The organism is Phocaeicola sp. ICN-14070 (genome assembly GCF_037892625.1).
Lineage (GTDB): Bacteria > Bacteroidota > Bacteroidia > Bacteroidales > Bacteroidaceae > Phocaeicola > Phocaeicola plebeius.
This window is the reverse complement of sequence record NZ_JBBKBF010000012.1, coordinates 1-57,671: the sequence shown is the minus strand read 5'-3', so window position 1 is coordinate 57,671 and position 57,671 is coordinate 1. Positions and strand designations below refer to the sequence as shown.

The window sequence follows — 57,671 nt, the reverse complement described above, 5'->3', positions numbered from 1 at the left end:
TGACACATCTCGGTTCTTCCGCCTGATAATAGTAGTGGAGTGACGGAAAAACTGACATGCAAAGTCAAGCACTTCGTTACAAGGTGTCCACGCCGTTTCTGTTGTAAACCGCAAGGTGTCACCATTTATTTCAAGATTAGCCCATTCTCCCCGGCAACTCACTTCGTTCCAGTCTTTACCCAAAGCATCTACCATACACCCGAGCCATTTAGTCCCGAATCCGTTTTTAATGAACGGTTCTTTCCGGCTTCCTTTCGGGATTGATTTTACATGCGGGTCCAATAGCGGGAAAAGGACGGCAAAGGCAAGTAAATAAGCCGGGAATTTGACGGAATACCCAAATCTTTGATTTGCGGAAGGCTGCCGTTTGATTCGTGGCCCGGTTAGCGCAGCGGTACTTGACGACCGGACGGACGCTGTACCTTTGCATGGGAAAATCTCACCGACAAGGATTGCCGGAGAAGAGAGACGGGAAAGTGATACCGAAGGAAGATAGAAGGGGAAGGAAAAGGAAAAGAAGCCAATTATACAACGGGAGGCAAATCATGCACGTTGCATTTGTGAGGGGAGTTCTTGACGTAGATGCTCCGAAATGCCCCAAAAGTTCAGTGTCTAACTTTTGGGGTACAATTCATTCTCTCGGAGGTCTTGTTTTCAGAAATACACGTTCAGCATAAGATATACGTATGCCTTTTTATCTTTCCCATTTGGGTACTGGAGTTCAAACTGAATTTTATCTTCACGTGCCAGCCATCCGATCGCGCTGGCCAGTTCCATATCATCCATTCCAGTACCTTTTTTAACTTCCGTGAGTTCCCATCTTTTATGTGCGTCTGTACTTAGGAAACGCCATAAGATTCCAGCATTTTCGCCAATAATGCTCTTATTCATAATTTTCCTTTTTATAAAGTCAATAGTTCGTTAAAAAATCGCCGCGCCTAAGCGGCTCTGGCAGTAAATAAAATGAGTTCTTTGAAAAGTTTGTCAATAACTTGCGGGTCTAGGCTAATCCCAAACACGCAAATAAATCGTTCAAGCATATAAGCATTGTGTATGAAAGACTTGCAGGAGGATATGGAATAGGTTATTCCGAGCCTCTTACATGCCGCTTTGGCCAAGTTGACAGCAGCAAGCGATGCATTGAAGTGAAAATCCAATTTCCTGAAGTCGGTAGACTGGCAGCTGGTGATTCCTGCATGCTGCTTGCCATCTCTAAAGCAAAATTCCAACTGGAACCTGGTTCTGTAATAATCCAGCACCTCGCGTCCATCCATGGAATCGTCTGTAGAGAAATAAAGTTGCCACTTGTCTGTTCTCTCGTCCATCGGATACCAGATGGCTAAGGAAACATACCTTTTGAGAGCTTTTGCATATACCCTCAATCCGTATAGTTTTCCTTTGTTCACCTCGTATTCCTTGCACCGGGTCAAATCCAGATTGGCAAAGTCAATCCTACCGTCAAACCACTTGGGATGGCCACGTTTTCCTGTTTTCTGTTCCAATGTCGGATAGTACAGGATTACGTCATTCCGAAAGCGGCTGATGACATGGAAATCGTTCTCACACATAGGCGTTATGAAAGTTTCCTTGGAAAAGAATGCGTCTGCAACCACCGTTCTGGATACGCTCTGTAGCTTGTCTTTTCTGCTGATAAGATAGCTGCTGTACCAGTCAACGAGGTTCTTGTCCATATTATCCAAGGTTTTACAATCCGGCGTCTGAATGGAACCTAAAGTCATGCATTCATGGTTGTCGATGTCTATGACACCGATGCCCATGATTTCCAATCCACGCTTGTATTCTCCTGCACAACCAGACCAGAAGTAACCTATCCGAGGTGTCTTCTTGCCTGATTTGGGGATACAGGAAGGATCCATGGCGATGGCTTTTCTTTTGCCTGTGAGATGCTTGCTGATGATAGAGCCGTTGAACGCAAACCAGTCGAAAGTTTCATGCTCAAAAAGGTTACGATAAGTCTGTTCTGAGAAACAGCCATATCTGCCCAATTGGAGGAAGTTTATACGATCCGGAATGGCCATGAATAATTTCATTGCATCCATAAAGGTCTTTTCAAAAGGTTTGTGTATATTCGCAATTGATTTGAGAGCCGACAGGCACTCAGATTGGTATTGCATAAGGAGTGTTTCTTTAGTCATAATCAGAAGAGTTCAGAGACTTCTAATTTACTAAAGACCAACGAATTATACAATACTTTCCTCCATTATTATCAGCAGGTTAGCACCTTTTTTAGCACATTTCTTCATGCTTAACCATTCGTTTTGACAACATTTCAATGACCTCTTTAGTGTTTTCGAACCAGCTTTTGCCGGTTCTATTGTTTAACTTTTAATCTTTCGGTAAAAATTTACCGAAGTATTGCAATTATAAGATATTATTTTTAAGAATAGCCCTCAAAGGTAGATATTATACACAAAACTCCACCCCACCCTTCTCATAAATTATCCTTTCAGCAATCTATAATTGTTTAATTAAGAATAAAAAGACACTTATCGTTCAATTGCACTTCTCACTGCTTCATAAAACAGGCCTCCCACATCTATGCCTAGTTTAAACTTACGAAATTTATAGGATGGAACGACCATCGGTGCAGTCTTCCATCCTTGTCGCACATCATAATACCTTTGTACACCAACGTCCACTCCAAAACGGTTTGTAAAATCGTAACCAATGGTGGCTCCATAATACGTACGGTTGAGATTATACCTATTATCCGGACTATAAGCACCAAACACGGTAAGATGAAAATCATCTGTCGGATGAAGCGTCATGCCTCCTGACACACCAAACGACTGACCGACACTATAGGGAAAAGTATATTTTGCCGCATTCACTCCTGCATATATATCCAAGAAATCATTGATTTCCCTTTGGTATATAAACATCATCTGGTTCACCCGACCGATGCCTGGAATGGTAGTCTGCATTCCCCTGCCATAAAAATAGGGAGAAAACTGCCCGAATGCATTATAGTCACCCATAAACATGGGAGACGGACTCACATAATAGGTTGGAATATAAAAAGACCTTTCCTGCCTAAAATCAAAATCTACGGGTGAATCAGACTGTATTTCTTGATTTACTTCATGGTCTTTTATTTTCACTCTATCCGTGGATGAATCAATTAACAAGAATTCCCCACCCACATCTTTTTTCAACCCTGTACCAAGCTTTATCGTATCTTTTTTGATACTTTCTTGTCCAAAAATCTGCATACAGGATAGTCCCAAAAGCATAAGAAAAGCCACTACCGATTTCATAACTTAAAGATTAAAAAGCAATCACCTCAAAGTTAGTTTATTTTTCATTCTGACTAAAAATAATATGTTAATGAAGCTACAAAAGTCCGGAACTTGGTATCGGGGTTATGCTGATAAGTTTTGGTCATACCCCAGTCGTATCCGATGGCAATCTGTACATGGCGGGCAATCTCTAACCCGGCACGAAAGCCTACTCCCCAGTCAAAGCGCGGCATCACTCCCTCCTTAAACATATTATGTGAGGCCACTGTGACAATATCCTGTTCTCCCGGAAGACTGGCAATTTGCTTCATTTGACCAAACAAACCGACATTAAAATAAGGTCCGGCATCTAGAAACAAACTGACATTTCTCCCGACTTTCAACTTATAGCCTAAGTGGATGGGAATATGAAGATAATAAGGCGTACTTTCATATTCGTAGGTTCTCTCATTCATTACATAATAAGGAACACTTTTCCAACCGTATGAGGAAATCATCAGTCCCATATCTGCATACAGCCCTTTTGCAGCCTCACGAAAGGCATATTCCCCTTTCAGTCCGGCATGAAAACCAGATCTGGAAATACTTTCTTTCGTGGAATTATAGTTATACCCTCCTGAAAGTCCATATCTGAACTCCTGTGCTTGTACACCTACGCACAATGATACCGCCATTACCAGCGTAAATAAAAATTCTTTCTTCATAAGTCTATATTTTAGTTTGTAAATAAAATTCTTCTCACTCTTTCGGATTGCTTATCCATTCACTTTCATACACATTACATCCTCCTAAAAGACCGATGCCGTTTTCCACATTGGTATAATGACTACGGATGGGAGCAAGCCCGTATCCTCCCAAATCATTATTATTTATACGATTGAGCGACTTCAGGTAAGTGTACATTTCTTTCGACAATTTGTACAAATAGATTTTAAACTCAATGTTTTCTTTCTGTTCTTCATCCTCATACCCGGCGTCATAATAAGTATCTACCTTCAACGTATAACTTTTCCCGTTTATCTTACTGTCATCCCAGATATACAGATTACGGTAATATTCTTTCGATATATCGAAAATGTCATCAAATCCTGTCTTTTCCGAAAACAAAGGTTCGTTGTCCAGATTAAGGTCTACAGAAGTATATTTTATGGTATCCGAATCTGAGTTTTCAGGTTGTAAAAACGCTTTGCTGGTCTTTTTTATGACTCTCATTCCATAATAATCCTCTGCTCCGGCAGAGTCTGTAAAAGCAATACGGAACTGTATTTTCCTGCCGTATTCCCCATCCGTCAATACAACTTCCGACTTATCCAGTGGAAACGCCTGCGGTATCACCGTTTGCGACTTGGCAACTGGCAGATCAGGATAAGCCACTTCCATACTAATCAGGTCGTCTTCTTTTAGTTTTCCCACTACATAATACGACTGAGCCGGAAGCAAACCGGTAGAAACTTCCGTGTAGTGAATCTCTTTCTCTTCTCCGTTCAACCTAAATACAAGGAAAGGCTTGCTGTCTGTGTTTGTTCCCTGATTATGAATCACCCTGCTTCGTGCCACCTGTATCAGTGTCGTATCGCCTAATGTAGAAGGCATACAGAAAAGAACGATTTTGCGCTCGGCATCCACCTCATTCAGACTGAACTCATGCGTACAAGATGGTAGCACAGAAATTAATAAGGCTATAAATAAAAGTCGATATATCATACGGATTTAAAATTTAAGTGTATAACTGAAAGAGGGTATGATAGGAAACACTCCATGAGCTTTTCCCACAAACGTACCGTCCGGATTTTGCCGGACAGTAGCATAGAGCGGATTCATCCGGCAATACGCATTATACAAACTGATATTCCAGATACGTTCGAAACCTCTTTTCGTGGTTTTGCGGAAATTAATCCCCAAATCCAGTCTATGATAGGCCGGAAGGGAAACATTGTTGGGCATCTCATAAATCATCATCCCTTCATTTGCCTTCTCTACTCCCGGAATAACGGGAGCATCTACCTGCTGTGTCGGAATGGTCATGCGATTCCCACTATGATAATTCCATGAGACGTATACGTCAATTCTTTCATTAAACTTATGCCCGATATTGACAGAAAACCGGTGCCGGTTGTCAAACTTATCCGGATACCATGAAGAATGGAAGTCAGGGAAAAACCTCTTGCTCCACGAAAGTGTATAGGAAGCATCGACCGAAGTCTTTCCGTTACTGTAACGGATGTCAGTTTCCATCCCGTAAGCTTTTCCTTTCCCTGTACGTACCTCTTCCTCCCATCGGTCTGCCATCGGATTAAGCATGCCACTATTGCCATCATATTCTATCAGGTTGTCCATGGTTTTATAAAACCCTTCCACACTCCACCGGATGTTATACGGCAATCGGGTATATACCCCCGCTGCGTATTGACGTGCTTTCATGGGAGTGATGCGTGCTGTGGAAGGCACCCAATAGTCAGTCGGCAAATTCAAGTAGGTGGCCGAAAGCTGATGCATGAACTGACTCATTTCGGTGTACGAGACTTTCAGGCTGGCTTTATCACACAACCTGAAATTGATTGCCGCACGTGGTTCTATCGAATGATATTTCGTACCCGATATACCAAACAACGTGTAATGCAGCCCTCCATTCAGTTTCACACCTTTACATAACGTCATCTCGTCCTCTGCATAAAGCGTAAACTCATTGCTCTTGTACCGGCTATCCACTTTCTCGATCAACTCATCTTGCGATGTACTGTCATACTTCGAATAATAATTCTGGGGCACAAACAAATGGCGTATATAATTGGAGCCAAAACGGATGTGATTCCAGGAGTTTGGACGATAATCAAACTCCATCCGATAACCGAAGTCATTGATGGTGGAATGATTGTTCTGCTCTTTTACAATTCCACCCTTCGTTCCTTCGATATATCCCAAGCGTTCTTCACTCAAATAATCGAACCTAGAACGATTATGAGTATAAACTCCTGTAATATTGACGAACATGTTGTGCGAGAAAATGTATTTCCAATTGGCAGATGCGGTAAAATTACCCCATTGCAGATTGAACTTGTCTATATTGGTAGGTTCTGGGTCAAACAGATATTCTTTATGTCTGAACTTAAAAAGGTCATTCCCTGAATAAAGGCTGATATCCGCACGACTCTTTTCGGAGAATACATGAGTCACTTTCGCATTGATGTCATGAAAAGCATATCTCACATTTTGCTTGTTCCGGCGACTGGTATTCATAATGGCAATAGCCGGGGCGGTAAGCAAGTCCATCCACGTGCGGCGCATGGCGACATTGAACGACGTATGGTCCTTCACTATCGGTCCTTCAAACTGTATCCTGCCCTCTAAAAGTCCAAGCGTAAAACTGCCATGATATTCCTTCATGTCGCCGTCATTCGTACGCACATCAACCACCGAAGAGAGCCGTCCGCCATAACGGGCAGGAAAACCACTTTTATAAAAATCTATATTCTTGATAATGTCTGTATTGAATGCTGAAAACAACCCTCCGGCATGATTCACCTGATACAAGGAAGTACCATCCAGAAGAAACAAATTATCATCATTGTTTCCACCATGTACGTACAACCCGGAGATAAGCTCCGTCCCGCCGGCCACTCCCGACAAGCCTTGAAGTTTCTTTACCACATCGGGCGAGCTCATAAAGTTGTTTCCATTTACAAAGTCCTTCGCTGTAAGCGAGACTTTTCCAGTCTGAGTGGTATGAAGAGGCGAGTTCAAATCAGCCGTCACCACCACTTCATTTAACTGGTAATCAGATTTCAGAGTTATATTCTTTGATTTGTTTCCGCCTAACGTAACATTTTCCAGATGCTCTCCACTGCCAATGTGCGAAAACCGGATTTTATGCCTTCCCTCACTTAACGTAAGGCTATAAAACCCGTGCTCGTTAGTCAGCGTACCCACATTCGAAGTCATGTCCCATACGGTTGCATTTACCACAGTTTCTCCATTGTCCTGATAGACGTATCCGCTTAACGTATAAGTCAACAGCTTTTTAAGGATGACATGACTGCCATCTATTTCCCACTTGATATTCGTATGATGAAACAGGGTTTCAAGGGTACTTTCCAGACTGACCATACCAAGTTTCTTGCCAGTATACGGAATATCAAGCCTGATAGACGCATCATACACAAAGCTGACAGGGTACACCTGTTTCACCTGCCCCATCATGTCTTCCAGGGTAACCCGATGCTGCGCATATAGGGAAGAAGCATCCACCAAGAAAGCTAAAAACAATAAGGATATGATTCTTTTCATCGCTCTTTCTGTATTATTCTTATATCCAGTGTCTTTTCAATCAATGCGATGATTTCGCCTAAGTCGTCCGTCTTGAATTCACCGGTAATTGTCCTTTCATGTTCCGACGCATACAGTTGTGTGCCATAATAGAAAGAAAGCTCTTTCAGCACCTCATCAATAGGTGTATTCCTGTAAATGAATTTTCCTATAGCCCAAGCCGAAGGATTTGGAGAAACAGCATGCACCGCTACAGGCATTTCATCGCCATGTGTCAGCATGCCACACATGTCTTTTGTAAAGACAATTCCATTTTTTCCATACCTTCCTTTAAACACAACTTTACCGGACTTTACATACACGCGAGTAGCAGTATCCTTTCTATATTCATCCACTTCAAACTCGGTTCCAAGTACTTTCACCTGAGCGTATTCAGTGGTGGCAATAAAAGGAGACAGCGCATTTCTTCGGACACTAAAATAGATTTTTCCCGACATATTTACTTCACGGTTAGCTTGTCCATATTTATCGGCATCATATTCCAAAGTCGCCCCTTTGGAAAGTATAGCTAGCGTGCTGTCTGGCAGGAAATATCTTGTCACCATCGCATCTGCCGTAATTAATACGGTATGATGCTCCTTCCGGCTTAACAAGGTATAGCTCACCACACAGATAAGGATAGCCGCAGCGATTCCTGAAAAACAAGCCCAAAATCCGCTTACTTTATTTTGATGCGCTATCCCTGTTATTTTCTTCAAGGCCTTTCTTGTATCCAGTTTCCCATCTTCGTAATACCGAAGGACAAACTGGAGTTTTCTTTCTTCTTTATCTTTCATGACTGAATGTATTTTTAGCTAAGACTGAATGAACCATAAAAACTACTATGCCGAAACCAAAAAATTATCCGAAAAAGAACAGGTACACCTTTCTCACACCTTCCTTCAACGTTTTAAGTGCTTTGCTCACCTGGTTTTTTACTGTATTGACAGAGATATGCAGCCTTACGGCTATTTCTTCATATTTCATACCATCCCTCTTAGCCAGCAAGAACACCTCCTTGCATTTTTCTGGTAAGGCCTCTATAGCAGTCCAGATACGAGCCTCCTCATAAGACCATTCTTCACACTCTTCGTCCGACAGGATTTCCTCAAGGTCTGATGGCTGCACATTGCCATCAATAAGTGAATCCTTCTTCAAGATGTCTATACAGCGGTTTCTCACCATAGAGTACAGATAAGATTTAAGACCACTCACTTCAAATCCTTTCTCTTTCCGTTTCCACAATTCCATAAAACAGTCCTGCACCGTATCTTCCGCATCATCTATATCTTTCAGATAATGAAGTGCAAACAGACAGAGCGGACGGTAATATTGAAGGAAATTATCTCTGAATATTTTTGTATTGATGTCCATGTACAAGTGTGATTGATAGATTCGCATTTTTAAGAAAACTCAGAATATCAGATTTACCACTATGAGCGGACTTGTTTTTTATTATATTTAAACACAACAGATTTACTTTATACATTCTTTAAATATCACAGATTCTACTAGAGTTTATAGTGAATACTATATTTCGCACGATTTCTTCCCACCAATCAAAGCCTATCTATAAAGAAAAACTTATATTTGCATTATCTGAATCACACAATCATAGAACCATGAGCAAGATTTATCCGGTAGGCATACAAAGTTTTGAAGAGATACGTAAAAATCATTACTGCTATGTAGACAAAACTGAATTAATTTACCAGCTGGCAAACAGTGGTAAATATTATTTTCTGAGCCGTCCCAGACGATTCGGAAAAAGCCTGCTCATCTCCACGCTTGAAGCCTATTTCTCCGGTAAAAAAGAACTGTTTCAGGGTCTTGCCATGGAACAACTGGAAAAAGAATGGACAGCATATCCAGTGCTGCATCTTGACCTGAATGCACGACGATACGAGAATGAAGCCTCTCTTTATGCTATACTTAACCAACATCTGGAAAGTTGGGAAGCAATCTATGGAGACGAAAAAAAAGATCGGGCTCCAGAAGAACGTTTTGCCTACCTGATAGAAAAAATCAGCCGTACCACTAGCAAAAATGTAGTCGTATTAGTGGACGAATACGATAAACCGATGTTACAGGCCATCGGTAACGAAACTCTTCTTTGCAACTATCGCAACACCCTGAAGGCTTTCTACGGGGTATTGAAAACCTGCGACAAATATCTTCGGTTTGCTCTTCTGACAGGCGTAACCAAATTCAGTAAAGTAAGCGTATTCAGCGACCTGAATAACCTGGAAGACATTTCTCTACAGGCTATGTATAACAATTTGTGTGGAATCACAGAAAAGGAGTTATCAGAAGTATTTGCAGAGGACATCCAGTTATTGGCCGACAATAACACACAAACTTATGCTGAAACTTGTCACCAATTGAAAGAATGGTATGACGGATATCATTTTGCATACCGCTCGGAAGACATCTATAATCCTTTCAGTCTGCTCAATGCTATGAAAAGCCGTGAATTTGGAAGCTATTGGTTTGAGACCGGTACGCCGACTTTCCTCGTAGAATTAATAAAGCATAGTAAATATAATTTGCAGCGGCTTACCGAAGAAATAGCAACTGCCGATTCATTGGGCAGTATTGACACAATGGAAACTAATCCCGTACCCATCCTCTACCAAAGCGGATACCTTACGATTAAAGGGTATGACAAAGAATTTAAAGTATATAAACTGGGATTCCCCAACAAAGAAGTGGCAGAAGGGTTTACACGCTTCTTACTTCCCTGCTATGCATATATGCCTTCCGGCAATCCCTCTTTTGAATTAATGTGTTTTGTAAAAGAGGTACGGGACGGCAAAATAGATGCATTTATGAAACGCCTGCAAAGCTTCTTTACAGACACTCCTTATGAATTAATACGCGATCTGGAATTACATTATCAGAACGTATTGTTCATTATATTCAAACTGTTAGGCTTTTATACCCAGGCAGAATACCATACCTCAGAAGGACGCATTGATCTGATAGTAAAAACAGCGCAGTATATTTACGTCATGGAGTTCAAGCTGGACGGAAGTGCGGAAGAAGCCCTGAAACAAATCAATGACAAACAATATGCACTGCCTTTTGCCACGGATACGAGAAAAGTCTACAAACTGGGAGTAAACTTCAGCCATCGTACACGCAACATTGAAAAATGGGTGGTGGAAGAAGCCCATTCATAGCTTCTCCCCATCCTTAAACTCTTCCCACTTCCTGACCACCGTATCAATGGAAATATCCAGCAATTTCATCTGACTGAACAATTCCGGCAGATTTTCTGTCATAAACTTCAGGCTTCGGGTCTGTTTTATCTTCTCCAGGGCATCAACAGTCACAAAATACCCCAGCCCTCGCCGGGTGTAGATAATCCCCCACTGCAACAGCAGGTCGTAAGTCTTCACCACGGTATTGGTGTTGACTTCGAACATAACGGCCTGTTCCCGCACACTGGGTATGCGATCATCTGAATGATACTTTCCAGCCAGTATCTCGTCGCAGATTCGTTCTGCCATTTGCAGATAAATGGCTCGGTCTTGCTTGAAATCTACCATCTTACTATCTAAACTCCAACTTTCTAAAACCTTTATAGGTCATGATAACAGCTACTATGCTCCAAACCACAGAAACAATCGACCATGTGTATTTAATGATACTTTTAGGAGCACCTAATCCATACATACACAATACTGGCAACACATAAGACAAAACACATAAAACAACTATCAGCCAGAACCGGGTTTTGCTGTATTGTTTCCTCAACATAACCACCAAAGTCCACAGGGCTACATAAAAAGCAATCACCACCTGCAGCATAAGTTGCTTAAGTCCATAGCCTCCTCCCAAAAAGAGAAGAACCGGTCCGTTCGTTTCCTCTGTAAAAAGCAATGGAATAGCCAGTTGCATAAAGATATTCGATAATATCGCACATCCCAACAACATCACCGTACCTATCAAAAAAGTACTGAAAAACAAACTTACATATTTTTCTGCCAATGTGACCGGAAGCATGAACTTATTTATCAGACCTCTGTCATTCCGCATATCTTCCACCAGGCTCCAGAACGTAAAATAATAAGATAGGAGTATCAGCAATTGCTCTATGAGTGACAAGCATTCTTTCAAACTCTCTCCTGACACCAAGGCACAAAACACACAGATACTAAAAGAGCGTAAAAACAAAAGCTGGATAAAGGCTTTCTTTTTTCCATAGCCAAACATTTCCTTTAACTGAAACTGACTAAACTTCCACATTTCTTTCATTGCAAAACTTTTCATATCCTTCCTCCTCCCTTGATTAATGCATTAAACAGCAGTTCCAAAGATACTTCCGTATCCATGTTTTCCTGCTTATGAGTGATTACATGGTAACCTTCGGTACAAGCTTCTGCATATAGCACTCCTTCTTCATTACTTTGGATTCCGAACGAATACCGACTAGCGATTTCCTCCAAAGAAGCCGCATACACAGGAGCATCCTTTCTTAACACAATCACATCGGTCAACTGATTTTCAATGTCCTGCACAATGTGTGTAGACAAAACCACTATCTGATCTTCACGAACATGCTTCATCAGCAGCTTACGAAACATCTTTCGTGCCGGAATATCCATTCCATTGGCGGCCTCATCCAATAATAGAACTTTCGTTCCCAGCGACAAGGCAATACTGAATGCCACTTTGTGCTTCTCTCCCAACGACAATTTGTCCAAATGTTCAATATCCCACTGTATTTCAAAATTGGTCAGACAGTCATCCAGCACTTCTGCACGAAACTTAGGATAGAATTTGGAATAAATGGCAAGAAAGTGTTCCAGCCTCATATCCGGAAAAATAAAGTCAGCTGGCAGCATGAATACTTCCCTCAAAGTTTCTACCTCCCTTTTCCGGGAGTTGCGACCGTCTACATAAATCTCACCGTCGTGAGCGAAAAGCTTACCAGCAATCAGTTTCAAAAGCGTGGTCTTGCCTGAGCCGTTCATTCCCAACAGACCATAGAATCTCCCTTCCTTCAAACGGAGATTCAAATTGTCCAATACATTTTTATCGGACTGATACCCAAATGAAACACCTCTCAATTCTACCATAACCTTTAAATTAAAAATCGTTACACTGTACCATTAAAGTGGTACAGCAAAAATAACTTTTTTTCTTGAACAAACAAATGGTTTTACGGAAATTATGATGCAATATCCAACAAACCTCAGCACACTTTCTACGTTTCCATTCTGTGAACCCTACGTTTCCCGATGCGGAACCGTACGTTTCGCATAAGGAAAACATATGGTTCCGCGCTGAGAAACGTAAAAGACTTCTTTCCCTCCGAAAGTATTCGCTTTGATAATTCCAGCTATTTTTCGTAACTTCGCATGTTCATCTAACAAGAAAAGATACATGTCAGAAAATGATTTTATTACCATAAAAGGTGCCCGGGTGAATAACCTGAAAAATATCGACGTACGTATTCCACGCAACAAGCTGGTAGTCATTACCGGACTGTCTGGTTCGGGAAAGTCGTCGCTGGCATTCGATACGCTGTATGCCGAAGGGCAAAGACGCTATGTAGAAAGTCTGTCTTCTTACGCCCGCCAGTTTCTCGGACGTATGAGCAAACCGGAATGTGACTTTATCAAAGGGATTCCACCTGCCATCGCCATTGAACAGAAAGTGACGAGCCGCAACCCGCGTTCTACCGTGGGTACCTCGACGGAAATTTATGAATACCTGCGCCTGCTTTTCGCACGGGTGGGAAAAACGTATTCCCCCGTAAGCGGACAACTGGTGAAGAAGGACAGTGTGGAAGACATCGTAAACTGCATGCTGTCTTACCCGAAAGGCACACGCTATACCGTACTGACGCCTATCCTTCCCCGTGACGGAAGAAGTGTGGCAGAACAGCTGGACATGGATATGAAGCAGGGCTTTACCCGACTAGAGGTGGACGGCGAAATGGTACGCATTGAGGATTATACCTACAATGAGAACGACAAGGTGTATCTGTTAGTGGACCGCATGAGCTGTGATGATAGCAAGGATGCTATCAGCCGACTGACGGATTCTGCCGAGACGGCTATGTACGAAGGTGACGGCACATGTATGCTCCGTTTCTATTTGTCGGATGACACTCGCCTGCATGTATTCAGTACCAAGTTTGAAGCCGACGGTATCAAGTTTGAAGAACCGAACGACCAGATGTTCTCATTCAACTCTCCGCTGGGAGCCTGCCCTACGTGCGAAGGTTTCGGAAAGATTATCGGTATCGATGAACACCTGGTGGTGCCTAATCGGGCGCTGAGCGTGTACGATGGTGCCGTACTTTGCTGGAGAGGTGAGAAAATGGGAGAATGGCTGAACGAGTTCCTTCGGGAAGCGCCGGCTCATGATTTCCCTATCTTTGCCCCCTATTATGAACTGACACAGGAACAGAAAGATTACCTTTGGCACGGCCCAAGAGAGAAGGTCTGCATCGACTCTTTCTTCAAAATGCTGGAGGAAAATCAATATAAGATACAGTATCGCGTGATGCTAGCCCGCTACCGGGGAAAAACGACTTGCCCTACCTGTCACGGAAGCCGACTGAAAAAGGAGGCCAGCTACGTGCGAGTGGGGGGAAAGAATATCTCGGAACTGGTGGAAATGCCAATTACCCAATTACAGGAGTTTTTCCGTACGCTCACACTGGATGCACACGACACCCTCGTGGCACAACGCCTGCTGAGTGAAATCAAGAACCGTCTGACATTCCTGTCGGATGTGGGATTGGGTTACCTGACGCTGAACCGGTTGAGCAACTCGCTTTCAGGAGGTGAAAGTCAGCGAATCAATCTGGCCACCTCGTTAGGAAGCAGTCTGGTAGGCTCATTGCATATTCTTGACGAACCAAGCATCGGTCTGCACAGCCGTGACACTACCCGCCTTATCAAGGTGCTGCGCCAGTTACAGCAATTGGGAAACACGGTAGTGGTAGTGGAACACGACGAAGAAATCATCCGTGCAGCAGATTATATCATCGACATCGGCCCGAAAGCCGGACGACTGGGCGGACAAGTGGTGTATGAGGGCGACATGAAAGACTTACATAAAGGAAGCGACAGCTATACCGTGAAATACCTGTTAGGAGAAGAGACCATCGACCTGCCTGCCAGCCATCGTCCGTGGAACAATTTCATCGAAATCAAAGGAGCACGCGAGAACAACCTGAAAGGCATCGACGTGCGCTTCCCACTTAACGTGATGACGGTAGTAACAGGTGTCAGCGGTTCCGGAAAGAGTACGCTGGTACGCGACATTTTCTACAAGGCTCTGAAACGGGAATACAGTGAATCGAGCGAACGTCCGGGCGAATTCATCTCATTGGAAGGAGACATCCGTCAGGTGAACGACATCGAATTTGTGGACCAGAACCCTATCGGAAAGTCTTCCCGAAGCAATCCGGTAACTTACGTCAAGGCGTACGACGAAATCCGCAAACTATTTGCCGACCAGCCGCTGGCCAAGCAGATGGGATACAGCGCAGGCTATTTCTCATTCAACACGGAAGGCGGACGTTGCGAAGAATGCAAGGGAGAAGGTACGGTAACGGTAGAAATGCAGTTTATGGCCGACCTGGTGTTGGAATGTGAGTCATGCCACGGCAAACGTTTCAAGAATGACACGCTGGAAGTGAAGTTTGAAGGAAAAAACATTTACGACATACTGGAAATGACGGTCAACCAGGCCATCGAGTTCTTTACGGAACACAACCAGAAGAAGATTGTCAAGAAGTTGCGCCCGCTACAGGATGTGGGACTGGGTTACATCAAGCTGGGACAGTCTTCGTCTACCCTCTCGGGAGGAGAAAACCAGCGCGTGAAACTGGCGTACTTCCTCAGCATCGAAAAGGCACAGCCTACCATTTTCGTGTTCGACGAACCGACGACTGGCTTGCACTTCCATGACATCAAGAAACTGTTGGAAGCTTTCGATGCCCTCATCAGTCGGGGACATACGCTGGTCATCATCGAACACAACATGGATGTCATCAAATGCGCTGACCATGTGATTGACCTCGGTCCGGAAGGTGGCGACATGGGAGGAAATCTCGTGGCAACCGGCACACCGGAGGAAGTGGCTAAATGTGCGGTTTCCTATACGGGACAATACCTGGCAGAAAAACTCAATCAGTAATCTTAACGAACAGACACATGACTCAAACTCTTGAAACCCTATACAGCCTATTCACCGGTCATGCTCCGGAAAGCGTGGAAGCATTGCCGGGAGCAGGCTCCAACAGAAGCTACTACCGCCTGAAGGGTACTCCGACCCTTATCGGGGTATGCGGTACTTCACGCGAAGAAAACGAGGCCTTCATCTACCTGTCGCATTATTTTCAGGCACAGCATTTACCCGTACCGACGGTGCATGCCGTTTCCCACGACAGACTCTGTTACCTGCAGGATGATTTAGGAACAGATTCTCTGTTCCAGCTTATCGCACACGGAAGAGAAACCGGAGAGTTTGACTCAACGGAAAAGGACTTGCTGAAGAAAGTCATCCGGTTACTACCCCGCATACAGTTTGAAGGGGCACAAGAACTGGATTTCGGAAAATGCTATCCGGCGGTAGAGTTTAATCACAGAAGCATTCTGTGGGACTTGAACTACTTTAAATACTGTTTTCTGAAAGCTACGGGAGTGGAATTCAGAGAGGATTTGTTAGAAGACGATTTCGAAGCCCTTTGCCAGACACTGATAGAAAGCATGGAAACCCAACCGGTATTCATGTATCGCGACTTCCAGAGCCGTAACATCATGGTGAAGGATGGAGAGCCTTACTTAATTGATTTCCAAGGAGGAAGAAAAGGACCGCTGTATTACGACGTGGCTTCTTTCCTCTGGCAAGCCAAGGCCAACTATCCGGATAGCCTACGCCAGGAATTGATTGACGAGTACCTGGAAGCACTGCGTCCCTACAAACAGATAGAAAAGGAAGTGTTCCTGTCCCGTCTGCGTCATGTCGTATTGTTCCGCACGCTACAAGTACTGGGAGCTTACGGCTTCCGCGGCTACTTCGAGAAAAAGGCTCATTTCATTGAGAGCATTCCTTTTGCCATTGAAAATCTGCGCCAGTTATTGCAAGAGGGTTTTCCGGAATATCCTTATCTCTGCGAGGTATTGCAGCGCATGACAGAACTGAAACAGTTTGCTGCTGCACGCAACCGCCGTAACCTGACGGTCACGGTGATGAGTTTCTCTTACCGGAAAGGTATTCCGGCAGACGAAAGCGGAAATGGTGGAGGGTACGTGTTCGACTGCCGCGCCGTACACAACCCCGGACGCTACGAACAGTACAAATCGCTTACAGGACTGGATGCACCGGTCATCGAATTTTTAGAGAAGGACGGAGAGATTACAGAGTTCCTTCGTCATACCGACTCTCTGGTGGATGCCCACGTGCAGCGTTTCCTGGAACGTGGATTCTCACACCTGATGATTTGCTTCGGATGCACCGGAGGACAACACCGCTCCGTGTACTCTGCCCAGCACACAGCAATGCACTTGCATGAAAAATTTAAAATTAATGTACACCTGATTCATCGGGAACAACAAATAGACCAATTACTGAAAGCCAAATGAAAGCCATGATATTTGCTGCCGGACTGGGTACCCGGCTCAAACCGCTGACCGACCACATGCCCAAGGCCTTAGTACCGGTAGCTGGACGTCCCATGCTGGAACATGTGATTCTCAAACTGAAAAAAGCGGGATTTACCGAACTGGTCATCAACATTCACCATTTCGGAGAACAGATTATCGATTTTCTGAAAGCCAACCAGAATTTCGGACTGACGATTCATATCAGCGACGAGCGTGACAAGTTACTCGACACAGGGGGCGGTATCAAAAAAGCGGCAACCTTCTTTACAGGAACGGAACCGTTCTTGGTACACAACGTAGACATTCTGTCGAATGCCGACCTGAAAGAGGTCTATGATTTTCATCGGAAGAGCCAGAATCAAGCTACCTTGCTGGTCAGCCCGCGCAAAACCTCACGCTACCTGTTGTTCGATACAGACAACCGCCTGCAGGGCTGGATTCACAAGGATACCCTGCAAACCAAGCCGGAAGGATTTGTGTACGAACCAGGCCAATACCACGAATATGCATTCAGCGGCATCCATGTAATTTCACCGGATCTGTTTCGCTACATGGAGGGAGAGACATGGAACGGTAAATTTCCCATCATGGATTTTTATCTGCACACCTGCCGGCAACTCCAGTTCGGAGGATACATCAAAGAAGACTTGCAACTTATTGACATCGGCAAACCGGACACATTGGCCCGGGCCGAAGAATTCCTAAAGGATTAATACCAGGTAACTGCACTACCCGTATTGCTTCGCTGATCCCACTTCAGGGCATCGGTCAGCATACTGGAATTGGCACGGATAGAGAAGTTATAAGAAGTAAACGGACCGAACACCAATCCGCAACTCATATTAAAGCAGTGCAAATCACGGGTAATGTTCAAGGTTGTCATAGACATCTCCTTGGAGGTAAAGTCGTATCCGGTAGAATAGGTCATATTCCAACGGCTACCAATCTTGAAGTTACCCGATACATTCAATGAATGCGTCAATGAATACGGATAACGCATGGTCTTGATGTTAATGTCCTTCGAACGGTCTTCACGAATACTGTAGCTATAACTCAAGCTGACACTCCACGGGAACTTGAAAGCCAGGTAACCATCTGAATCGACAGAAGCTTTCTCCGTCTTTCGCATGTTGGAGTTGTTATTTTGTTCTTCCGTTTCTTCATCTGTCTCCTCGTCTTCATTTTCTTCCTTCCCTTTATTGTCCTTGTTCTTTTCATCCTCTTCTTTCTTTCCGAAGAGTTTCTTGAAAGTATCGTTGTTCAAGGTATAAGAGAATGAACCACTGTACCCCTGAAAACGTCCAAAACGTCCATAAGACCATTCTGTACGGTCACCCACCACTACATTACCATTCTCATCAAATTCATAGGCATACGTAGCGAATGAAGCATTCATATTAAACGTATAACTCTTGGTCAACTTCAAGCGAAGATTCATGCTCAAGTCACTCCACCGCTTGTTGGCTACGTCGTAAGAAAGAGAAGCTCCCAACTGGTCAATCAAACTTATTTTCTTATAACCAGTGGTATCCTTATCCGACTTCATCTTCATTTCAATGTTATTATCTACCGAGAAGCTAATGTTCTGTGACATATTCTTTCCCGGATAGCCGTATACAGCTCCTTCATAAGGAGAATATTCTACGGTACGCACTTCACCATCCTCATCCGTATAAGTATAGGTATCATAATAGCCATAACGTGATTTTCCAAAGTCTGGCGTATAGGTATAGCTAACAGTAGGGGTAAAGACATGACGAATCTGAAGTTCCTTACTCTTCATGAACAAAGGCTTGTACATACCATATAACTTGGTATTCATCTGTAAAGACAAGTTATAATCATACAAACGGTTGAACCCGTTGATGGTATCCCGCTTCACATGGTCAGTAGAAGCAGGACTCGGGTCATAACTCTGCTTTACTTTCCGCAAATACCAGCGCTCCGTATAATTGAACGAAGGAACGATGTTGATGTACTTGAACAAGTTGAAAGTAGCCGAAACCGGAATCTTGTGCTGCATACCATTCTCCCACTGTGTCAAAGGTGTCTTAAACAACAGATTATCCTTTGTACTGATGGAGTTGGTAATACTTCCGGTATATTGCAATGAAATCTTTTCATACCAACGTTCATCTCCTACCGATTTTTTACGTTTGAACGGATAAATACGGTTCAATGAGATGTTTACGTCGGGCAACGTCATACTCAAAGAAGAGTCACGCGTATTCTGTGTGATATTGAATGTACTTGAAATATTCAATCCAATTTCCGGGAAGTTCCGCGAATAGCTCACACTGGAAGCCTTGGTATTCTGAGAATACTGTTGCGGATTATACAAACTACTCAAACTAGAACGGTCATAACTACTGGTAGCAAAGTTCACACTGGCAGAGAACGAGCTGTTCGGGTTAGCCTTGGCATCCTGACGATGACTCCACTGGATACGGAAGTCTTTCGATACGGAATAATCGGGCATATTCTTCTCACCCGTCTTTGTCACCAGATAGCTGGCATTGAAGGAGCCGCTGAATTTATAACGCTTGTTATAGTTAGATGCAGCCGACAAACCCCATGAGCCCTTCGTAAAGATTTCTCCCAACACCTTCAAGTCCATCTGGTCGCTGATGGCAAAATAATAACCACCGTCACGCAAATAGAAACCACGGTTCATTTCATCACCATACGTCGGCATGATAAATCCTGAAGAATAACTGCTATTGAACGGGAAGAAGCCAAAAGGTACGGCAATGGGTAAAGGCACATCTTCTACCACAAGTTGTGCTGGTCCGAATACCACGTTTTTCTTCGGACGTACCTTTGCCATAGAAAGCCGCAAGTAAAAATGAGGATGTTCATGATTGTCACAAGTAGTATATTTACCATGACGCATGTAAATCTCATCATCTGCTCCTTTCTTTCCCTCCTCACTAGTGACATATCCTTCACCCTGCTGTGTGACAATGTTATTGATAAAACCTTTTTTAGTCTTGAAATTATAACGCATAATTTTAGACTCATACGGAGTTTCTCCATCCTTGAAAATCGGCGTACCCGTTTCCACTCCTGTCGTATCGGCTACCCCCTTAGCAAAGACGGTACTGCTATCCATATTCATGGTAATTACCGCAGAAGTCAGTTCAATGTTCTGGTAATTCACCTTACCTTCCCCATAAAGGTGCGCATATCCATCCTTTGTAAAGACAATAGAATCGCTTGCCTCATAAATGACCGGCGCATCCAGGGGTTCTTTTTTCTTTGTGGTATCCACGGTCAAAGAGTCCATTCCCAGCGAATCAAGCGCCACAGAATCCCGATGAAGGGAGTCGGTTTTTTCTCCTCCCCGCATACGCTTTCCTCTCACACGCTGTGCTTCGGCATAAAATGAGCAGAAAAAGCCAAAAACAAACAGAGATAGCAGTAAATATGTAGTTCTTCTAAATGATGTCATCACCGTCTTTTTACGCAATATGCGGTGCAAAAGTAAGCATTATCCTACAAATAAACGTCAACCCTTTCCTTTTTAATGTATTTTTAGTTCTACAAAAAGAGTTTACACCAAGCATCAAAGCGTGTCAAGCCCTCTTCCCCATGCTTTTCAATACTCTTTCGGGCCTTCTCCACACTCTTTTCTTTATCTAATTTAGTCTTTGAATAAAACTTGTCGGCAAAGCAGATAATCTGTTCTTCCAGGCTGACAGGAATCATTTCACGGTGAGGTACCGGAAGGTCACGTTCCATAATCGCCTTAAGAGAAAGTCCGGCACCAGTATGACGCTCACACACCAGCGCATGACGTGGATAACCTTCGCGAGCTACCAGTTCTGAACCTAAATACCCATGACAAATATAAGGATACTTTCCAAAACAGAAAATACCATCTGCATCCGTCATAAAAATACCAATATCATGAAGCATGGCTGCCTCTTCTATAAAAGTCAAATCCAGATTCAGTTCCGGATGCTTACGTGCCATTTCCAAGGCTTTATCTGCTACCGAACGGCTGTGTACCAACAAAATATGTTTTAACTCATTATCTTCCGGATAATATTTGTCAATCAATGCAAGTGGATTCATAAATAAATGTGGCTATATTTGTAAAAAGTATCACAAATCTACAAAAATTCCATGAGTTACACGAAAAGAATCTTTTTGAAATACATTTTGGGTGCATGTATAGGCTGTTTTATAGCTTTTCAAGGACATGCCACCGTACGCAACGGAGCAGACCAGCTGGAAAAGCTGCTCCCCTTGCTTAAAGGAAAACGGGTTTCTCTAGTAGTAAACCATACTTCTCTTTGTGGGAAAACACACCTGCTAGACACCCTGACCAGTCAAATAAAAATCGTGCGTGTATTTGCTCCTGAGCATGGATTTCGAGGGGATGCAGATGCCGGAGAATACATTCAAAACGGGAAAGATACCCGCACGGGAGTGCCCATCCTTTCACTTTATGGGAAAAACAAGAAACCGCTAGCTTCACAGCTGACAGGCACGGATGTAGTGGTATTCGACATACAAGATGTAGGAGCCCGCTTCTATACTTACATCAGTACCCTTTACTACGTAATGCAGGCTTGTGCCGAGAACCAAAAAGAGCTGATTGTGCTGGATCGCCCCAATCCATGTGACTATGTAGACGGTCCGATACGAGAAAAAGCATACAAAAGTTTTGTGAGCATGCTTCCCATTCCCCTGCTTCACGGATGTACCTTAGGCGAAATGGCTGGAATGATTAATGGAGAAGGATGGTTGGGTAAAGGTCTGCAATGTCGTTTGCAAGTAATCCGAATGGAAGGATGGAAACACGGTCAGCCTTACTCTCTTCCGGTAAAACCTTCTCCTAATTTGCCCAACGATCTTGCCATTGCGCTCTACCCTTCACTCTGCCCTTTTGAGGGTACTTCCGTAAGCGTCGGAAGAGGTACCACCTATCCTTTCCAAGTCATCGGTTCTCCGGCACTAAAGGATTTATTCTGGTTTCAGTTTATCCCACTCTCTTTAAAAGGGTTCGACAAGCATCCGCTTCATCAGAATCAGACCTGCTTTGGCCTTGACCTGCGTACAGAGAAAGAGCTGCCTCAAGGCTTCTCTCTAAAATACCTCCTGCAGTTTTATCGACTTTATCAGAAACTGTATCCAGATGCTGAAAAGCGTTTCTTTAGCCGTCCCCAGTGGTTTGACCTGCTAATGGGTACCTCACAGGTACGAAAGGACATACTTCAGGGAAAAACGGAGTCCGAAATACGCCAGGCATGGGAACCAAGTTTGCAAGCTTACCGTGCCTTACGCAAAAAATATTTACTATATGAATAAAAAACAAGCGGACAGCAGGTAGTTCCTTTAAAGACTCCTGCTGTCCGCTTTTCACTATCTTAATCTGCACGATTATTTCTTTTTCATCTTCTGCATCATGCCAGCCATCTTGCTGCCAGTTACCATCTTCATCATCTTACGAGTCTGGTCGAACTGCTTCAGAAGACGGTTTACTTCCTGAATACTTGTTCCACTACCCTTTGCGATACGTGTACGACGTGTTCCATTCAGAATTTCCGGATGAGTACGTTCTTCCGGAGTCATAGAATAAATAATGGCTTCAATGCTCTTGAACGCATTATCGTCGATATCAATGTCCTTAATGGCTTTTCCTACACCCGGAATCATGGAAGCCAGTTCCTTCAGGTTACCCATCTTCTTAATCTGGTGAATCTGAGTCAGGAAGTCATTGAAGTCGAACTGGTTTTTCTGAATCTTCTTCTGCAAGCGTTTCGCTTCTTCCTCATCGTACTGTTCCTGCGCACGTTCTACCAGTGACACAATATCACCCATACCCAAGATACGGTCGGCCATACGAGCCGGGTGGAACTGATCTACGGCATCCAGTTTCTCACCGGTACCCACGAACATAATCGGCTTGTTGACTACCGTACGGATAGACAGGGCCGCACCACCACGGGTATCACCATCCAACTTAGTCAATACTACACCGGTGAAATCCAAGCGTTCATTAAACTCACGAGCTGTATTTACCGCATCCTGTCCGGTCATGGCATCTACCACGAACAGCGTAGCATCCGGATTGATAGCTTTCTTGATAGCTTCAATCTCGTTCATCATCTGTTCATCAATAGCCAGACGTCCGGCAGTATCGACAATTACCAAGTCATATCCTTTTGCTTTTGCTTCCTGAATGGCATTCAAGGCAATCTGTACAGGATCTTTACTGTCCAGTTCGCTATATACAGGAACTTCTACCTGCTGGCCGAGCACTTTCAACTGCTCAATTGCAGCCGGACGATATACGTCGCACGCTACCAGCAAAGGTTTACGGTTCTTCTTTGACTTCATCATACGGGCCAGCTTACCAGAGAAGGTAGTCTTACCTGAACCCTGCAAACCTGACATCAAGATAACAGCCGGACGACCTTTCAATTCAATTTCGGCAGTATCCCCACCCATCAAGGTAGTCAGCTCATCGTGTACAATCTTCACCATCAACTGACTGGGCTTGACAGCTGTCAATACATTCTGTCCCAATGCCTTTTCCTTTACCGTATCTGTAAAGTTCTTGGCTACTTTATAATTCACGTCCGCATCCAGCAATGCACGACGTACATCCTTCAAGGTTTCGGCCACATTGATTTCGGTGATTTTACCTTCACCTTTCAATATCTTAAACGACCGTTCTAGTCTTTCACTTAAATTATCGAACATATATGTTGCTTTTTTATTTATTATCAAAAATTTCCAGCGTGCAAAATTACAAAAAAATCAGTATGCTCAAATCTTTTTGTTCTGCCATTTTGCTTTTTTCAGATAAATGAGACTGGAACCTAACATCAATACGTAATAAATTACTTCCGTAGTGAAACATACGTCCACTGGAGCCTGGATGACCATGCCCACTACAATGATATAAAGTGCATAAAAAACTTGTACAAAAATTTCCAATACCAGCGCCGCCTGTGTATTGCCTGTTCCAGATATGCCATTGAAGTACACATTGGCCAGTGAAGCAATCAACATGGCCCCACATACCACGTACAATGCCGACACAGATTCTACCAGCAAGGCTTCTTCATTTGTATAAACCGACAAGATACTTCCGGGAAACGCCACGCACAAGCCTACGCACACTACCATAATCAAGAACGACATCCGGGATATTTTATGCAATAAGGTGACTACCCCAGATGAACCACCGGCACCTATCAGATTGCTCACCAGCGTATTGGCTGTAGTGGAAAGTGCCTGCACGGGAATCAGCAGTACTACATATACACTTCGTACGATATTAGCCACCGCCAGCTGCCGCTGTCCGAGTCGTTCAAGGGCCATAAAGAAGACAAACCAGATGGCCATGGCCAGAAAATACTGTACCATCGTAAAACAAGATATGCGAAGGATACGCAGCACCATACTTAAATCGAACTGTCCAAAACGATTCAGTCCATATTTTTTCAGGTCTACTTTATAATAGGTATAAAGCAAAAAGAAGAGCAACGAAGAAGCTTCGGCTATGACAGAAGCCAAGGCGGCACCACGTACCCCCATTTCCGGTAAGCCTAATTCTCCGAATACCAAGGCGTAATCAAGTACCACATTCACCAAAGCCATTACGACTGCATTCATGGTCAGCACTTTAGTACGAGTAATGCCGATATAAAGTCCACGAAACATTACGTTTACAAAAGCAAAAAGGAATCCCCAAATACGCCAGGTAAAAAATTCATACGTAGCCCCGTAAATAGAATCCGAAGTAATCAGTAACCGAATCAACGGAGCGGCAGAAAAATACATCAGTATCAGCAGACAAACCGCCATCCCGAAACTGAAAGCCGTTCCCTGCCACATGATAGGGCCCACTGCCCGATAGTTTCCTTCTCCATTGCGACGGGCTATCAGAATCTGCGAACCGACACTAAAACCAAAAGCAATGGTATAAACACAAATGTAGAGCAATCCGCCCATGGCAGCTGCCCCCAAAGCGACTTCACCCACACGCCCTAAAAAAGCTGTATCGGTCACATTTATCACATTTTGCGCCAATAAGCCCAGAAAAATAGGATAAGTAACACGCCAGATTTCCTTATTGGTGTACATATTTCAAAATAATAAAAATGATTGGGAATTGCATACTTTTGCAAAGATACACTTTTAAAACCAGAACTACACAAAAAACACTTAAATACCTTTCCTACCGCTTAGTTTCAAATAAAACAATTTCAAATAGAATAATTTTTACTCATTTCGTTGGTTTGTGTGCAATTTAACACTATTTTTGCAGCCGATTTTTAACAAACAACCTAGAAACGAATGAAAAAACTTCTATTCATCAGTGCAGCGACACTGTGTATCTCTTTCCCGACTTTCGCGGGAGATTATCTGACCAACACCAATCAAAATGCCGCATTCCTCCGAATGATAGCCCGAGGAGCTTCTATTGATATAGATGGCGTGTACAGTAACCCCGCAGGACTTTCTTTCCTTTCGCACGAGGGATTCTACCTGTCACTGACCGGACAAAGTGCTTATCAGGCCCGTGAAATTGACGCTACTTTCCCGCTCTTTCAGCAAGCTGACGGAACAGACGGTAGCCGACTGTACAAAGGAACAGCTTCTGCTCCCTTCATCCCGAGCTTTCAAGGATTATATAAAAAGGATAATTGGGTAATCTCTGCCAGCTTTGCCATTACCGGCGGTGGAGGAAAAGCTTCATTCAGCAACGGTCTTCCAATGTTCGATGCATTAGCTATGGGGATGATTTACCAGCAAACTGGCGGACAAGTAACTCCCCAGATGTACGACATCAATACTTCTATGGATGGGAAGCAATACATTTACGGAGTACAGTTGGGATTGAGCTACAAAATCAATGACTGGCTGAGTGTGTTTGCCGGCGGCCGAATGAACTACGTAAAGAGTGGTTATGAAGGTTACTTAAAAGCATATATGAAAGAAAGTTTAGGTGGAGCTCAGTTAGCAAACCTAGAACTGGACTGTGACCAAAGCGGATGGGGACTGACTCCCATCATTGGCGTAGACGCTAAACTAGGACGCTGGAACCTGGCTGCCAAATATGAATTCAAGACAAACCTGAACATTGAGAACCAGACTCACACGCTGGAAGTGCCTACAGGTACTCCAGAAGCAGTCATAGAACCTTATGCAGACGGAGAACAGACTCCCAGCGATATTCCCGCTTACCTGAGCGTAGCTGCCGGATACGAAATTTTGCCTAACCTCCGTGCTTCTGTGGAGTATCACTTTTATGATGATAAACATGCAGGCATGCTGAACGACCGACAGAAAACCTTGAAGCATGGTACTCACGAATACCTTGCCGGTATGGAATGGGACATTACCAAACGACTGACTGTCAGCGGTGGTTTCCAAAAAACAAACTATGGCCTGAGTGATGATTTCCAAACTGACACCAGTTTCTCATGCGACTCTTACTCATTGGGATTTGGTGCCAGAGTCAACCTTACACAAGCATGGAGCATTGATGTGGCCTATTTTTGGACACATTACAACAAATACACCAAAGAAACAGATAGCTACAATGGTACAGGTCTGAAAGGAACCGACATTTACAACCGCACGAACAAAGTATTCGGATTAAGTCTGAATTATAAATTCTAAAAATCTTAATAAGTATTATAAGCAAAAATCATTTTAGATGAGAAATATGACAAAAAAACAATATGATTTTGTGTTACACAGATTGTTATGTAATTTTGCAGCACCCATTTAAAATCATTTATTGCAACAACAATGACAGATATTTTAGAATTTATCAATCCAGCATGTGATGATGCGGTAGAAGATATAATTAAACAAATTAGAAGTTTAATAAATAGAGAATATTTAAAACCCGGTGACAGGCTTCCAGCAGAAAGGAAATTAGCTGAAAAGTTTCAGGTCAGCAGATCAACTATTAGAACTGCATTCAAACGCCTAGAGTTTTATAAAATAATAAAAACTATGCCACAAAGTGGTTCCGTAATCACTGGTATAGAAACTCATGCATTTGGAAGTCTTATTAATGATATTCTAAAAATTGACAATTGCGATTTCTTTTCTTTGGTAGAAATGAGAACAATTCTTGAAATCAACGCTGCACGTTTTGCTGCATTAAGAAGAACTGACCACGATCTGGAAAAAATAGAAAAAGCCATGAATGCGTACATTGAAAAAGTCCGTTCTCACGGTTCAGCTTTAGAAGAGGATTTTCAATTTCATCTCACCATTGCAGAAGCTTCAAAAAATTCAGTTTTAAAATCAATGATGCAGACTATCACTCCTGATATAATGATTAATTACAACAAATTTCAGGTATGCCAGTCCAATCATGACATTCCTATTAGTGAACATCGACTTCTATTTGAACATATAAAAAATAATGACATCGAATCTGCTGCAAACATTATGTCTCAACACCTAACAGGGGTCCTGACATTTGCCAAAAGCCAGCATATCATTATATAATCAAAAAATCGAATAGCAGGAATCATTAACCCTTCTATTCGATTTTTTAGCTTTATCCTATTCCTCAAAATCATCACACAGCATTCAAATCTTTTTTATCCAAATAAAAATAGTTATATATATTCAATGACGCTTTCATTGCACTTTGCACTCTTGCTTCAATGGTTCCAGTTCCATTATGTGGAGACAACAATACATTATCAAGCATCAAAAGTTGAGGATTTATCTCATCTTCATTTTCAAAAACATCTAATGCCGCACCATAAATCCAATGCTCTTTAAGAGCTTTAATCAAAGCCCCTTCATCAACAAGCGCCCCCCTAGCTGTATTTATCAACACTGAGTTAGGCTTCATCAATTTGAATTCTTGCTCACTCATTAACTTATTCTTGGACACTGCAGGTATATGAAGCGAAATAATATCGGCATCTCTAAGCAAATCTGACATAGATTCTCTCCATTCCAAAGATAAATTACTTTCTACACTCAAATCAACACGATGTCTGGAATAATAAATTATTTTTAGTCCAAATACTTTAGCTCTTCTTGCTACAGCTTGAGCAATATTCCCCATTCCAATTAGTCCCAATGTTTTACCATATAATGTATTACCCAAATTAGACATAACATCAATTACATTACGTCCACTACAGCCTCTAATTTTCAAATCATTTTCTTTCACTTTTCTCATTACGTTCAACATCAAAGCTAAGGTGAGTTCCGCCGTATACTCTGCAGCCATTCCTGGTGAATTTGTAACACATATTCCTTTTGATTTAGCATAATCCACATCTATATTATCGCATCCAATTCCAAAATTTGCAATAATCTTCAGGTTATGTGCTTTATCGATAACCCTTTTTGTAACCTTAAAAGCATAAGTGCAAAGCAACGCATCACAATCCTTTAAATGTTCATCCAACAAAACACCATCTATCATACCACATTCAGGAATGATAACGTGAAAATTTTCATATAAAAGTTCAACACCCTTATAAGGTAAAGAATGTGTAATCAGGACTTTATACATAAATATAACATAAAAAAACGAGAGAGAGGATTTCTCCTCCCTCTCTCCTAACCAATCATTTATTTTTAAAGTTAAGAAAAGAAACTTCCTCCATTAATATCAATATTTGTTCCTGTGATATATGAAGATTCATCAGAAGACAAATAAATAACCAAATCAGCCACTTCCTTCGCTTCTCCTTCACGTCTTAAAGCATAAGTAGCTTTCAAACGTTCACGATTTTCCGGAGTATTAAAACGGTCATGGAATGAAGTTGCAATTGTACCAGGAGCAAGAGAGTTAACTCGAATACCCTTAGGTCCAAGCTCTTTAGCCATAGAACGAGTAAATGTCATAACAGCTCCTTTTGCTGTAGCATACATAGAAGCACCCGGACCACCTCCATCACGAGCAGCCAAAGAAGAGAAATTAACAATTGTAGCACCAGCTGACATATATGGAACAGCTTCACGAGTACAAAGGAATACACTTCTCATATTTACATCCATCAAGAAGTCATACCAAGCTTCATCTTGCTCTGTAATTGTTTTTCTTCCTACAATACCACCTACCACATTTACAAGCGCATGAATCTGATTACCATATTTTTCAACTGCTGTATCAAACAATCTTTTTACATCCGCAGCCTTTGTCATATCACCCTGAACAATAATACCCTCAGACCCAGCTTCTTCAATCATACGTAATGTTTCTTTCGCATCATCAGGATTATCAAAATAATTTACTACAACTTTTGCTCCTTCTTGAGCGAATCTTACTGAAATAGCACGTCCTAAATCACGTGCACCACCTGTTACGATGGCTACTTTACCTTTTAAATTCATAATTTGAAATAAATTAAATGTTAATAGACTTATTTTATTTGTTCAATTTTTCCAACAGTAAGGAAGATTGAAAGGATAGACAATGGAACTAGTGCTCCCAATAAAGAAAACAACAAAATCCAATTAGTTATATACTGAGCAAACAATATGGCTATAATTGTACCGAGTACTGCAGCAACTCCACCTAATCCTGCTAAACTACCAACAGATTTACCACAATGTAAATCACTAGGTATTGTCTGTATATTAGTAATCATAAACTGAAATCCTCCCAACACAAAAGCCATAAAAATAATAGCCCAAACAGATGATGCAGATGATACCGCAGCAATAATGGAAGGCACAATAATTACCCCGCCCAATACAATAGCAACTTTACGCGAATAATCTACAGACTTTCCTTTCCGTATTAACATACCAGAAAACCATCCTCCGGCAATACTTCCTACCATAGCTCCCACATAAGGAACCCATGCCGAAAAAGCAACTTCTTTTATATTCAACTTAAATACATCTGCCAGATATAAAGGAAGGTACGTTACAAACATCCACCAAATTGGATCCAGAAAGAAACGGCCTAAAATAACAGACCAATTCTTACGATTTCCCAACAATTCGGATAAGCTACGCCCCTTCTGTGCTCTCAAATCAATTTTACACTCAGGCTGGCCAGTAAGAATATAATCTTTTTCCTCACTTGTTATCCAAGGATGTTCTGCTGGCCCCTTTTTATTAAAAATCAGCCAAGGTATAATCCAAATCAAGCCAAGACACCCAACTATCACAAAAGTAATCTTCCATCCAAAAGCTATGTATATCATCAAAATTATAATCGGAGCAATAATTGAACCTAAAGAAGCAGCTGCACCAAAAAGTCCCTGAGCTAAAGCGCGCTCCTTTTGAGGAAACCATTCCGCATTGCTTTTGGTTGTTCCCGGCCATGGACCAGCCTCACCTAATCCCAGCATCATTCTAAAAGAAGTCAAAGATAAAAGTCCACATGACATAGAAGTTAATGCATCAGCAGCTCCCCATAATAAAACAGATATAGAAAAGCCTTTTCGAGTACCAATCTTATCATACATTTTACCGGAGACTAACTGACTTATACCATAGGCTATCATAAAAAAGATTGTAATAGTACCCAACATATCCTTAGCCTCTTTTGCTGCCTCCTCTTCCGACAATGCAGGACTTATTAGTCCTAGATCATAAGCAATACCCTCTCTATTTACTACAATATCACGCCCATCTTTCTCTTTAAAGGTAAGGCGAGAAGCAGACACTATCAACTTATCTCCATTAGATTTTATCAAAGTATAATTGTCTCCATCCTTTATTGCATAATTTTCAGAATTTGACACTCTTCCTTCTGTGTTGATAACATACTCAATATTTGTTACCCACATATAATTTAGAGTACCTCTATCCAAATAATTTATTATGGTAATCAGCATTATAAGACCGATTATCCACCATCTTAATCCCCTAATCTTCATGATCCAATCATTTTTTGATAAAATCTTCACGCATCGGGCTAAACGTATCAATCAAAATTCCATCTTCCAGACACACACATCCATGAAGAATATCAGGCTCCATATATATGCCATCACCAGCCTTCACTATTTTCTTCTCATTACCTACAGTAAACTCAAATTGTCCACTAACAACCATCGTTGACTGAGAATGAAAATGTTCATGCATACTTCCCACTGCCCCTTTTTTAAATCGCACTTTTACAAGCATCAACTGCCCATCATAACCAAGAATCTGACGATCAATTCCATTACCAACTGTTTCCCAATTTGTTTCGTTCTCTAATACAAAAATCTTGCTCTGTGTTTTCATTGTTATATCATTTTTAATTAATAAAATACCTTATATGTTCCTTTCCAGGTCCAACCATTTACGCTATGCTCCGCATCCTTACTGCTATCGTTATTAGAAAAGCATATCGTCATAAAAAAATCTTCTTTTGTAGAAATTTTTATTATCGTATATTCATCCGTATCATATATAAGCTGAATATCTGAAACTAAGCAATATGGATTTAGAGTATACTCTAACTGAGGATTATATTCTCCATGTGTTTCCAATACAGAAACAAAGGTTTTATCTTTCCCATGGCTTCTATGCATAACACAAGGTTCAGGTCTAAGATTAAATTCCGGATCATTAGCTCCTAATCTTGTAAAATAAATCTGATCACCTTCACTAGTCAGAGTTGATAAAGAATAAAAACGATCATCACACAGCCAAGTCGTAGTAGAAACTTTAGATGATTTGTCCGCCAGTGCCTCTACCCAATAATACTGATAACCATTGTCTGCACCTAATACAGCCCGACTCTCTGTATAAGCCAAATATTGATAATTAGTATTTATCAAATGACCATTATAGTGTACTGGCATATCATACAAATGAGAATCTTTAGATTTCACTTTCAATAAATCAATAACCAAAGGAGATGCAAGTTCATCAATAGCAACCATAAACATGGTACGATGCATCCTTACAGAATTATATGAGTTTGAGTCCACTGCACTTATCATTTTTATATTTCCTTCCCCATCGTAATCATAAAACGAAGGAGAGTATTTTGAACCTATCTTCAAACTTCCATCATAATGACTTTTCTGGTCTACTACTAATGTATTATGTGCAATTGTTTGCTTTGCAAACTTTTCATTCTCTTTTAAATAGTGACCTCCGTTCTTAGGTTCAATATTCAAAAAACGAGCCGCTCCGTAATCTCTCACAACCTCATTATTATTATCATAAAATGTATAAGATAATTTATCAAAATGACCATGTCCCATTCCCTGAGAAGTATATTTCATCACTAGCGAAGTCAAATTCTCCCCATTTCTCATTCGTAAAATACCAATTCCTCCATTCTTACCTTTAGGGCCATCTGATATATTTACAGAATAATGCTTAAAAGGTACAGCCTTATCAATATCTCTTGATACTTCAAGCCCCTCTTTACTAACCATTACTGTCTCCTGCTGCTTAGCAATAGATAATAAAGATTTATCATGTGTCAACGAATAAGCAATATCTACCCCCCAAACTAATTCTGTTGTTCTCCAATCTTTCTCCAAACAATCGTTTAGATACAATAGCTTCCCATTCTCTTCCGTCATCTGTAATAACGTGGTAACAGCTTTCAATAAAACCCCGTCTTTATACTCAAAAATCTTCCGTTCAGGCTCTCTATTATCAATCGCAAGCGCAAATGTAATAAATGGCTGCAAAGAATATCTCTGATAATAAGGACCTTCCACAAAATACCCATCAGGAGAGAACAATTCATCTATCTGAGACAAAAAACCCGACTTTACATAACCGTCCACACCTGATATAGCCTTCTCAACCATTTTCAAATCTCCCATTACGTAAGAAATCATCCCTACTGCTGCAACCGACCATGTTCCATGATTATGAATACGCGTAAATGTTTTTTCATTATCCACAGCTAAAAACTTCACCATAGGTCTAAAAAGCCCTTTTTCTATATAATCCCGTTCCTGTTTTGTCAAATAATCATATACACAATCGTATGCTTGGGAAGTATATACCAACCACACACTTTCATTCAAACCCTGCCAAAACAATTTACCACGATATGAGGATTTTTGAACAGGATGAAGTGGAAGTGTTGAATACATAGACGCATATTTCATCAATGTATTCTTGATCAATCGCGCATACTTCTCATCCTTATATACTTGATATAATATACCAGCTTCATACATTATCGTGTAGTTTCGTTTATGCTGTTCATGTGTATATCCTCCACCAGCATCTTTAGGAACTGGAACCTCTAATGTGTCTTTATATAGATTATCTACTCTTAATTTTATCTCATTCAGACTTTTAGATAAAAGATTATGATTCTTTGCTTCATTTCTAATTAAAGACAAATCATTATTTGTCAGTACAAGACACGGATGGTTAACAACATCTGCCCACATGTAATTCTTAAATATCAGAATTAACAATACGAATAAAAATAATTTTTTGTGTTTCATCATAACTTCTTTAATTGGATGACCAAAAGTATATAGAAAAAATAATACAAACAAGTAATCAGAGATTTTTTTACCTTTTTTTTCTTTACATCGAAATTATAAAGGAATCATTATAATTATAAAAAATCGCTTTTAAAAGTATATATTACACCTTATTATACAGAAACACAAGGATAAAAAATAAAATTCATTTTTTCTCATTTTATATTGCTAATAAAAAAATAAGGCGTATATTTGGGCAACCAATACAATCTAAGAAAGATAAATTCAGTATTAACTAAAAAATAAAATCATGAAAAACAGAAAATCAATCTGTCTAAAAAGACTACATTTATTAATTTTAAGTCTTTTGGTTGTTCACCTTGTTTCGGCTCAGGAAATTACTGTTTCCGGAGTAGTTACAGATACAAGTCAAGAACCGCTAATTGGAGCTGCCGTTTCGGTTAAGGGCTCTTCTACAGGAACCATTACTGATTTAGACGGTAATTATTCTTTAAAAATATCATCACCAAATGATATTTTAGTCTTTTCATATATCGGATTTACTTCTCAAGAGATTCCTGTAAAAGGTCGGAAAGTGATAAATATAGCATTAGGAGAAGATGTAAAAGCTTTGGATGAAGTAGTAGTAGTGGGATATGGAGTTCAAAAAAAATCTCACCTGACAGGATCAGTTACAAAAGTCGAAACAGAAGGGCTAAGTGACATACCTGCAACTCGCATAGACCAAGCCTTACAAGGCAAAATCGCAGGTGTACAAATATCGAACACTACGTCTGAAGCAGGGGTTGCTCCTCAAATTCGTGTGCGAGGAATGGGTTCCATTAGTGCCAGCAGCGAACCACTAGTAGTTGTTGACGGCTTTCCTGTGGCAGATGGCCTGGCTTTTGTAGATATGAACGACGTAGCATCTATCGAGGTTCTAAAAGATGCAGCCTCATCTGCTATTTATGGTTCACGTGGAGCAAATGGAGTAATTCTTATCACTACTAAAAATGGCTCTGCCGATAAACCAAAATACTCTTTTAGATCAAGTTGGGGAGTAAAAAGTGCATACAAAACACCTGAAACTTATACAACTCGTGAATATACACAACTTTTAGCTAGAGATAAATATCTGCAAAAAATATATGAAAATCCATCATTTACATTAGAAAATGCTCCTGAAATAGACATGAATAAACTCATGAACAATGAAACTGCAATTTCATATATTCCTACAATATTTTCCGTACAAGATTATAACAATCTTCTTTCAGACAACGAAGAGGCTGTTTTATACATAGATAATGATACAAACTGGCAAGATCTAGCTCTGAGGAATGCATTTTCACAAAATTATCAGCTTGGAATATCTGGAGGGAAAAACTCTACTAAATACTATTTATCAGCAAATTACTCTAGCACAGAGGGAATTATGAACTTCAATGAGTATCAAAAAATGGGATTCCGTGCTAAAATTGACACAGAACTAAACAGTAAAGTAAGCATAGGTATCAACATCAATCCATCATATTCTAAACGCGAACGTCCTTCTGTAAGTTTTATTGATTATGTAAAATGCTATTCATTTCTTCCTTATAAACATACGGAATCTACAGCAGCTTTAACAGGACAAGAAGTAGGTACTTATGCACATCCTTACCATTTTAACACCGTTTACACTAGGCCAGATGGAACCACATTTAATGGTAATCCATGGTCATCAAGCAATAACAACCCTTTATCAACAGCTGAGAAATACAGACGATACCAATCAGACTACAGATTACAATCTTCTGCGTATGTAGATGTAAAAATCATAGATGGCCTTACATTTAGAAGTTCAAATGGAGTTTATGTAGCTTATAACCAAAAAGATGAGTACATGGAGTTCGATGCAAAGAAAGCCGGTGAAACCAATCAAGGCGTATATGGAAATAAACTATTCATCGACCTCCTTTCAGAAAACACATTCAATTACAACAAGACGTTTGGAAAACATGACTTGTCTGTACTATTGGGATATACAGCTGAGAAAACAACGACAACTACAGCAGGAATAACAGGCACAGCCTTCCCTACAGATTATATAAAAACATTAAATGCTGCAACCTCAATTACACTTGGTCCTGACAATACTTATACATTCAAAGAAGAAGATGCATTAATGTCAGTACTTGGGCGTGTGAATTATGCATACGAAGACAAATATCTTGCATCCGTTAGCGCACGTACAGACGGCAGTTCAAAATTCGCCAAAGGCAACCGTTGGGGATGGTTTCCTTCAGTATCTTTAGGATGGAGAATCTCAGAAGAGCCTTTCCTAAAAAAAGTAGAATGGCTAAATTCCTTAAAACTCAGAGCAAGCTGGGGACTTACTGGGAATAATGACATTGCCAACTACTCTTTCATGAATAAATTATCTTCCGCAAACTATTCTTTTGGAAGCAATAATGGAACCGTGACTGCAGGACTTACCAATGTAACCCCTGTAATTGCCAACCGAGATATTACATGGGAACAATCCAGCGAATACAATTATGGATTTGATTTAAGCGTATTAAACAATCGTATCAATCTTTCTGCAGAATATTATTATTCAGAAACCATACAAATGCTTTATGAGCAAACTGCACTTTCAATTACTGGATTTCAAAACTTTTGGAACAACATCGGAAAAGTAGCAAACAAAGGTTTCGAATTCGAGCTACGTACCCTTAATCTTAATAAGAAAAACTTCCAATGGGAATCTTCATTCAATCTCTCACTAAATAGAAACGAATTGTTAGATCTCGCTGGAGAAGTACGACAAATTAATTATGGAGAAAGACAGGAAGGATATTTAGCCGAAGTGGGTCATCCATCTATCCAATATTATTTATACAAAACTATAGGTGTATGGAAATCTCAGGAAGAAATTGATGCCAATCCACACCACACAAATGACAAACCTGGAGGTCTAAGAGTATGGGATGCAGATGGTAATGGAGAAATAACAGATGCAGACCGAGTTCCATGCGGTACTCCTTTCCCAGACTTTACATGGGGATTCACTAATACATTTAATTTTTACGGATTCGACGTAAATATCCTGCTACAAGGCACACAAGGCGGAAAACTGTTTAATGGAGATGGTTATTACAATGAAACATGGAAGTTTAATAAAGAGTTTAAAGATACGAATTATTGGATAACCCCTAATAATCCAGGAGATGGAAAAACACCTTATCAAATGGTCGGTATAGATCCTGAACTTACAGATTATTTGCTTGAAGATGCATCATACTGGTCTATCAAAGACATCGTGATAGGCTACAAATTCCCTAAAACCATATCCAAAAAGTTAGGACTAAACAGTCTGCGTTTATATGCGTCTGCACAAAATTTATACATACATTTTGCTAGCAACTACAGAGGTATAAATCCTGAGGCACGATATACCTCCGGTAACTATAGCAATCCTTTGATTTCTGGTTATCAAAGAGGCGGATTTCCAATGGAAAGAAGTTTTAATTTCGGAATAGACATTAATTTCTAATAAATGAACAAATATGAAAAATAAATTATTTATATCCACAATTTTATCTATAACCTTAAGCGGATGTCTGGATTTAAATCCTATTTCAGAAATTGGAGAAGAATCCTTTTTTGGAAATGATACGGAAGTAGGAGTTGGAGTTACCGCATGCTACAATGGCTTAATGGAGCCTATAAAGACTGAATGGATGCTGACAGATATCCGTTCTGACATATCTAGAGCATACGACAAAAGCTCTTCGAAGACAGAGGTCAAAAACATCATGGCATTAAACGAACAAGAAGCGTTTGCATCCATACAAGAAATAGAATCATACTGGAATTCTGTCTACAACAATATATATCGTTGTAACCTAGTATTACAGAACATTGGAAATGTTTCCAATGAAACCAAACGTAAACAATATGAAGGAGAAGCTATTTTTATTAGAGCATACCACTATTTTAATCTAGTAAGATTATTTGGTCCGATATTCCTCGTAACAGAAACAATTAGTGCACAAGAAGCTTTTTCTTATGAAAGAACTGCTGTAGAAGATGTTTATGCTTTCATTGAGAAAGATCTTAAAAAAATAATTGACGAAAACCTTTTGCCTGTATCCTATGACAATGAAACAGAATTTGGAAGAGTCACACTTCTCAGTGCCAGAACACTGCTTGGAAAAGTTTATCTTACCCAGAAAAAATATGTAGATGCACAGACACAACTAAAAGAAGTAGAAACAGCATACTCGGGATATAATTTGTCCAGTTTATCTTATGCTGACGTGTTCAGTACAACTAATGAAATGAATAAAGAAATCATTTTTGCTATAAGGTTTAAATCCGGTAACGTAGGTTTGGGTAATCCTTTTGGAAATATGTTTGCCCCTCTTAACAGTGGAACAAGTGTCATCAACGGAAACGGAGAATCTTTAAACTATCCAAGTACCAAGCTCGTAAAGTCTTATAAAAATGGTGATCAAAGAAAAGATGTAACATTGGGATTTGGCTATGTAAACAACCAGACAAACAATTATGTAAATATCAGATATGTAAAAAAATATCTTTCACCTGTAACAACTGCTGAAGATGGAGAAAATGACGTTCCGGTCCTTCGCTATGCCGACGTTCTATTAATGCTTGCAGAAATTGAAAACGAATTAAATGATAGCCCAACTTCTACAGCATTCAACTATCTCAATGCTACAGTTGTACGAGCAGGACTTCCCCCATTTACAGCAACGGACTTAAATAACAAAGTTAAATTCCGCCTGGCTGTAGAAGAGGAGCGATATAAAGAATTCGCTTATGAAAATCAACGTTTCTTTGACTTAATCCGTACAGACAGATATACTACAGTCATGAAACAGTATTACCAAAGTGAATACGACGAAAAGAATGATGAACTTTACTACCAAGATAATAATAATTTAATTAATGGAGTAATAAATGAAAATCAACTGTTACTTCCATTACCAACTTCATTAATTGATGTCAATCCTAATATTACACAAAATCCAGGTTACTAATAAAATGGTTTTAGAATGAGAGGTTTTATGATTTGTGCATTAGCCCTTGCTTTTTGCGGGGCTAATGCCACTACCTTCAAGGTATCCGATTTAAATGCTTTTAATGAAGCGGTAAAAAAAGTTCAACCAGGTGACAGTATTGTCCTAGCCAATCAAATATGGAAAGATGCAGAATTAAAATTTAAAGGAAACGGGACCCAAGAAGCTCCTATAGTCCTGACTGCACAGACACCGGGAAAATGTATAATTGAAGGTGTTTCTCAATTAAGATTATCCGGTAAATACCTCGTCGTAGATGGTTTGGTATTTATGAATGGACATGCTCCTAAGGGGAAAGTCGTTATCGATTTCCGTACATCAAGCGAAGATTTTGCCTATAACTCTATTGTACGAAATTGTGTCATTGACCACTTCAATTATCCTGATAAAAGCGTGCAAGATCATTGGGTAGAATTATGGGGAAAAAATAATAGTGTAGAATATTGCTACTTTGCCGGAAAAATGAACTTGGGAACAACTCTTGTAATATGGCCTAATGGAGAAAAACATGCCCCCAATCACCACCATATCTACAGAAATTACTTTGGATCCAGGCCTAGACTGGGAAGTAATGGAGGAGAAACCATGCGTATAGGAACCAGTACCTACTCTCTACAAAATTCCTGTTCAGTCATAGAGGAAAATTATTTTGAACATTGCAACGGAGAAACTGAAATTATCTCTGTGAAATCATGTGAAAATAAAATTATTAACAACACACTATTCGAATGTGAAGGAAGTATTGTGTTACGCCATGGAAATAATAATGAAGTTTCTGGAAATATCTTAATCGGAAACGGAAAGCCTTACACCGGTGGAATCCGAATCATCAATGCCGGACATAAAGTTTTCAACAATTACCTTTCCGGACTTCGAGGCAACGAATTTCGCTATCCATTAGTAATCATGAACGGAGTTCCTAATTCGGTATTAAATCGCTATCATAAAGTAAGAAATGCAGAAGTGGTCAACAATACCTTCATCGATTGTGGAACAGCATGGCATTTATGCCTTGGAAGTGACGAAGAGCGTACTGATATACCCGAAAACGTATCTATTCGTGCCAATGTTATTTACTCCCCACAAACAGAGAAGTTGGTAAATGAATATGACAACATTAAAGGTTTTAATTTTGCCAATAATGTTCTCATTGGTAAAAATGGAACAGAAAAAAAATATGGAGGAACAGAAGCCACATATAATACAGTCACTACACGTGAAGGATTTACAACCGTTATTCCTAATCTCAAAGAATCTTCATCCAGCTATGTGAATACAGATATAAATGGCCAAAAACGCAACAACGAAAAAACCGTAGGAGCATTCGAAGCGAATTCTCTATCTGCTAGAAGATTTATACCTAACCAAACTAATTGTGGTCCTCGATACCAGTGGAACAAAGTAAATCCTTCCATCAAAACAATAGGGAAAGTTATAAAAGTACAACCGGGTGTAAATACACTTTATAAGGCCATTAAAAAGTCATCGGCAGGAGACATCATTGAGCTCACAAGTGGAAATTACGTTAATGAGAAAAAGATGTCTATTAGTCACGACCTGACCATAAGAGCAAATGCTAAGGCAACGACTCGACCGATCATCAGTGTAGACGATAAGGAATCAAAAACAATTTCTCTATTTGATTTAAAAGAAGGAGCTTCGCTGAAACTGATTGATGTCGCCCTTAACGGAAAAGAAAAAAACAGCCGACAAGCCAAATACGGTATTTTCATAGGAGGGCAAAATAGTATCACACATTACAACCTCCTACTGGATAATTGTGAAGCTTACAATTTCCTTCAGCCAGACGGAGCTGTAATCTTAGCTCAAAAAAGTACTTTTACTGACACAATTCGTATTGTCAACAGTACAATAAGCAACTCGTTCCGAGGTATCGCTCTTAACCGAGAGAAAGATGATAAAGGTCTATATAATGCAGAATATGTCATTCTTCAAAATTCCACATTCCGCAACCTAAAAGAATGGGCTGTGCATTTTTATCGCGGAGGAAATGATGAATCCACACTTGGAGGATTTCTGATTGTAGACCATTGTATTTTTGACAATGTAAACAATAATCCAGAACAATACATGATTAAGCATACTGGCTGGGTAAATTGTCAAATAACCAATTCACTCTTTCTTAATTCACCTCAAATAAAAGGTATTATTAATTTAAATAAGCGTACCCATTTTATATCTAACTGCTGCCTGATAAAATCAGGAAAAATAAAAGTAAAAGGAGAAGCCCGAGCAAACCGTATCTATTATCAAATGAATGAAATATCTGGAAATGCATCAGACGGCAAAAACATAGGTTTAATTAATTAAATAGTGACATTATGAAAAAGAACTTTTTTTTATCTATATTATTCTCTTTCACAGCAGGTTGTATCATGTATTCCTGCAGCGAGGTAACCAAAATAGAAGCAGAACAGCCTGAGCCTCCTACAATCAATGATTTCACTCCTAAAAGCGGAAAAGCCAGAACTGAAATAAAAATATGGGGAGAAAATTTAAGTAATGTAAATAAGGTTACTATAGGGGATATAGAATCAGGAATAAAATACAGACTGACCAATGATACAATTATCGTATATCCACTTCCAACTTCAAAAACTGGTAAAATCAAACTTATTAATGCATACGGTGAAACGGAAAGTGATGAAATATTTACGATGGAATATCCGGTTCCAACCTTATCCAATGTACCGGCAAATGGTAAAGTAGGAGATGAAATCTTAATAGAAGGTGAAAATCTGAATAGCATTACAGGAGTAAAGTTCGGTAACTCTGCAGCAACTATCACTTACCAAAGCGATAAAGAAATCATCATTGTCATCCCGAGTGATGTTCCCGACAACGGAACAAAGATTAGTTTTTCTTATTTCAATGGCGAAAATACAACCTCCATTGAAAGTGAAACTATATTCAGCCCCACAAAACCAGATCCAGTATTTGATGTAGAAAAGCCATCAGAAGGTAGCGAAGGAACAGCAATAGTCTTTACCGGACAGAATTTACACGTCATTGATAAAGTTATCATGAACAATGATACTGAACTTACTATCGCAAAATCTGAGACCTCTATTTCTGTCACATTACCACAAGTTGATAGAGATACTCAGGTTACACTACAAGCTATCTATTACGGAAATAAAACCATGGAAATTGTTTCCGGCTTTACCATAAAGGACACAAAATACTATGCACACAAAAACATTTTGTTAGGTGCTCGTGCAAGTGGATTACAGTCGTTCTTTAACGCAATTACAGGAGAAGCATTTACGGCATGCGACATTGCTGGAATGGGGTCATTAGCTGAAAATGACAAATTCCATCTGTATATCGATTATTCAAGTAGTACTTTAATATTTGGGAACCCAAACAGTGGAGCAAACAAATTTAGAAACTTCAAATGCGACGTTACAGCATTAGAAACAACAGGAGCTAAAAATATAGTCAAATATTATCCCGTAGAAGATACTAATTATAAAGAACAAATAATCAATGCCAATGAAAACGATTTAATTACAATCTTCTCTATGAATCCTAAAGATATTGTAGATACACTTAAAGGAGAAAATTCTTCTACATCTGATTTTAAATACCCAGAGTGGAACACAACAGATAAGAATGTAATATTATTCGTATTATATGACTCTGAAGAACAACCTGAAAAAATAGGGTTCATCCATGCCTTGAAAACTTCTGAGTTAGAAGCTAAGGACATGAGTAAAACAAGTAGTGTCACTTTCAATTGCTACTTCCAAAAGTAAACTCATCATAGCGTTGTGTATTTAGGTTTTTAATGTGAAAGTCCGGGTAAACCATTTTGTTTGCTCGGACTTTATTTGAACTATCATCAATATGAAAAAAACAATCTCCACTATTTTCATTGCAGCATTTACAATCTGCAGCTGTGCCTCACCTAAAGAAGAGGTTACACAGGGAAACAACAACACTCCTCCACAAGAAAATACAAAACCAGACAATGAAGATGAAACAAATACTCAAAAAGAATATGATATATTGATAGAGAATTTGTCACAATTAACCCAAATTTCCATAAAACCAGGGATGACAATTGCCATCAAAAATGGAACATATCATTCACAAAACATCTATTTCTCGGGAAATGGCGCAGAAGGACAACCTGTCACACTAATCGCAGAAAAACCTGGGCAAGTAAAATTCATTGGAAATTCATCACTCACCCTGAATGGAAGTTACCTAAAAGTCAACGGATTTACATGGGAAAATCCGGAAAACAAGCAAACCTTCGTCGTAAAGTTCGATAAAAATGCTTCATTCTGCTCTCTCGAGAATTGCGCCATCACAGGTTTTGAAACACAAGAAGATACAGAGAATGATTCAAAATGGATTTCAATTTACGGAACACACAATTCTATTTCACATTGCACCTTTAATGACAAAAGGAACATTGGTGCCCTATGTGTAGTTTGGCTGGAAGAAGGAAAGGAAGCATACCACCACATCAGTCACAATTATTTTTCACGTCCAGTAACCTTATACGACAAAGGAAAATCCCCTATCAACGGACAAGAAATAATTCGTATCGGCGACAGCAGCCATTCTTTGCAAAACGCATATTGCCTGGTTGATTCAAACTATTTCTATCACTGCCATGGTGAAATGGCAGAAATTATATCCAATAAAAGTTGCAAGAATACATATAGCGACAATGGATTTTACGAATGCAAAGGAACTTTAACTCTGCGTCATGGCAATGACTGTCTTGTAACCGGAAATTATTTTATCGGAAACAATATAAGTCAAACCGGAGGTGTACGTATCATTGGTGAAAATCACGTAGTAGAAAATAACCGATTTGAGACCTTGGGAGGAGAAGGTTACAAATCTGCACTATGCATCGTACGAGGACAAGAAAATAATCCATTGAATGGTTATGCCCCTGTCAAAAATGCCATTATCAGAGATAACATATTCTTAGATTGTAAGTTATCCATGCACATTAATTACAAAGGGACTTCATCACAATCCCTAGCTCCTATAAGCACTCAAATCAACCACAATACAATTATTGCGATAGATTCCAACAGCTATGTAATAAAATACGAGTCTTCATCTCCTGAAGCAGAAATCTCATGGAACAGCAACAACATATTTGGAAAAATTTCAAATGACATATTCCATCTTATAATATCCCAGACAAAGCCACTGGATATTTCATCTACTCACAACATGAATAATATCAAGCTTTCTGCTGGAACATTTCCCAACTTCTCTACAGAAAATTAATATTCCCTCAGAAATTAATGAAAATTGCATTTTTCAATTTGCCTCGACACGAACGTGACGAGGTCTTGACACGTTCGTGATGATATCTCGTCACGTTCGTGTCAAGATATTGACAGCTACGTGTCGAGGTATTTTTGTATAGTCAATCATATGCAATCGTATTACGTCACCATAAAAAATGGGAATGCACACAACGATACACTCCCATCTCACCCTAAAACCAATCTTAACACCTATAAAAGCGACATCTCTATTTGATCTACATACGAATCTTTTATCTGTAAATATGAATATCTCCTCCCCTACTTTCAAATGCCAATACTCCATTAACAGAAGCTTTTACTGTAAATTTTTCCAAACCACACTGAACATTCCATAATCCTCCTTTCAAATCAGTAATTATCACTTTATACAACTTAGAATCTTTACCTATGCTTAAAGTAATCTCTTCATCATTTATACCAAGCGCTAAATTCTGAGCAACTATATTGTTTCCTATTTCTACCGCAACATATTTACCCTCTTTCGAATAAGACTTCTTTATCTTCATGGGAGTTTTATTGACTTCCATCACCTGAAGTACATTCAAAAAGTTATCAACCTTCGATGCTTTTTTAGGTGAAAGCTCAACTCTCCATCTGCCTGCATCCTCCTGACTTACTGTCCCATAATTATATCCATCAACCCAATATTCTTTTCCAGAACCACCTACTAGCGTTATATCGGCATTGTCGCTTTCTGGCAATAAAACAGTCGTAACCAGTTTTCCATTTCTCCCTCTTTGAGTATTTGTACTGAAAATCATACCTCCTTTTATTTCTGGTTTATGCTGAGTATGAAGAAGCCACGTTTTTTTAAAAGAAGGATTAGACGATATTACCCAGTCTAAAACAATCAGACTTCCTGGCATACCTTTGGTTTTATGATTTAAAAATACAAAACTCCGCCTTACTTGCTCCACCTTCGACGGATAATCAGCTAAAAAAGAAGGAACTTTATAAGCTCCTGTAATATCTCCTTTGAAATAGGTATAATCTGGTACATCACCCGAAGCTATCTCATGCGCCAGAATAGCAGCCGAAGGGCCTGCCTTAAACATTTCCTCACTATTATCCCATGCTTTAGAAGATTTAAAAAACTGCCCCCCATCTCTGGCTTTAGCTTTTTCTTTCCATCCTCCAACGGGTTTAGGCTCATCAGGGTCATAAATAAGCAATGAGTTATGTGCTATGGTCCGAGAATAATAGTTAACGTAATTCTCTTTTCCCCAACCGTTATCGGCATCCTTTCCTTGATAAATACCAGAATCAAGCGCAAGATGACCTTTATAATAAATACTAAAATGACCTAAATCCATGTGATTATGATTTTGAGTAGAATATTCACGCATATTCATCAACACAACCATAGTTTCTGAGTCATAATCTGTTTTCCCCATATCCCAACCTGTACGAGCAATCATAATACCCGCAGGAGACGGAAAAAATCTTGACAGTGGAGCTTTAGTAATCGGACAAGATGGAAAGCCCGGATTATGATATATAAAAACCCTGGCACTTTGATGAGCAGATTTCATAATCATCTTACGAGAAATATCCTGCAGAAAAGAATCTCCCGACAAATTTGCTGACAAGTAAAATAATTGACTGTTTCCCATCTCTACATGATTATGACAATCTCCTTCCGGCATTCCATCCATATCTGAAGCCTGAGGTATCATTCCATAAACAGACCTATAAGCCATTTTAAATATATCCGGATTATAAGGACTTGCATTTAACTTAGTCAAAATAAAATGTTGAAGCAATTCATTAGAACCTCTTACATGTATATATTGTGCTCCCTGATGATGAGTTTCTGATGGTATCATTCTGTTTCTTGATGGAGCAAACCCTTCGGTCTGCTCCTTATATGCCATCTCAAACAAATCTTGTTCTTCATCAAATATAGCTATTCCCATAGCCAAAGACACTGTAGGCGCATACTCTCCATAATGCCCAGACAAATACTGTTTTTTACTCCCATCAGGTATTCCATATTCAGTAAGCCTGCAAACTTGTTTCATATATTTTATCAGATTGCGCTTATCATCAAAAGAAAGCAAATCATAACACCAATCATACACCATTGCCGCTCCAAAAATAGCTTCATACGTTTGAAGATTATAATGATAATCTTTTTGTACAGTCTTGCGATGAGCTGAATACGAGGATAAATAATTTAACGCAACTTTCACAGCTTGTAAACCATCTTGTTTATTGGTAGTAAGCAGATAAGACAAAGCTAGTGCTTCCATTTTTTGCCGCACTTTTTCATCAGGCTTATCTGTAAAAACCACTCCATCTATCTCATAGGATTTTTGCCTGTTAAACGTACACCGGAGTTCGTCAAAATCCGGATGTGTAAATCGCTCTTTCAAGTCATCTATTTCATTACTTTTTACCAATAATCTTGGATGCTTTGGCAATGGATAGTGAACTTTACAAGTATCTGTAATATTTATTGAATCTCCAGAAACAACACTAAACACTAAATTATACTTCTTCAAACTTAACGAATCTGTCAGTTGGTCTTTTCTTATCAACACTTCTATTCTCAAACCACTATTATTAGTTGTTTTTTCAAGATTGTAACTATGAATCAAAAATGGAGTGTCATTTTTAATATAAATCTCCGCCAAATCAGGTTGACCAATTTTACATTTAAGGTCAATTTTATATATCCATAGATAATCTCCACAAGACATGTAATCTCCCGTCTTTAAGATTTCCGTTTTATCAACAATCTCACTATTACAAGCAATTAAAGAATTACAGCTATAATAAAAAGGGCAGAAAACATATAAGATAAGCAGGATTTTTATTCTAATATTTTCCATAATCAAATAATTTTTAATCTGTATTGGTTTACCAATTGCAAATATATTATATATTTAGAGTAATAAATAGTACCTGTCAATATTTATACAAAATTAACCGTCAACCATAAATTTGTATTATTTCAAAAGCTAAAAATTTATTACAAACAAATTCTATATTATTCAAACAACAAAACCAAAAGAAATTACTTATATTTGTTAGTCTAAAACCTTGTACTAATTCTCAAAAATTAAACTATGAACAAAAAACTATCATGGCTACTGCTTTCCACTCTATTGGGAGGAGCCGTACTAACCGGATGTTCGGAAGAAAATCCAAAACCGACAAACGGAGAAGGTGATCAGAATCCCACATCGAAGAACCCCACAGAACTCTATTATGCCAACATGTTCGGCAAGGAAGCTATGAGTACCTACTATTACTGGAATAAGGAAATCAGTAGTGACCTGGACAACTGGAACATCGAGACCAACAATGACCCAATCGGCACCGTTGACCGGATAAGGTACCACCAAGGGGATAAATACATTGACAAATGGTCCATGCTCACCGATGACATGGCTTCCTTCAACAGCAGTGTGGAAGGTGTTTCGACTACATTTGGATGGAATCTGACCTTTTACCTGGTAGAAAAAGAAACGAATCAATATGTAGCAGTAGTAAACTTCGTTCATGAAGGGACTCCTGCCGCAAAAGCAGGATTTAAACGAGGAAACATTATCCTTTCTATAAACGATGAAAAAATCACCCCCGACAACTATGCGGATTTATACTACAAACCTACCTTAAAGGTTTCCCTCGGAGAACTGAAAGAAAATACCATCGTCAGCCAGAACAAGTCAATAGAGCTAACAGCCGTCAACATGTACGAGAATCCCATCATCTGTGACTCCATATATGAGTTTAACGGGAAAAAAGTGGGCTATCTGGTCTATACCGGATTTGACCTGAAATCCATCAATCCACTGATTGAAATTGGGAAAAAGTTTAAAGCAGAAGGTATAGAGGAACTGGTTTTAGACCTCCGGTACAACGGAGGAGGTTATGTTATTACTGAAAATGTGTTAGCCTCCATGTTTGCTCCGCAAGAAGCTGTCAGCAGCAAGAAAGTATTCGAAAAAGAAATCTACAACAGCTATTTGAGCGAAATCTACCAGAAACAAGGAGAAAATCTGGAAACCCGTTTCACCACAGAATTCAATTATCCGGAAGTGGAAGTCAATGCAAGCACCAAAGATGCCAACATCGGATTGAAAAAAATCTACGGATTAATCGGCTCCGGATCGGCATCCGCATCCGAAGCACTGCTTGGCGGACTAATGCCTTATACAAACGTTCGACTCATCGGCACACAGACACACGGCAAGTACTGCACTGGGTGGATGCTCAGCGCAGAAGAGATGTACGAGAAATGCCCACAAGAACTGAAGAACTGGGGAATCTATGTAATGGTCAGCATTTACCAGAATGCCGATGGAAAAACTCCCTGTATGCCTGATGGACTCATCCCGGATATCCAAATTGAGGATGACCCGATACAGGCTTATCAAATAGGAGACGTCAACGAGCCTCTCTTGAAACAGGCACTTATGGAAGCCGGACGTTCATACGAAACTAACGGTGTACACAGCCGTAGTGCGGCTTCCCCACACTTCAAGGCACTCCCGCCTGTAAAAACACCACTCTTTGGAAAACGTATCCAGCTGATTCCATCATTCGTTTCTTCACACTCCAAATAATGGATTGTATAAAAAAGTTCGCCAGACTCCGTAAAAGAATCTGGCGAACTTTTTTTATACAATCATCTATGATTCAAACACAGTCTCATTCTTCCCATACCAGATAAGCAGACACCAGCCAATGATTCAATTCATCCTTATTTACAGGCTGGGCTTCAGGTATGCTGACAGTAAATGTGTGCTTTCCTGCTTGCAAGTCTGGAAGCTCAATTACCTCCGGCAATACATCCGACCCGGGACACCAGTTAGAACGCGATAAATCAGAAGATGCCAATGGTTCCTCTACCTCCTTGGTCTTATAACCATCTTCACTAATATAGGCCGCCAGACGTTTGATAAGCCAGACACCAGTAGCCGGATTGAAACGACGGAAAGAAGCACAGTCATCTCTCCAAGGAACAAAACTATAAACCTCTTTTCCATCCACGGAAAGAATATTGCGCTTCTGCACAAATTCATCACCACCGGAATGGCCTCCATGACCGGTTACAATGTATTTCAAACGCACATTCTTCGCGTTCTTCGGAAGCACAAAATCAGTAGAAACAGATTTACGGGCAAAAATGTCCGGATAAGACTGACCGATATAATATACCGTATTCATCAGAGGTTCCACATGACGGCGGACAAGCTTTTCACATGTTACCGGAGTTTCCTTGATTTTCAACTCCATGCTGGCCACATACCCTTCTTTTGTCCACGTGTCAATAAAGATACCGACATACACTTCACCTTTAAGGGCCGAATATAAATCGGTAATGTCCTGCTCCCATTGCACACATTTCTCCCACTTAGGAATATAAACCGGACGACGCTTGCTGGACAAAGAATCATCATCTTCACTGAAATGCCCTACCCCGAAAGGTGTCATGAAACGCATCAGCTCTATTGTAGGCAAATAGTCCTTTCCCGGTACAATTCCAATCATATTTTCCAGTTTCAAACTGTCTATTTCCGGAAATTTTCTCTTTCCCTGTGCAATACTCAGCAAATTCACAGCCGAATTCTTGGGAAGCACAAAACAAGAACCGGACTTATCCCAACGGTCACCATTAGAGGCTACGGTCACCTTCAAGCTGACTGTCACATCCCGCTGGTAATCGGGAACCTGAATCTTCTTCAAAATAATACGACCGTTCACCAGGTGAATAACTCCATCCGCACCCGCTGTAGAATACCCTGCATAGGTATCTGGTACAAAATGAATATTCTCCTTGTCAAATACCGTCAAATTCAAATCTCCTTTTGCAGGAAGTTCCTTATGTCCTGCCGCACATACGTTCAACGCCACGAATAAGGAAACAAACATACTAACTATCTTCATATACTCATTTTATTATTTTGCTACTTCAAAACCTCTTTTATCCAAATAAGCCTTAAACTTATGCAAATACTCTTCGTCCGGCCCGTCAAAGAAGGAAACCCCTGAAGCTCCATTATTGAAAGCCTCATCCAATGCCTGCTCAAAAGTTTTCTTAATATCAGGGAACATCAATCCGGCATAAATTTTAGCCCGGCCATTAATCGTCTGTACACTTTCCTTCACCGAACGTCCAATCCACTCCGGTCCTTCATAATAAAAACCATTGTAAATCATCGGGAAGTATGCATCGAGCGACCACTGTCCCCAATCCTGACGCACCATTTTGCGAGCCATAGAAGGTCCCGGGAATACCGCAGCAGAGATACGTTTGCCATCTGCCTTGATGGTCTGCGTAATCTTATTGACCACACGTGTAATGGCATCCAGACGGAAATTTATCCATGACTGGTCTTCCATCGGATACTTCAATTCCAGCGGGTCTTTTCCGGTCTGCTCCCTAAACATCTTCCGGCATACCTCACAATAACAATAATCATATTCCGGCAATTCAGAAGTCTGCTCAATTCCGTAATTCTTCCACAAGCTCACCGGTAACACTACATCTGGGAAACGCACATAATCCAAATGCACTCCATCCACATAAAGCAGATTCGCTTCTTTCAGGTAATCTGCAGCCAAATATTCAGCCACACCTTCATGGTTCGGACACAAGAAGCGGTAATAATCTACATAAGCAGGTTTGTCATAGCATGACTCCCCTTTACGGTTCACGGCAAACCAGTCGGAATGTGTCTCACGCACTTCTCTACGGTTCATGGTCCATTTCCAATAATGCGCCTCCAGACCCGCTTCCTTACATATCCGGTAAGTAGCCTCATCATAGCCTTCAAACATGACTCCACTGATGCCGCATTCTTTCATCAGAGCAAAGTATTTCTTATAGTACGCATCTCCCTTTTCCTTATTAATGCGCATCCATACCCAGTTCTTTACCTGACGGGGAGTAATGGCTTCACGAGTAAACCTACCGTTATGGTCTACCACATAACGTACTTTTTCTTCAGGCACGCTTACTGACATACAGAATGTACGCTGTATAGCCTCTACCAAGATTTCAGCACCAGCGGGCAAGTCCTTCAATTCCGCCTCGGTCAGGAAGAAATTCTCTTTGGAACGAATGTAATTTTTCTCCTTGGCATAATTATCCAATTGTGCATAGAACATAGCCCAAAGCAACTTATAGGCAGCCATATTGTAAGGATACTTGAAGGAATCAGTACCCTTTCCTACCACCTTATCCGACAGATACAAGAACCCCCATCTGTCGGGCATATGCATATCGATGCGTCCGGTAGGCATCCATACCCAGTTTTCTTCACGCTGTCCAGGCTTCAACCACTGTACACGTGAGAAGTTGATACGCCAGCAGTTTCCAGCCTGAGCCGGATTGGAGAAATTCACTGTCAACGCTTTATGAGGAATAGCCATCTCCACACTCCACTGTTTGTCCTTATCTTTCGACTTGTTCAAGGTTCCTTCACGATGAATAGCCAGCTGAAGTCCCGGACAATCCCACTGAATCATAAAATTACCCCCCGAACGGTAAGGTTTGTCCAGCATCAAGTCAAAAATAACTCCCTTCGCATTGGTTTCTATTTCAAAGTAATTCTGCCCGTCTCCATCCGGATCCAGGAAAACTTCAAAGTCATTGTCATAATAGATAATCGTATCCCGCTGACTGAGTTTCGCCTTGATGTCATCCTCCTGCAACACGGCTCCTACATAGAGATAATTATCATCCCACAACATTTTGGCAGAAGTATCATAACAAGGTTTGGCAAATCCTTCCCCACTTATATCTACAAAAGAAGAAGTGGACTGCGCCTTTTGCCAGTCTGCCTCATTCAGTTTTCCATCTACTTTAATTTTTCCATCCACACGATAGCATACATAGCCTTCGGGAAGCGTCAGCATACGTTCATACTTTTCATACAACCCCTGCCCCCAGAGCTGTCCTGCCATTGCAAATGCAAACAAACTACCTATCAATTGTTTTCTCATAATCAGTTTTTTTCATTAATTACTTTCAATAACTTGTCCCGCTCCCCGATACAATTTGACCGGTCCGTCCAACAATACGGCAATTACTGTAATTTGTGAATCAAGCACATGATCGGGCACATCAATATAAAGATTACCAGGCACCTCACTCCAATAGTTCTTATTATATACCTTATAAGACAACATGGAACCATTACCTACTACCCATACCCGGTTGACTTTATTCATCAGCCCTTTCACTTCAATGGGGCCATTAGGCTTATAAGGTAAGTAAAGATACAAGATATCTCCCCCTTTATTCAGTGTTGTATATCCCTGGAAGTGTTCTGCTGGAATACCGGCACGGGTATCATAAATCGCCTCCTTGTGCTTTTTCGTCCAACGCCCGAACTCTTTCAAAATAGCTACCTGCTCTTCTGGAATTGTACCGTCCTCTTTCGGTCCGATATCCAGTAACAAATTACCTCCCATGCTCAGGCAATCCACAAAAGTCCGTAATAAAATATAGGGTGATTTATAGTTGGAATCTGTATGTTGGTAGCCCCAAGAATCATTCATGGTCATGCACAACTCCCAATATTTATCCTCAGGACGCACAATAGGAACACCTTGCTCTGGCGTAGCATAATCACCATATCCCTGAATACGTGAGTTGATGATCACATTCTTATTGTCCGACCGAAGCAAATCTACAATTCCTTTAGAGTTCCATGCCTCCGCAGTTTGCTCCCAATCTCCATCGAACCAATACAAGTCCGGCTTCCAAGTCTTGTTCAACTCTGCCAATTGTGCCATATTAAAATCCACGAAGCGCTGCCAACGTACAGGGTCATTCGTATAACGCACCTCCGTACGTGTCATGTTCGGATAATCAGGATGTGACCAGTCCAACAAGGAATAATAGAATCCCAACTTCAATCCCTGCTTGCGGACCTCCTTTACAAATGGACTGATTAAATCTCTTTTAGCCGGTGTACACTTAACCGTACTCAGCTCACCCGCTTTTGTATCCCATAAAGCCATCCCATCATGATGCTTCGTTGTAATCACCGTATAACGGGCTCCACTTTCTTTAATCAAGTCCACCCAAGCCTTAGGGTCGTATTTTGAGGCAGTAAAACCATCTTTTTGACTCATATATTCCTCATAAGGCAGGTACTTATTGAAGAAAGACCAGCTTTCGGAAACCCCCTTCACCGAATAAATACCCCAATGAATAAAAATACCCAACTTAGCATTTGAGAACCACTCCATCCTTTTTTCTTTCATAGCATCCTGCTGCGTTTTTTCCGGTGTCTGACTAATGGCAGGCGCAACCGAACAACAAAGAGCCGTACATAAAGCTATAATTTGCTTGTTTAGCATATTGATAAAAATAAAAGATTAATACAATTCAATCGACAAACCACAAGGAACCTATGTTATTCCAAAAACTGCTTAAACATAAGGTTAAACAAAGCATCTATCCAAATCATAGAAATATTCTATATATGGCAAATATAGCAAATTTTCAAACATTTCTATTATAATTAGCCTACAAAAGGACACAAAAAAACTCCGCCAATTAGCGGAGTTCTATAACAAAAGCGGAAGCTGGGGGATTCGAACCCCCGGTACGGTTACCCGTACGGCAGTTTAGCAAACTGCTGGTTTCAGCCACTCACCCAAACTTCCAGTAGCCGACTGTAGCGCATACGGGAATCGAACCCGTGTTTCAGCCGTGAGAGGGCCGCGTCCTAGGCCACTAGACGAAAGCGCCATTCTCTTTTCTCAACCGAAGCGGAAGCTGGGGGATTCGAACCCCCGGTACGGTTACCCGTACGGCAGTTTAGCAAACTGCTGGTTTCAGCCACTCACCCAAACTTCCAATCTTCTTTGGGAACGCATTTTCTCTCAAATGCGGTGCAAAGATAGAGCGAGTTTTTGAGTTGTGCAAACTTTTGCCGAGATTTTTTCACAAACACATTTTACTTCCAGCTTTATTCTAAATCTTATACCACTTTGTAATTAATGCAAAATGATAATATACCACAAACTAGGTATTGTACAAAACAAGGTTTTTCACTACCTTTGCACTCGGTTTAGAAAACCACATTTACATAACTTTTTAATATTTCAAATTTATGGCAATGAATTTTAAAGAAGGTCGTTGGAACCATGAAATCAACGTCACCGATTTCGTAAAGACAAACATTACGCCTTACGAGGGCGACGCTTCATTCCTGGTCGGTCCTACTGAACGTACAAAAGCTGTTTGGAACAAATGTTTGGAAGCGCTAGCTGAAGAACGTGCAAACAATGGTGTACGCTCACTCGATCCGTCCACAGTATCAACCATCACTTCTTTCGCACCGGGATATATTGATAAGGAAAACGAAGTTATTGTCGGCTTGCAGACTGACGAAGTGTTGCGCCGCGCAATCAAACCTTTTGGAGGTATCAAGGTAGTAGAAAAAGCTTGCCGTGAAAACGTAGTAGAAGTTGACCCGAAGGTTAAAGATATTTTCACTCATTATCGCAAAACTCATAACGATGGGGTTTTCGATGCATACACAGAAGAAATCCGTTCTTTCCGCTCACTTGGTTTCTTGACAGGACTTCCTGACAACTATGCACGTGGACGAATCATCGGTGACTACCGTCGTCTGGCACTGTACGGTCTGGACAGACTGATTGAAGCTAAACAGAATGATTTACGTCATCTGACAGGCCCAATGACCGATGCCCGTATCCGCCTTCGCGAAGAAGTAGCTGAGCAGATTAAGGCGCTGAAGGAAATCAAGGTCATGGGAGAGCAATACGGTCTTGAACTGGGACGTCCGGCTCACAATGCGCAGGAAGCTGTTCAGTGGGTATATATGGCTTACCTGGCTGCTGTAAAAGAACAGGATGGTGCTGCCATGTCATTGGGTAACGTATCGTCTTTCCTGGATATCTATATTGAATACGATATGGCTCATGGCCTGATTGATGAAGCACACGCTCAGGAATTGATTGACCAGTTTGTCATCAAACTGCGTATGGTACGCCACTTGCGTATGCAGGCTTATACTGACATCTTTGCCGGTGATCCGACATGGGTTACAGAATCCATCGGTGGACGCTTCAACGACGGACGTACAAAAGTAACCAAGACTTCATTCCGTTTCTTGCAGACATTGTACAACCTCGGCCCTTCACCAGAACCTAACTTGACCGTGCTGTGGAGCCCGGAACTGCCGGAAGGTTTCAAGAACTTCTGTGCACAGGTTTCTATCGATACATCTTCTATCCAGTACGAGAACGACGACCTGATGCGTGAAGTACGTAACTCTGACGACTACGGTATCGCTTGCTGTGTATCTTATCAGGACATCGGCCGTCACATCCAGTTCTTCGGTGCACGCTGTAACCTGGCCAAGGCATTGCTGCTGGCTATCAACGGCGGACGCTGTGAAAACACCGGTACACTGATGGTGAAGGATATTCCGGCATTGAGCGGTGATGTATTGAACTTTGAAGAAGTGCTTGCCAACTATAAGAAAGTGCTGAAAGAAATGGCACGCGTGTACAACGAAGCCATGAACATCATCCACTACATGCACGACAAGTATTATTACGAAAAGGCTCAGATGGCTTTCGTAGATACTGATCCGGTCATCAACCTGGCTTACGGTGTAGCAGGTATGTCTATCGCTGTGGATTCACTTTCTGCCATCAAGCATGCGAAGGTAACAGCTCGTCGTAACGACATCGGACTGACAGAAGGATTCGACATCGAAGGTGAATTCCCTTGCTTCGGAAATGACGATGACCGTGTAGACCACCTGGCTGTAGACTTGATTTACTACTTCGACGAAGAGCTGAAGAAATTGCCGGTTTACAAGAATGCCAAACCGACCTTGTCTATCCTGACCATTACTTCAAATGTGATGTATGGTAAGAAAACCGGTGCAACTCCCGATGGCCGTGCCAAAGGTGTGGCATTCGCTCCTGGAGCCAACCCGATGCACGGACGCGACAAGAACGGTGCCATTGCTTCTCTGAGTTCTGTAGCTAAATTGCGCTACCGCGACTCACAGGATGGTATCAGTAACACCTTCTCTATCGTACCGAAATCTTTGGGAGTAGATATGGAAAACCGTATCGAGAACCTGGTAACGATGATGGACGGTTACTTCGTGAAAGGTGCACACCACCTGAACGTAAACGTATTGAACCGGGAAATGCTGGAAGATGCCATGGAGCATCCGGAAAAATATCCTCAGCTGACAATTCGTGTATCTGGTTATGCAGTGAACTTCATCAAACTGAGCCGTGAGCATCAGCTGGAAGTAATTTCACGCAGCTTCCACGAACGCATGTAATTCTTGCATAAAGAGTATATAATTTTAACTGGACACAAACTACCCGGATTTCAGTCTGGTAGTTTGTGTCTATTATTTTTATCCTATCATGATTAGAGTACATTCATACGAATCATTAGGCACTTACGACGGTCCGGGAATACGTCTCGTTGTTTTCTTGCAAGGCTGTAATTTCCGATGCCTTTATTGTGCCAACCCCGATACCATTGACGCCAAAGGAGAAAGTAAAGAAACCGCTCCCGAAGAGATTCTCAAGATGGCTGTAAGTCAGAAACCTTTTTTCGGGAAAAAAGGAGGTATTACTTTTAGTGGAGGAGAACCGACTTTTCAGGCCAAAGCCTTGGTTCCCTTATTCCGCATGCTGAAAGAAGCGGGCATTCATACCTGCGTGGACACAAATGGAGGAATCTGGAACGAAGATGTAAAGGAACTGCTTTCGCTGGCAGACCTCGTTCTGCTTGACGTAAAAGAATTTAATGACGAACGCCATAAAGCACTCACTGCCAGAAGCAATGCACAGACCCTGAAAACTGCTGCTTGGCTTGAAGAAAATCAGAAACCGTTCTGGCTGCGCTATGTATTGGTACAGAAATACAGTTATTTTAAAGAAGACATAGAAGCACTTGGTGAACATTTCAAAAATTATCGCATGATTGAACGGGTTGAAATACTTCCCTATCACACCTTAGGCGTACACAAATACGAAGCTATGAAACTGGACTATCAGTTGAAGGATGTGAAACTCAACACGCAAGTTCAATTGGACGAAGCGAAAGAGTTGTTCGAAAAGTACTTCAAGACAGTTTACGTAAACTAACAAATTAGTTTACAATGCCTTATTCACCCCCAGTACTTCTTAAGAAGTACTATAGTACTTTCAAGCAAGTACTGAAGTACTTCCCCGGCAGTACTACGGTACTTTTTAGGAAGTACTGAGACCATTCCTAACCGCGTAAAACAAAAAGTCACAACTTTTTCTGAAAAAATTTATCATCTCCATGCAGTAATTACATCTATGTTTCATTTATTATACAAACAACAAGAAACAATAAGACTATAATTACTATATGGAAAAAATAAGGTTAGTGAACAGTACCGAGATGGGAAAAGAAAATTCAAAAAGAATTTCCAGTAAACAGCTGGAAGCAAAAATTACAGCTTTCACCATTATATTGGCTGTAATCGTCATGAATATATTGTGGTGGACAGGTACCCAGTTCTTGGAGTTGAACAATAACCACAATATAACAGAAACTGCAAGACCTTTTAGCCAACAGGCCATGCAGCACAAATAACCCTTTTCAAGGAAAAAGGCAAAAAAAGAAGTCCTGGCACCTCAACTCAAAATGCCAGGACTTCTTTTTTGTATTCTATTTGCATCTACAGTAACAAGG

Annotated in this window: 40 protein-coding genes, 3 tRNA genes and 1 pseudogene (1 of these 44 running past the window's edge); 16 read left to right on the top strand and 28 right to left on the bottom strand. The window is 40.7% G+C overall.

From position 1 onward, the window contains the following. The 9 genes and pseudogenes from WKT20_RS05675 to WKT20_RS05635 all read right to left on the bottom strand — a co-directional run. Positions 1-246 (bottom strand): annotated as a pseudogene (locus WKT20_RS05675) (hypothetical protein); its annotated part reaches 5 nt to the left of the window's first position; the annotation flags it as partial. Positions 247-654: 408 nt separating this feature from the next. Beyond that, positions 655-891, bottom strand: a complete 237-nt coding sequence (locus tag WKT20_RS05670; protein ID WP_007749986.1) for a winged helix-turn-helix domain-containing protein — start codon at positions 889-891, stop codon at positions 655-657. A 47-nt stretch (positions 892-938) separates the two neighbouring features. Beyond that, complete coding sequence (locus WKT20_RS05665; protein ID WP_278454245.1) at positions 939-2,156, bottom strand: transposase; 1,218 nt, start codon at positions 2,154-2,156, stop codon at positions 939-941. 351 nt (positions 2,157-2,507) lie between these two features. Further along, the gene (locus WKT20_RS05660; RefSeq protein ID WP_117702202.1) at positions 2,508-3,278 is read right to left on the bottom strand and encodes a hypothetical protein; all 771 of its coding nucleotides are present in this window, start codon (positions 3,276-3,278) and stop codon (positions 2,508-2,510) included. A 53-nt stretch (positions 3,279-3,331) separates the two neighbouring features. Next, on the bottom strand, positions 3,332-3,964 hold the full coding sequence (locus WKT20_RS05655) for a porin family protein (protein ID WP_117702203.1): 633 nt from the start codon (positions 3,962-3,964) through the stop codon (positions 3,332-3,334). A 34-nt stretch (positions 3,965-3,998) separates the two neighbouring features. After that, entirely contained in the window at positions 3,999-4,964 is a 966-nt protein-coding gene (locus tag WKT20_RS05650) for a DUF4249 domain-containing protein (RefSeq protein WP_340417007.1), read from the bottom strand. A gap of 6 nt (positions 4,965-4,970) precedes the next feature. Next, positions 4,971-7,544 (bottom strand): carboxypeptidase-like regulatory domain-containing protein, encoded by a 2,574-nt coding sequence (locus WKT20_RS05645; RefSeq protein WP_117671294.1) that lies wholly within the window; start codon positions 7,542-7,544, stop codon positions 4,971-4,973. Next, a complete protein-coding gene (locus WKT20_RS05640) occupies positions 7,541-8,359 on the bottom strand; it encodes a FecR family protein (RefSeq protein ID WP_117671296.1) in 819 nt (272 codons plus the stop codon). Before WKT20_RS05640 ends, WKT20_RS05645 begins: the two co-directional genes overlap by 4 nt. A gap of 64 nt (positions 8,360-8,423) precedes the next feature. Further along, complete coding sequence (locus WKT20_RS05635; protein WP_117748309.1) at positions 8,424-8,936, bottom strand: RNA polymerase sigma-70 factor; 513 nt, start codon at positions 8,934-8,936, stop codon at positions 8,424-8,426. A 248-nt stretch (positions 8,937-9,184) separates the two neighbouring features. On the opposite strand from WKT20_RS05635, the gene WKT20_RS05630 reads away from it, so the two are divergent. Then, positions 9,185-10,744 carry an ATP-binding protein gene (locus WKT20_RS05630; RefSeq protein WP_117673946.1) on the top strand — a complete coding sequence of 520 codons (1,560 nt, stop codon included), beginning with the start codon at positions 9,185-9,187 and terminating at the stop codon, positions 10,742-10,744. On the opposite strand, the gene WKT20_RS05625 is transcribed toward WKT20_RS05630, so the two are convergent. Genes WKT20_RS05625 through WKT20_RS05615 form a run of 3 tightly spaced genes read right to left on the bottom strand, consistent with a single transcriptional unit; the run spans position 10,739 to position 12,646 of the window. Further along, positions 10,739-11,113 carry a GntR family transcriptional regulator gene (locus WKT20_RS05625; protein ID WP_117673945.1) on the bottom strand — a complete coding sequence of 125 codons (375 nt, stop codon included), beginning with the start codon at positions 11,111-11,113 and terminating at the stop codon, positions 10,739-10,741. The genes WKT20_RS05630 and WKT20_RS05625 overlap by 6 nt on opposite strands. Before the next feature lie 4 nt (positions 11,114-11,117). Next, positions 11,118-11,837: a hypothetical protein gene (locus WKT20_RS05620; protein WP_340417006.1), complete on the bottom strand. Its 720-nt coding sequence runs from the start codon at positions 11,835-11,837 to the stop codon at positions 11,118-11,120. After that, positions 11,834-12,646, bottom strand: a complete 813-nt coding sequence (locus WKT20_RS05615) for an ABC transporter ATP-binding protein (protein WP_340417005.1) — start codon at positions 12,644-12,646, stop codon at positions 11,834-11,836. The genes WKT20_RS05620 and WKT20_RS05615 overlap by 4 nt, the downstream gene beginning before the upstream one ends. 307 nt (positions 12,647-12,953) lie before the next feature. Here WKT20_RS05615 and uvrA point away from each other — a divergent pair, with 307 nt between their 5' ends. The 3 genes from uvrA to WKT20_RS05600 are packed head-to-tail and all read left to right on the top strand — an operon-like array spanning position 12,954 to position 17,907. After that, positions 12,954-15,725: an excinuclease ABC subunit UvrA gene (uvrA, locus tag WKT20_RS05610; RefSeq protein WP_340417004.1), complete on the top strand. Its 2,772-nt coding sequence runs from the start codon at positions 12,954-12,956 to the stop codon at positions 15,723-15,725. A 17-nt stretch (positions 15,726-15,742) separates the two neighbouring features. Next, positions 15,743-17,173: a RapZ C-terminal domain-containing protein gene (locus WKT20_RS05605; protein WP_340417003.1), complete on the top strand. Its 1,431-nt coding sequence runs from the start codon at positions 15,743-15,745 to the stop codon at positions 17,171-17,173. After that, a complete protein-coding gene (locus WKT20_RS05600; protein WP_118163744.1) occupies positions 17,170-17,907 on the top strand; it encodes a nucleotidyltransferase family protein in 738 nt (245 codons plus the stop codon). The genes WKT20_RS05605 and WKT20_RS05600 overlap by 4 nt, the downstream gene beginning before the upstream one ends. Here the strand turns inward: WKT20_RS05600 and WKT20_RS05595 are convergent. Next, on the bottom strand, positions 17,904-20,543 hold the full coding sequence (locus WKT20_RS05595) for a putative LPS assembly protein LptD (protein ID WP_340417014.1): 2,640 nt from the start codon (positions 20,541-20,543) through the stop codon (positions 17,904-17,906). The genes WKT20_RS05600 and WKT20_RS05595 overlap by 4 nt on opposite strands. Before the next feature lie 191 nt (positions 20,544-20,734). Continuing rightward, the gene (locus tag WKT20_RS05590) at positions 20,735-21,271 is read right to left on the bottom strand and encodes an HD domain-containing protein (protein WP_007562811.1); all 537 of its coding nucleotides are present in this window, start codon (positions 21,269-21,271) and stop codon (positions 20,735-20,737) included. 69 nt (positions 21,272-21,340) lie between these two features. On the opposite strand from WKT20_RS05590, the gene WKT20_RS05585 reads away from it, so the two are divergent. Continuing rightward, a complete protein-coding gene (locus tag WKT20_RS05585; RefSeq protein ID WP_445323265.1) occupies positions 21,341-22,510 on the top strand; it encodes an exo-beta-N-acetylmuramidase NamZ family protein in 1,170 nt (389 codons plus the stop codon). A gap of 72 nt (positions 22,511-22,582) precedes the next feature. On the opposite strand, the gene ffh is transcribed toward WKT20_RS05585, so the two are convergent. Beyond that, on the bottom strand, positions 22,583-23,908 hold the full coding sequence (ffh, locus tag WKT20_RS05580; protein ID WP_117673936.1) for a signal recognition particle protein: 1,326 nt from the start codon (positions 23,906-23,908) through the stop codon (positions 22,583-22,585). Between the two features lie 66 nt (positions 23,909-23,974). Beyond that, positions 23,975-25,297: an MATE family efflux transporter gene (locus WKT20_RS05575; protein ID WP_007561256.1), complete on the bottom strand. Its 1,323-nt coding sequence runs from the start codon at positions 25,295-25,297 to the stop codon at positions 23,975-23,977. Between the two features lie 213 nt (positions 25,298-25,510). Between WKT20_RS05575 and WKT20_RS05570 the strand changes: the two genes are divergently transcribed. Continuing rightward, on the top strand, positions 25,511-26,839 hold the full coding sequence (locus tag WKT20_RS05570; protein ID WP_118441213.1) for an OmpP1/FadL family transporter: 1,329 nt from the start codon (positions 25,511-25,513) through the stop codon (positions 26,837-26,839). A 132-nt stretch (positions 26,840-26,971) separates the two neighbouring features. Beyond that, positions 26,972-27,685, top strand: a complete 714-nt coding sequence (locus WKT20_RS05565) for a FadR/GntR family transcriptional regulator (RefSeq protein ID WP_118026214.1) — start codon at positions 26,972-26,974, stop codon at positions 27,683-27,685. A gap of 73 nt (positions 27,686-27,758) precedes the next feature. Here WKT20_RS05565 and WKT20_RS05560 read toward each other — a convergent pair whose 3' ends face one another. The 5 genes from WKT20_RS05560 to WKT20_RS05540 form a co-directional block, all read right to left on the bottom strand. Then, positions 27,759-28,715, bottom strand: a complete 957-nt coding sequence (locus WKT20_RS05560; RefSeq protein ID WP_118026213.1) for an NAD(P)-dependent oxidoreductase — start codon at positions 28,713-28,715, stop codon at positions 27,759-27,761. Positions 28,716-28,786: 71 nt separating this feature from the next. Then, positions 28,787-29,539, bottom strand: coding sequence for an SDR family NAD(P)-dependent oxidoreductase (locus WKT20_RS05555; RefSeq protein WP_118026212.1), 753 nt, complete (start codon positions 29,537-29,539; stop codon positions 28,787-28,789). A 29-nt stretch (positions 29,540-29,568) separates the two neighbouring features. After that, positions 29,569-31,038: an MFS transporter gene (locus tag WKT20_RS05550; RefSeq protein WP_118026270.1), complete on the bottom strand. Its 1,470-nt coding sequence runs from the start codon at positions 31,036-31,038 to the stop codon at positions 29,569-29,571. 7 nt (positions 31,039-31,045) lie between these two features. Continuing rightward, the gene (locus WKT20_RS05545) at positions 31,046-31,390 is read right to left on the bottom strand and encodes a cupin domain-containing protein (protein WP_118026211.1); all 345 of its coding nucleotides are present in this window, start codon (positions 31,388-31,390) and stop codon (positions 31,046-31,048) included. 17 nt (positions 31,391-31,407) lie between these two features. After that, positions 31,408-33,579, bottom strand: coding sequence for an alginate lyase family protein (locus WKT20_RS05540; RefSeq protein ID WP_118026210.1), 2,172 nt, complete (start codon positions 33,577-33,579; stop codon positions 31,408-31,410). Positions 33,580-33,868: 289 nt separating this feature from the next. Between WKT20_RS05540 and WKT20_RS05535 the strand changes: the two genes are divergently transcribed. The 5 genes from WKT20_RS05535 to WKT20_RS05515 all read left to right on the top strand — a co-directional run bounded on the left by WKT20_RS05535 (position 33,869) and on the right by WKT20_RS05515 (position 43,928). Then, complete coding sequence (locus WKT20_RS05535) at positions 33,869-37,096, top strand: SusC/RagA family TonB-linked outer membrane protein (protein WP_118026209.1); 3,228 nt, start codon at positions 33,869-33,871, stop codon at positions 37,094-37,096. A gap of 13 nt (positions 37,097-37,109) precedes the next feature. Then, complete coding sequence (locus WKT20_RS05530) at positions 37,110-38,606, top strand: RagB/SusD family nutrient uptake outer membrane protein (protein ID WP_118026208.1); 1,497 nt, start codon at positions 37,110-37,112, stop codon at positions 38,604-38,606. A gap of 15 nt (positions 38,607-38,621) precedes the next feature. After that, a complete protein-coding gene (locus WKT20_RS05525) occupies positions 38,622-40,976 on the top strand; it encodes a polysaccharide lyase 6 family protein (protein WP_118026207.1) in 2,355 nt (784 codons plus the stop codon). A gap of 11 nt (positions 40,977-40,987) precedes the next feature. Next, entirely contained in the window at positions 40,988-42,424 is a 1,437-nt protein-coding gene (locus WKT20_RS05520; RefSeq protein WP_118026206.1) for an IPT/TIG domain-containing protein, read from the top strand. A gap of 91 nt (positions 42,425-42,515) precedes the next feature. Continuing rightward, positions 42,516-43,928, top strand: a complete 1,413-nt coding sequence (locus WKT20_RS05515; RefSeq protein ID WP_118026205.1) for a polysaccharide lyase 6 family protein — start codon at positions 42,516-42,518, stop codon at positions 43,926-43,928. Positions 43,929-44,202: 274 nt separating this feature from the next. Here the strand turns inward: WKT20_RS05515 and WKT20_RS05510 are convergent, their stop codons facing one another. Then, positions 44,203-46,806, bottom strand: coding sequence for a heparinase II/III domain-containing protein (locus tag WKT20_RS05510; protein WP_340417001.1), 2,604 nt, complete (start codon positions 46,804-46,806; stop codon positions 44,203-44,205). Between the two features lie 237 nt (positions 46,807-47,043). Between WKT20_RS05510 and WKT20_RS05505 the strand changes: the two genes are divergently transcribed. Beyond that, a complete protein-coding gene (locus tag WKT20_RS05505) occupies positions 47,044-48,546 on the top strand; it encodes a S41 family peptidase (RefSeq protein WP_340417000.1) in 1,503 nt (500 codons plus the stop codon). A gap of 85 nt (positions 48,547-48,631) precedes the next feature. Here WKT20_RS05505 and WKT20_RS05500 read toward each other — a convergent pair whose 3' ends face one another. The 6 genes from WKT20_RS05500 to WKT20_RS05475 all read right to left on the bottom strand — a co-directional run bounded on the left by WKT20_RS05500 (position 48,632) and on the right by WKT20_RS05475 (position 53,798). Further along, complete coding sequence (locus WKT20_RS05500; RefSeq protein WP_340416999.1) at positions 48,632-49,870, bottom strand: PNGase F N-terminal domain-containing protein; 1,239 nt, start codon at positions 49,868-49,870, stop codon at positions 48,632-48,634. A 12-nt stretch (positions 49,871-49,882) separates the two neighbouring features. Then, complete coding sequence (locus tag WKT20_RS05495; protein WP_445323264.1) at positions 49,883-51,892, bottom strand: sugar-binding protein; 2,010 nt, start codon at positions 51,890-51,892, stop codon at positions 49,883-49,885. Between the two features lie 54 nt (positions 51,893-51,946). After that, positions 51,947-53,296 (bottom strand): alpha-L-fucosidase, encoded by a 1,350-nt coding sequence (locus WKT20_RS05490; protein ID WP_007561247.1) that lies wholly within the window; start codon positions 53,294-53,296, stop codon positions 51,947-51,949. A gap of 222 nt (positions 53,297-53,518) precedes the next feature. After that, positions 53,519-53,605 (bottom strand) — tRNA-Ser (locus tag WKT20_RS05485). Between the two features lie 12 nt (positions 53,606-53,617). Beyond that, positions 53,618-53,690, bottom strand: a tRNA-Glu gene (locus WKT20_RS05480). Between the two features lie 21 nt (positions 53,691-53,711). Beyond that, positions 53,712-53,798: transfer RNA gene (locus tag WKT20_RS05475), tRNA-Ser, on the bottom strand. Positions 53,799-54,054: 256 nt separating this feature from the next. On the opposite strand from WKT20_RS05475, the gene pflB reads away from it, so the two are divergent. From pflB to WKT20_RS05460, 3 genes are all read left to right on the top strand, one after another. Continuing rightward, positions 54,055-56,277 carry a formate C-acetyltransferase gene (pflB, locus tag WKT20_RS05470; protein ID WP_340416997.1) on the top strand — a complete coding sequence of 741 codons (2,223 nt, stop codon included), beginning with the start codon at positions 54,055-54,057 and terminating at the stop codon, positions 56,275-56,277. A gap of 88 nt (positions 56,278-56,365) precedes the next feature. Then, a complete protein-coding gene (gene pflA, locus WKT20_RS05465; RefSeq protein WP_340416996.1) occupies positions 56,366-57,094 on the top strand; it encodes a pyruvate formate-lyase-activating protein in 729 nt (242 codons plus the stop codon). 283 nt (positions 57,095-57,377) lie between these two features. Continuing rightward, positions 57,378-57,572 carry a hypothetical protein gene (locus tag WKT20_RS05460; RefSeq protein WP_147351457.1) on the top strand — a complete coding sequence of 65 codons (195 nt, stop codon included), beginning with the start codon at positions 57,378-57,380 and terminating at the stop codon, positions 57,570-57,572. Positions 57,573-57,671: the final 99 nt, after the last annotated feature.

Bases quoted from the DNA above. Each gene is read 5' to 3' on its own strand.
- WKT20_RS05670 (WP_007749986.1), bottom strand. From the start codon at position 891: ATGAATAAGAGCATTATTGGCGAAAATGCTGGAATCTTATGGCGTTTC.
- WKT20_RS05665 (WP_278454245.1), bottom strand. From the start codon at position 2,156: ATGACTAAAGAAACACTCCTTATGCAATACCAATCTGAGTGCCTGTCG.
- WKT20_RS05660 (WP_117702202.1), bottom strand. From the start codon at position 3,278: ATGAAATCGGTAGTGGCTTTTCTTATGCTTTTGGGACTATCCTGTATG.
- WKT20_RS05655 (WP_117702203.1), bottom strand. From the start codon at position 3,964: ATGAAGAAAGAATTTTTATTTACGCTGGTAATGGCGGTATCATTGTGC.
- WKT20_RS05650 (WP_340417007.1), bottom strand. From the start codon at position 4,964: ATGATATATCGACTTTTATTTATAGCCTTATTAATTTCTGTGCTACCA.
- WKT20_RS05645 (WP_117671294.1), bottom strand. From the start codon at position 7,544: ATGAAAAGAATCATATCCTTATTGTTTTTAGCTTTCTTGGTGGATGCT.
- WKT20_RS05640 (WP_117671296.1), bottom strand. From the start codon at position 8,359: ATGAAAGATAAAGAAGAAAGAAAACTCCAGTTTGTCCTTCGGTATTAC.
- WKT20_RS05635 (WP_117748309.1), bottom strand. From the start codon at position 8,936: ATGGACATCAATACAAAAATATTCAGAGATAATTTCCTTCAATATTAC.
- WKT20_RS05630 (WP_117673946.1), top strand. From the start codon at position 9,185: ATGAGCAAGATTTATCCGGTAGGCATACAAAGTTTTGAAGAGATACGT.
- WKT20_RS05625 (WP_117673945.1), bottom strand. From the start codon at position 11,113: ATGGTAGATTTCAAGCAAGACCGAGCCATTTATCTGCAAATGGCAGAA.
- WKT20_RS05620 (WP_340417006.1), bottom strand. From the start codon at position 11,837: ATGAAAAGTTTTGCAATGAAAGAAATGTGGAAGTTTAGTCAGTTTCAG.
- WKT20_RS05615 (WP_340417005.1), bottom strand. From the start codon at position 12,646: ATGGTAGAATTGAGAGGTGTTTCATTTGGGTATCAGTCCGATAAAAAT.
- uvrA (WP_340417004.1), top strand. From the start codon at position 12,954: ATGTCAGAAAATGATTTTATTACCATAAAAGGTGCCCGGGTGAATAAC.
- WKT20_RS05605 (WP_340417003.1), top strand. From the start codon at position 15,743: ATGACTCAAACTCTTGAAACCCTATACAGCCTATTCACCGGTCATGCT.
- WKT20_RS05600 (WP_118163744.1), top strand. From the start codon at position 17,170: ATGAAAGCCATGATATTTGCTGCCGGACTGGGTACCCGGCTCAAACCG.
- WKT20_RS05595 (WP_340417014.1), bottom strand. From the start codon at position 20,543: ATGCGGGGAGGAGAAAAAACCGACTCCCTTCATCGGGATTCTGTGGCG.
- WKT20_RS05590 (WP_007562811.1), bottom strand. From the start codon at position 21,271: ATGAATCCACTTGCATTGATTGACAAATATTATCCGGAAGATAATGAG.
- ffh (WP_117673936.1), bottom strand. From the start codon at position 23,908: ATGTTCGATAATTTAAGTGAAAGACTAGAACGGTCGTTTAAGATATTG.
- WKT20_RS05575 (WP_007561256.1), bottom strand. From the start codon at position 25,297: ATGTACACCAATAAGGAAATCTGGCGTGTTACTTATCCTATTTTTCTG.
- WKT20_RS05570 (WP_118441213.1), top strand. From the start codon at position 25,511: ATGAAAAAACTTCTATTCATCAGTGCAGCGACACTGTGTATCTCTTTC.
- WKT20_RS05565 (WP_118026214.1), top strand. From the start codon at position 26,972: ATGACAGATATTTTAGAATTTATCAATCCAGCATGTGATGATGCGGTA.
- WKT20_RS05560 (WP_118026213.1), bottom strand. From the start codon at position 28,715: ATGTATAAAGTCCTGATTACACATTCTTTACCTTATAAGGGTGTTGAA.
- WKT20_RS05555 (WP_118026212.1), bottom strand. From the start codon at position 29,539: ATGAATTTAAAAGGTAAAGTAGCCATCGTAACAGGTGGTGCACGTGAT.
- WKT20_RS05550 (WP_118026270.1), bottom strand. From the start codon at position 31,038: ATGAAGATTAGGGGATTAAGATGGTGGATAATCGGTCTTATAATGCTG.
- WKT20_RS05545 (WP_118026211.1), bottom strand. From the start codon at position 31,390: ATGAAAACACAGAGCAAGATTTTTGTATTAGAGAACGAAACAAATTGG.
- WKT20_RS05540 (WP_118026210.1), bottom strand. From the start codon at position 33,579: ATGATGAAACACAAAAAATTATTTTTATTCGTATTGTTAATTCTGATA.
- WKT20_RS05535 (WP_118026209.1), top strand. From the start codon at position 33,869: ATGAAAAACAGAAAATCAATCTGTCTAAAAAGACTACATTTATTAATT.
- WKT20_RS05530 (WP_118026208.1), top strand. From the start codon at position 37,110: ATGAAAAATAAATTATTTATATCCACAATTTTATCTATAACCTTAAGC.
- WKT20_RS05525 (WP_118026207.1), top strand. From the start codon at position 38,622: ATGAGAGGTTTTATGATTTGTGCATTAGCCCTTGCTTTTTGCGGGGCT.
- WKT20_RS05520 (WP_118026206.1), top strand. From the start codon at position 40,988: ATGAAAAAGAACTTTTTTTTATCTATATTATTCTCTTTCACAGCAGGT.
- WKT20_RS05515 (WP_118026205.1), top strand. From the start codon at position 42,516: ATGAAAAAAACAATCTCCACTATTTTCATTGCAGCATTTACAATCTGC.
- WKT20_RS05510 (WP_340417001.1), bottom strand. From the start codon at position 46,806: ATGGAAAATATTAGAATAAAAATCCTGCTTATCTTATATGTTTTCTGC.
- WKT20_RS05505 (WP_340417000.1), top strand. From the start codon at position 47,044: ATGAACAAAAAACTATCATGGCTACTGCTTTCCACTCTATTGGGAGGA.
- WKT20_RS05500 (WP_340416999.1), bottom strand. From the start codon at position 49,870: ATGAAGATAGTTAGTATGTTTGTTTCCTTATTCGTGGCGTTGAACGTA.
- WKT20_RS05495 (WP_445323264.1), bottom strand. From the start codon at position 51,892: ATGGCAGGACAGCTCTGGGGGCAGGGGTTGTATGAAAAGTATGAACGT.
- WKT20_RS05490 (WP_007561247.1), bottom strand. From the start codon at position 53,296: ATGCTAAACAAGCAAATTATAGCTTTATGTACGGCTCTTTGTTGTTCG.
- pflB (WP_340416997.1), top strand. From the start codon at position 54,055: ATGGCAATGAATTTTAAAGAAGGTCGTTGGAACCATGAAATCAACGTC.
- pflA (WP_340416996.1), top strand. From the start codon at position 56,366: ATGATTAGAGTACATTCATACGAATCATTAGGCACTTACGACGGTCCG.
- WKT20_RS05460 (WP_147351457.1), top strand. From the start codon at position 57,378: ATGGGAAAAGAAAATTCAAAAAGAATTTCCAGTAAACAGCTGGAAGCA.